The 41,414-nt window shown below is 64.8% G+C and carries 39 protein-coding genes and 1 riboswitch; of the genes, 15 read left to right on the top strand and 24 right to left on the bottom strand.

Annotation, left to right across the window (positions count from 1 at the left end; genetic code table 11):
- The 3 genes from B7X30_RS02990 to B7X30_RS02980 form a co-directional block, all read right to left on the bottom strand.
- Positions 1 to 1,257: ammonium transporter (locus tag B7X30_RS02990; RefSeq protein WP_286728919.1), on the bottom strand; the 1,257-nt coding region annotated here is incomplete at its 3' end.
- A gap of 33 nt (positions 1,258 to 1,290) precedes the next feature.
- Entirely contained in the window at positions 1,291 to 1,629 is a 339-nt protein-coding gene (locus tag B7X30_RS02985) for a P-II family nitrogen regulator (RefSeq protein WP_013107214.1), read from the bottom strand.
- A 36-nt stretch (positions 1,630 to 1,665) separates the two neighbouring features.
- A complete protein-coding gene (locus tag B7X30_RS02980; RefSeq protein ID WP_286728916.1) occupies positions 1,666 to 2,781 on the bottom strand; it encodes an outer membrane beta-barrel protein in 1,116 nt (371 codons plus the stop codon).
- Between the two features lie 295 nt (positions 2,782 to 3,076).
- Between B7X30_RS02980 and B7X30_RS02975 the strand changes: the two genes are divergently transcribed.
- Entirely contained in the window at positions 3,077 to 3,364 is a 288-nt protein-coding gene (locus B7X30_RS02975; RefSeq protein ID WP_013107212.1) for an accessory factor UbiK family protein, read from the top strand.
- Between the two features lie 9 nt (positions 3,365 to 3,373).
- Positions 3,374 to 4,900, top strand: coding sequence for a YifB family Mg chelatase-like AAA ATPase (locus tag B7X30_RS02970; RefSeq protein WP_286728913.1), 1,527 nt, complete (start codon positions 3,374 to 3,376; stop codon positions 4,898 to 4,900).
- A 271-nt stretch (positions 4,901 to 5,171) separates the two neighbouring features.
- On the opposite strand, the gene B7X30_RS02965 is transcribed toward B7X30_RS02970, so the two are convergent.
- From B7X30_RS02965 to B7X30_RS02955, 3 genes are all read right to left on the bottom strand, one after another.
- Positions 5,172 to 5,933 (bottom strand): glycine zipper 2TM domain-containing protein, encoded by a 762-nt coding sequence (locus B7X30_RS02965; RefSeq protein ID WP_286728911.1) that lies wholly within the window; start codon positions 5,931 to 5,933, stop codon positions 5,172 to 5,174.
- An 87-nt stretch (positions 5,934 to 6,020) separates the two neighbouring features.
- Positions 6,021 to 7,298: an O-acetylhomoserine aminocarboxypropyltransferase/cysteine synthase family protein gene (locus B7X30_RS02960; RefSeq protein WP_286728909.1), complete on the bottom strand. Its 1,278-nt coding sequence runs from the start codon at positions 7,296 to 7,298 to the stop codon at positions 6,021 to 6,023.
- Positions 7,299 to 7,391: 93 nt separating this feature from the next.
- The gene (locus B7X30_RS02955; protein WP_286728907.1) at positions 7,392 to 8,276 is read right to left on the bottom strand and encodes a helix-turn-helix transcriptional regulator; all 885 of its coding nucleotides are present in this window, start codon (positions 8,274 to 8,276) and stop codon (positions 7,392 to 7,394) included.
- A 237-nt stretch (positions 8,277 to 8,513) separates the two neighbouring features.
- On the opposite strand from B7X30_RS02955, the gene B7X30_RS02950 reads away from it, so the two are divergent.
- The 3 genes from B7X30_RS02950 (at position 8,514) to B7X30_RS02940 (ending at position 14,411) form a co-directional block, all read left to right on the top strand.
- Positions 8,514 to 10,016, top strand: coding sequence for an efflux transporter outer membrane subunit (locus tag B7X30_RS02950; RefSeq protein ID WP_286728905.1), 1,503 nt, complete (start codon positions 8,514 to 8,516; stop codon positions 10,014 to 10,016).
- A 66-nt stretch (positions 10,017 to 10,082) separates the two neighbouring features.
- Complete coding sequence (locus B7X30_RS02945) at positions 10,083 to 11,267, top strand: efflux RND transporter periplasmic adaptor subunit (protein WP_013124263.1); 1,185 nt, start codon at positions 10,083 to 10,085, stop codon at positions 11,265 to 11,267.
- A 15-nt stretch (positions 11,268 to 11,282) separates the two neighbouring features.
- The gene (locus B7X30_RS02940) at positions 11,283 to 14,411 is read left to right on the top strand and encodes an efflux RND transporter permease subunit (protein WP_276705871.1); all 3,129 of its coding nucleotides are present in this window, start codon (positions 11,283 to 11,285) and stop codon (positions 14,409 to 14,411) included.
- A gap of 273 nt (positions 14,412 to 14,684) precedes the next feature.
- Here the strand turns inward: B7X30_RS02940 and metH are convergent, their stop codons facing one another.
- Positions 14,685 to 17,423, bottom strand: coding sequence for a methionine synthase (gene metH / locus B7X30_RS02935; RefSeq protein WP_286728904.1), 2,739 nt, complete (start codon positions 17,421 to 17,423; stop codon positions 14,685 to 14,687).
- A 44-nt stretch (positions 17,424 to 17,467) separates the two neighbouring features.
- Positions 17,468 to 17,547, bottom strand: a riboswitch (S-adenosyl-L-homocysteine riboswitch).
- A gap of 70 nt (positions 17,548 to 17,617) precedes the next feature.
- On the opposite strand from metH, the gene B7X30_RS02930 reads away from it, so the two are divergent.
- Positions 17,618 to 18,217, top strand: a complete 600-nt coding sequence (locus B7X30_RS02930) for a Crp/Fnr family transcriptional regulator (protein ID WP_013107203.1) — start codon at positions 17,618 to 17,620, stop codon at positions 18,215 to 18,217.
- A gap of 1 nt (position 18,218) precedes the next feature.
- Here B7X30_RS02930 and B7X30_RS02925 read toward each other — a convergent pair whose 3' ends face one another.
- Positions 18,219 to 18,383, bottom strand: a complete 165-nt coding sequence (locus B7X30_RS02925) for a hypothetical protein (RefSeq protein WP_013107202.1) — start codon at positions 18,381 to 18,383, stop codon at positions 18,219 to 18,221.
- Positions 18,384 to 18,410: 27 nt separating this feature from the next.
- A complete protein-coding gene (locus tag B7X30_RS02920; RefSeq protein ID WP_013107201.1) occupies positions 18,411 to 19,085 on the bottom strand; it encodes a class I SAM-dependent methyltransferase in 675 nt (224 codons plus the stop codon).
- Between the two features lie 180 nt (positions 19,086 to 19,265).
- On the opposite strand from B7X30_RS02920, the gene lipB reads away from it, so the two are divergent.
- From lipB to B7X30_RS02905, 3 genes are all read left to right on the top strand, one after another.
- Positions 19,266 to 19,937: a lipoyl(octanoyl) transferase LipB gene (lipB, locus tag B7X30_RS02915; RefSeq protein ID WP_286728900.1), complete on the top strand. Its 672-nt coding sequence runs from the start codon at positions 19,266 to 19,268 to the stop codon at positions 19,935 to 19,937.
- 28 nt (positions 19,938 to 19,965) lie between these two features.
- On the top strand, positions 19,966 to 20,931 hold the full coding sequence (lipA, locus tag B7X30_RS02910; protein WP_286728899.1) for a lipoyl synthase: 966 nt from the start codon (positions 19,966 to 19,968) through the stop codon (positions 20,929 to 20,931).
- 87 nt (positions 20,932 to 21,018) lie between these two features.
- On the top strand, positions 21,019 to 21,474 hold the full coding sequence (locus B7X30_RS02905) for a DUF3429 domain-containing protein (protein WP_286728898.1): 456 nt from the start codon (positions 21,019 to 21,021) through the stop codon (positions 21,472 to 21,474).
- Positions 21,475 to 21,493: 19 nt separating this feature from the next.
- Here B7X30_RS02905 and B7X30_RS02900 read toward each other — a convergent pair whose 3' ends face one another.
- The 5 genes from B7X30_RS02900 to aceB all read right to left on the bottom strand — a co-directional run bounded on the left by B7X30_RS02900 (position 21,494) and on the right by aceB (position 26,481).
- A complete protein-coding gene (locus B7X30_RS02900; RefSeq protein ID WP_286728896.1) occupies positions 21,494 to 21,958 on the bottom strand; it encodes a transcriptional repressor in 465 nt (154 codons plus the stop codon).
- Between the two features lie 38 nt (positions 21,959 to 21,996).
- Positions 21,997 to 22,689: a cupin domain-containing protein gene (locus B7X30_RS02895; protein WP_276729542.1), complete on the bottom strand. Its 693-nt coding sequence runs from the start codon at positions 22,687 to 22,689 to the stop codon at positions 21,997 to 21,999.
- Positions 22,686 to 23,420: an SDR family oxidoreductase gene (locus tag B7X30_RS02890; protein WP_013124254.1), complete on the bottom strand. Its 735-nt coding sequence runs from the start codon at positions 23,418 to 23,420 to the stop codon at positions 22,686 to 22,688. Before B7X30_RS02890 ends, B7X30_RS02895 begins: the two co-directional genes overlap by 4 nt.
- A 129-nt stretch (positions 23,421 to 23,549) precedes the next feature.
- Positions 23,550 to 24,662 carry a GGDEF domain-containing protein gene (locus tag B7X30_RS02885; RefSeq protein WP_286728892.1) on the bottom strand — a complete coding sequence of 371 codons (1,113 nt, stop codon included), beginning with the start codon at positions 24,660 to 24,662 and terminating at the stop codon, positions 23,550 to 23,552.
- 232 nt (positions 24,663 to 24,894) lie between these two features.
- On the bottom strand, positions 24,895 to 26,481 hold the full coding sequence (aceB, locus tag B7X30_RS02880) for a malate synthase A (RefSeq protein WP_286728891.1): 1,587 nt from the start codon (positions 26,479 to 26,481) through the stop codon (positions 24,895 to 24,897).
- A gap of 188 nt (positions 26,482 to 26,669) precedes the next feature.
- On the opposite strand from aceB, the gene B7X30_RS02875 reads away from it, so the two are divergent.
- Complete coding sequence (locus B7X30_RS02875) at positions 26,670 to 27,575, top strand: LysR family transcriptional regulator (RefSeq protein ID WP_013107192.1); 906 nt, start codon at positions 26,670 to 26,672, stop codon at positions 27,573 to 27,575.
- A gap of 9 nt (positions 27,576 to 27,584) precedes the next feature.
- Here B7X30_RS02875 and B7X30_RS02870 read toward each other — a convergent pair whose 3' ends face one another.
- The 3 genes from B7X30_RS02870 to B7X30_RS02860 all read right to left on the bottom strand — a co-directional run bounded on the left by B7X30_RS02870 (position 27,585) and on the right by B7X30_RS02860 (position 29,193).
- Entirely contained in the window at positions 27,585 to 28,100 is a 516-nt protein-coding gene (locus B7X30_RS02870; RefSeq protein WP_013107191.1) for a peroxiredoxin family protein, read from the bottom strand.
- Between the two features lie 122 nt (positions 28,101 to 28,222).
- Positions 28,223 to 28,819 carry a phospholipase D family nuclease gene (locus B7X30_RS02865; protein WP_286728890.1) on the bottom strand — a complete coding sequence of 199 codons (597 nt, stop codon included), beginning with the start codon at positions 28,817 to 28,819 and terminating at the stop codon, positions 28,223 to 28,225.
- A 74-nt stretch (positions 28,820 to 28,893) separates the two neighbouring features.
- Positions 28,894 to 29,193 carry an SWIB/MDM2 domain-containing protein gene (locus tag B7X30_RS02860; protein WP_013107189.1) on the bottom strand — a complete coding sequence of 100 codons (300 nt, stop codon included), beginning with the start codon at positions 29,191 to 29,193 and terminating at the stop codon, positions 28,894 to 28,896.
- Positions 29,194 to 29,857: 664 nt separating this feature from the next.
- Between B7X30_RS02860 and B7X30_RS02855 the strand changes: the two genes are divergently transcribed.
- Positions 29,858 to 30,331, top strand: a complete 474-nt coding sequence (locus B7X30_RS02855; protein WP_286728887.1) for a c-type cytochrome — start codon at positions 29,858 to 29,860, stop codon at positions 30,329 to 30,331.
- Positions 30,332 to 30,460: 129 nt separating this feature from the next.
- On the opposite strand, the gene B7X30_RS02850 is transcribed toward B7X30_RS02855, so the two are convergent.
- Complete coding sequence (locus tag B7X30_RS02850; protein WP_286728885.1) at positions 30,461 to 31,672, bottom strand: aminotransferase-like domain-containing protein; 1,212 nt, start codon at positions 31,670 to 31,672, stop codon at positions 30,461 to 30,463.
- A 3-nt stretch (positions 31,673 to 31,675) separates the two neighbouring features.
- Positions 31,676 to 32,650, bottom strand: a complete 975-nt coding sequence (locus B7X30_RS02845) for a DMT family transporter (RefSeq protein ID WP_286728884.1) — start codon at positions 32,648 to 32,650, stop codon at positions 31,676 to 31,678.
- 67 nt (positions 32,651 to 32,717) lie between these two features.
- Here B7X30_RS02845 and B7X30_RS02840 point away from each other — a divergent pair, with 67 nt between their 5' ends.
- The 4 genes from B7X30_RS02840 (at position 32,718) to B7X30_RS02825 (ending at position 36,546) form a co-directional block, all read left to right on the top strand.
- Positions 32,718 to 34,187 (top strand): aminotransferase-like domain-containing protein, encoded by a 1,470-nt coding sequence (locus B7X30_RS02840; RefSeq protein WP_286728882.1) that lies wholly within the window; start codon positions 32,718 to 32,720, stop codon positions 34,185 to 34,187.
- A 102-nt stretch (positions 34,188 to 34,289) separates the two neighbouring features.
- Positions 34,290 to 34,985: an ABC transporter permease gene (locus tag B7X30_RS02835; protein ID WP_013107184.1), complete on the top strand. Its 696-nt coding sequence runs from the start codon at positions 34,290 to 34,292 to the stop codon at positions 34,983 to 34,985.
- A complete protein-coding gene (locus tag B7X30_RS02830) occupies positions 34,982 to 35,740 on the top strand; it encodes an ATP-binding cassette domain-containing protein (protein WP_286728880.1) in 759 nt (252 codons plus the stop codon). The genes B7X30_RS02835 and B7X30_RS02830 overlap by 4 nt, the downstream gene beginning before the upstream one ends.
- Entirely contained in the window at positions 35,704 to 36,546 is an 843-nt protein-coding gene (locus tag B7X30_RS02825) for an ABC transporter substrate-binding protein (protein ID WP_286728878.1), read from the top strand. Before B7X30_RS02830 ends, B7X30_RS02825 begins: the two co-directional genes overlap by 37 nt.
- A 3-nt stretch (positions 36,547 to 36,549) precedes the next feature.
- Here B7X30_RS02825 and B7X30_RS02820 read toward each other — a convergent pair whose 3' ends face one another.
- From B7X30_RS02820 to B7X30_RS02800, 5 genes are all read right to left on the bottom strand, one after another.
- Positions 36,550 to 37,578, bottom strand: a complete 1,029-nt coding sequence (locus tag B7X30_RS02820) for a 3-deoxy-7-phosphoheptulonate synthase (protein WP_286728876.1) — start codon at positions 37,576 to 37,578, stop codon at positions 36,550 to 36,552.
- Between the two features lie 3 nt (positions 37,579 to 37,581).
- A complete protein-coding gene (locus B7X30_RS02815; protein ID WP_013107180.1) occupies positions 37,582 to 38,505 on the bottom strand; it encodes a restriction endonuclease in 924 nt (307 codons plus the stop codon).
- On the bottom strand, positions 38,502 to 40,253 hold the full coding sequence (aspS, locus tag B7X30_RS02810; RefSeq protein ID WP_286728874.1) for an aspartate--tRNA ligase: 1,752 nt from the start codon (positions 40,251 to 40,253) through the stop codon (positions 38,502 to 38,504). Before aspS ends, B7X30_RS02815 begins: the two co-directional genes overlap by 4 nt.
- Positions 40,254 to 40,332: 79 nt before the next feature.
- Positions 40,333 to 40,971 carry a DUF502 domain-containing protein gene (locus tag B7X30_RS02805; protein WP_013107178.1) on the bottom strand — a complete coding sequence of 213 codons (639 nt, stop codon included), beginning with the start codon at positions 40,969 to 40,971 and terminating at the stop codon, positions 40,333 to 40,335.
- An 87-nt stretch (positions 40,972 to 41,058) separates the two neighbouring features.
- Positions 41,059 to 41,331 (bottom strand): FmdB family zinc ribbon protein, encoded by a 273-nt coding sequence (locus B7X30_RS02800; protein ID WP_013107177.1) that lies wholly within the window; start codon positions 41,329 to 41,331, stop codon positions 41,059 to 41,061.
- Positions 41,332 to 41,414 lie beyond the last annotated feature (83 nt).

Raw genomic sequence — 41,414 nt, 5'->3', positions numbered from 1 at the left:
CAGGCCGATGACCCTGTCGATGACCTTGAGGATGACGAAGGTGACGATGGCGTCGTAGACGATGGTGAAGCCCACGCCCTTGGCCTGGATCAGGATCTGGGCCATATTGCCTTCCAAGGCGCCGGCGGTGCCGCCGATGGCCTTGACCGCGAACACGCCGGTGAGCATGGCGCCGATGATGCCGCCGATGGCATGCACGCCGAAGGCGTCGAGCGAGTCGTCATAGCCGATCATTTCCTTCATATAGACCGCAGTCCAGAAGCACACCACGCCAGCGATCAGGCCGATGGCCAGCGCGCCGCCAGGGCCGACGAAGCCGGACGCCGGGGTGATGGCCACCAGGCCGGCAACCGCGCCGGAGGTGATGCCCAGGATGGTGGGTTTGCCGCGAGCGATCCACTCGGCGAACATCCAGCCCAGTGCGGCAGCAGCGGTGGCGATCTGCGTGGCGGCCATGGCCATACCGGCGCGGTCACTTGCTGCCACGGCGGAACCGGCGTTGAAGCCGAACCAACCCACCCACAGCAGCGAGGCACCGATCATGGTCAGCACCAGGTTGTGCGGCGGCATGGCTTCCTTGCCGTAGCCCACGCGCTTGCCCATCACCAGCGCAGCCACCAGACCGGCGATACCAGCGTTGATGTGCACCACGGTACCGCCGGCGTAGTCGAGCACGCCGTCACCACCGAGGAAGCCGCCGGGGCCCCACACCATGTGGGCGATCGGGGCATACACGGCCAGCAGCCAGATGCCCATGAACCACAGCAGGGCCGAGAACTTCATGCGGTCTGCAAACGATCCAACGATCAGCGCCGGGGTGATGATGGCGAAGGTCATCTGGAAGGTCATATAGGTCGACTCAGGAATGGTCGGCGCCAACGGGTTGGCCGAATCCAGGCCCATGCCGCCCAGGAAGAACCGGCTCAATCCGCCGATGAACCCGTTGCCCGGCGTGAACGCCAGGCTGTAGCCGATGATCATCCACAGCACGGTCACCAGACAGGTGATGGCGAAGCTCTGCATCAGCGTGGCGAGCACGTTTTTCTTGCGCACCATGCCGCCGTAGAACAGCGCCAGACCGGGAATGGTCATCATCAGCACCAGCGCGGTGGAGGTCAGCATCCAGGCGTTGTCGCCGGAGTTGATGAAGGCGGCCGGATTGGACGCGGCAGCGGCCGGGGCGGTCTGCGCCCAGGCGCTGCCCATGCCGAGCAGCATCGCGCCGAGCGCTGCGGGAATTGCGAGACTTTTTTTCATGTCGGATTCCTCGTGGAGGGAGTCAAAGGCGGGTCAAAGGGCGTCGCCGCCGGTTTCACCGGTACGGATGCGAACGACCTGCTCGAGCGCAGAGACGAAAATCTTGCCGTCGCCGATCTTGCCCGTGCGGGCTGCGGTTTCGATCGCTTCGATGGTGCGTTCGACCAGGGCTTCCGGCACGGCCGCCTCGATCTTCACCTTGGGCAGAAAATCGACCACGTATTCCGCGCCGCGGTACAGCTCGGTGTGGCCCTTCTGCCGACCAAAACCCTTGACTTCGGTGACGGTGATGCCCGTCACCCCGATGCCTGACAAGGACTCGCGCACCTCGTCGAGCTTGAACGGCTTGATGATGGCCGTGATCATTTTCATGTGTGGCTCCTTCAGTGGGCCCGAAGGCCCGTGGGATCAGAACGAGTAAACGGCCATCAACTCAAGCGAGCTTTGCTTGGTGGTGGGGGTGCCGTCTTTTTTGAAGAAGATTGCAGTGTCGGACTTGTCTTGGCGCACTTCGGCGGACAGCTTGACGTTTTTCATCGGCGCGTAGTTCACCGCCAGAGTCAGCTCCTTGAGCTTGTTGGCGGTGCCGTTGGTTCCGGAGACCATGCCGTCCTTGTCATCGACGTATTCGCCGCGCGCTGCCACGCCCCATTCGCTCGTCAACGCATAGGTGGCATACAGCGCCAGGCCGTTGGACTTGCCGGTGCCGGTGCCGCCGCTGGCCAGGGGCACGTTGTCCTTGGAAAGCAGATCGACGTTGGCGCCCAGGGTCAGCGCGCTGTTGACGTTGAAGGTGCCAACGAGGTCGAGCAGTTGCAGCACGCCATTGGTCGAGCCACCGAACAGCGGCGACTGGCCGCGGTAGTAGTCCGCCATGTAGGAGAACATGGAGTTCGGGCTACCGCTTGCGCCCAGTTCAATGGTCTTGGATGTGTTGCTCGGCTGCGGGCTGACCCAGCCGTTGTTCACGCCGCCAATCAGGGTCAGCGCAGGCGACACGGCGTAGCTGGCGCGCACGCCGGTGAGCGAGCCGGGTTCCATGTCCCAGAACAGGATGCTGCGCGACACCGTGGCGTTGCCCATTGGGTTGGTGACTTCAAAGCCGGCCAGCGAGCCGAACTTGCCGCCCATCAGGGTGAGTCCGCCGGTGGCATATTGCACGAAGGCGTTGTTCAGGTAAAACGAGTTGCTGCCGTTCAGTGCCTTGGCGTCGTTGCCGCCGATCACCGTGACTTGGCCGCCGAAACCCGAACTGGGCAGGTAAGCCACAGTCGCAGCGGCGCCGTTGGCATTGAAGCCATTGGGCTTGGTGTCATAGGCGCGCAGCAGGGTCGACGAGGTGTCGAAGTCGTCGTAAGTGCCGTAGACATAGCCGGTGATGCTCAGGCCTGGGGTTGCGGCGAGCACCGCACCCAAGCTGGGAGCGGCAGGCGCTGCGGGGGCGGGGGTGGTTTGTGCCGATGCTGCGCCCGCGGTGCTGGCCAGAACTGCGGCGACGGCCGCGGCGATTGCGATTTTGTTCATCCAAGTTTCTCCTGTGCGTGCTGCCGGGCAAGACGCCCACCATCAAATGCCAGGGAGCATCTGCAGCTTTCGTGCCAGGTCTGTGAGGCGATGTCACATCGTTGTGACTTGTTTGGCGTCCACGGAGAACGGAATTCATGCACCGGTTCAGTGCGGCCGGGAGAATTGGCGCCGCATTGGTGCATTCGGTGGCCGGTCAATCCTTGGCGAGACGCAAGAACGCAATAGCCTGCCGCATGCCGGGCGGGGGAAATCGGTCACAATGCGCACCAGGAGTCATTTCAGGAGTTTTGCCATGAACGACAGCTTTCGCCAACGCAATACCGCGTTTTTCGACCAGATCGGCCGCTTGATCGAACAGTCGCCGCTGCACGATGCGCAGCGCAATTTGCGCGCACTGGCGCATTCCGCCGCGGGGCGGCTCGACTTGGTGACGCGCGACGAGTTCGACGCCACCCAGCGCATGCTGCTGGCCGCGCGCCAGCAGATCGATACCCTCGAAGCTCAGGTGCGCGAACTGCAAGCCCGGCTGGACAACGGGTCGCAGAGCGCGCCCGCGTCGCCCGAAGACGCCTGGCGCTGACCCGCGCCCATGTCGCTGGCGCAAGTCGCCAGCCGGGCGCTGCTGGGCATGGAGGCGCCGCCGGTCACGGTGGAGGTCCATCTTTCGCCCGGCTTGCCCGGCTTTACCATCGTCGGGCTGCCCGAGGCCGAGGTGCGCGAGGCACGCGACCGCGTGCGCAGCGCGCTCATCAATAGCGGGCTGGGTTTTCCGTCGAACAAGCGCATCGTCGTCAACCTGGCGCCGGCCGATCTGCCCAAGGAGTCCGGCCGCTTCGATCTGCCCATTGCCATCGGGCTGCTGGCAGCGCAGGGGCTCATCCCGGCGCAGCGTCTGCAAGGGCATACGTTCGCAGGAGAGTTGTCGCTCACCGGGGCGTTGCGCCCTACGCGGGGAGCGCTGGCCATGGCGTGTGCGCTTGGGGCGCAAGGGGACGACGAGGCAGCTGAGCCTCGTCTGGTTTTGCCTCAAAGCAGTGCTGAAGAGGCGGCTTTGGCGCAAGCCGCGGCTGTTTTTGGTGCGCGTGATCTGCAGGAAGTGGTGGCCTATTTGCTCGAACAGGACGGCGCCGCGCAGCCGGTCACATCTGCCAAGGTTGCGGCCGCGCCTGCCGACGCGCCCGACATGGCCGAAGTGCGCGGCCACAGCGCGGCGAAACGCGCGCTGGAAATCGCCGCCGCCGGGGGACATCATGTGCTGATGGTGGGTCCGCCGGGCAGCGGCAAGTCCATGCTGGCGCAGCGCTTTGCCGGGTTGTTGCCCGCCTTGACCCGCGCGCAGGCGCTGGAGAGTGCGACGGTGCTCAGTCTGGTGGGACGCTTCGATCCGACGCAATGGGGGCGACGCTTTGTGCGCAGCCCGCACCACACCGCGTCGGCGGTGGCGCTGGTGGGCGGCGGCGCGGGAGCCATCCGGCCCGGCGAGATTTCATTGGCCACGCAGAATGTTCTTTTCCTCGACGAACTCCCCGAATTTGACCGCGCCGTGCTGGAGAGCCTGCGCGAACCGCTGGAGACCGGGCGCATTCATATTTCCCGCGCGGCGCGGCAGGCCGAGTTTCCGGCGCGGTTTCAGCTCATCGCGGCGATGAATCCCTGTCCCTGCGGCTATCTGGGGCATGCCACCAGGGCCTGCCGCTGTACGCCCGACCAGGTGTCGCGGTATCAGGGGCGTATCTCCGGCCCCTTGCTCGACCGCATCGACATTCAGGTCGAAGTCGGCGCCATTGCGCCTGATGCGCTGCTGCAGTTGCCGCAAGGCGAAACCAGCGCGCAGATCGCCGCTCGTGTGGCCATAGCCGCTGATCGGCAGCAGGCGCGGCAAGGGGCACTCAATGCCCAGTTGCAGGGCGCTGAACTCGATGAGCACTGCGCCCTCGACACCGCCGGCAGCGCGTTTCTGAGCCAGGCGATCACCCGGCTGGGGTGGTCTTCGCGTGCGGCGCATCGGGTGCTGCGGCTGGCGCGCACCATCGCCGATCTGGCCGGTTCGCAGCGCATCGGTTTGCCCCATCTGGCCGAGGCCATGCAGTTGCGCCGCGCCTTGGCATCGGAGTGATCTGAGCACAAAAAAAAGCCAGGTGCTTTGCGCACCTGGCTGGAAATGCCCGGATCGGGGGGAGAGTCTGTAGAGCAGACTACCGGGCAACTTGGAGGGCCACAGGATCAAGCATGAACTCAAGCCACGTAGCACCAGTTCTGTTCAGGAAAAAAGCAAAAAGTTCAGCCCATTTTGTAACGCTCTATCTTTCCCGTCAATCATCCGCGAACAGTGTGGCGACCCCCCGTAAACAGGCGGTGTTTGGCCGTTAAGAAATAGCGTGCAGACTTTATTGAATCGGGTTGAGTCCGCCGTCAGCGCCAATCTGCACGCGCTGTCCCACGGGAGGGGCGACCTTGAGCTGCATCGTCTGTACCTGACCGTTGTCCAGGCGGACTTGCACGTTGTAGACAGTCTGCGCATCCACCCGTTTGGCGATTTCGTTGCCCGCAAGGCCGCCGCCGATGGCGCCAGCCACGGTGGCTAGCTTGCGTCCGTCACCGCCGCCGACCTGATTGCCCAGGATGCCGCCGATGAGTCCCCCGGCGATCACGCCCACCGGGTTGGTCTGCTGCGACTGCACCTGCACCGGCGTGACCGCAGTCACCGTGCCGCAGTTATTGCAGACGGGCTGCTGCGGTGCGGCCGGAACGGGCGCGGTTTGCGGTGCAACTTGTTGAGGAGCGAACTGTTGCGGCGCGAAGGTCTGCGGCGCGGCCGTCTGTTGTGCCACGCGGGAGGGTTGCGGGGCGACTACGGGCTGTTTGACCACAGGCTGGGGCGCGGGCGCCTGGGCCGATTCGGCGGCGGACCTTGGGGCGAGGCCTGTTGCTACGACCGGCGCGCTGGCCGGTTGCGACGCGGCGGCCAGTGGTTTGGTGGGCGCGGCCACCGCTGAGGCTGCGGCGACTTCGGGTTTGCTGCCCGAGCTATCGCTGAGCTTGTAAAGCACCGCGGCCAGCAAGGCCACGATGACGGCGCCCATGACGAAAACCGCGATCCAGACGCCTTTTCCCGTCGTGGCTGGGCCTTGCGGAGGAATGGATGACATATTGCTCTCCCGTGATTCCGATGAAATGTGTGCGTGGTTAACGCGGCAGACCGCCTATTTGACGACAGCCGCCCGCAGCGCTGCACATCAGTGGCCGCTGGCCTCCAGCGCCTGATCCAGGTCGGCGATCAGGTCTTGTTGATTCTCGATGCCGATGGACAGCCGCACCATGTCCTCGCTCACCCCGGCAGCAGCCAGCTCCTGCGCGTTGAGCTGGCGATGCGTGGTCGTGGCCGGATGGCAGGCCAGCGACTTGCAGTCGCCGATGTTGACCAGCCGGGTGAACAGCTTGAGCGCATCCTGAAAACGCGCCCCGGCTTCGCGGCCGCCTTTGAGCCCGAAGCTCAGGATGCCCGAGGCACGGCCCTGCATCATGCGCTGGGCGACGTCGTGATCGGGATGGTCGACCAGCCCGGCGTAGCGCACCCAGGCCACCCGCGGATGCTTTTGCAGGTACGCAGCGATGTGCAGCGCGTTGGCGCAAATGCGGTCCATGCGCAGCGGCAGGGTTTCGACGCCTTGCAGAATGAGAAAGGCGTTGAGCGGGGACAGCGCCGCGCCCATATTGCGCAGCGGCACCACGCGGGCGCGGGCGATGAACGCGGCGGCGCCGAACTGCGCTGTGTAGCTCACGCCGTGATAGCTCACATCGGGCTCGACCAGCAGCTTGAAGCGGTCGGCGTGCGCGGCCCAGTCGAACTTGCCGGAGTCGACGATGGCTCCGCCCATGCTGTTGCCGTGGCCGCCGAGGTATTTGGTCAGCGCGTGCACCACGATGTCGGCGCCGTGCTCGAACGGACGGCAGAGGTAGGGCGAGGGCACGGTGTTGTCCACGATCAGCGGCACGCCATGGGCGTGCGCTACCGCGGCGAGCGCGCCGATGTCGGTGACGTTGCCCAGCGGATTGCCGATGGTTTCGCAAAACACCGCGCGGGTGCGGGCGTCGATCAGCCGGGCGAAGGCATCGGGGTCGCGCGGGTCGGCGAAGCGCACCTCCAGCCCTTGCCGCGGGAAGGTGTGGGCGAACAGGTTGTAGGTGCCGCCATACAAACGGCTGCTGGAGACGATGTTGTCGCCTGCCTCGGCCAGGGTTTGAATCGCCGCGGTGATGGCAGCCATGCCCGAAGCCACCGTCAGCGCCGCCACGCCGCCTTCGAGCGCTGCGACGCGCTTTTCCAGCACGTCGTTGGTCGGATTCATCATACGGGTGTAGATATTGCCCGCGACCTTCAGATCGAATAAGTCGGCGCCGTGCTGGGTGTCGTCGAAGGCGTACGACACCGTCTGATAAATGGGTACGGCGACCGAACGGGTCACGGGATCGGGGCTGTAGCCGGCGTGGACGGCCAGGGTTTCGAATTTCATGGGGAGGTCTCCGGTCGATATGGGTCAAAGCCCAATGTGGGTCAAAGCCTAATGGGCATTTGACGCAAATCCAAGGATCGAATCGTTTGAAGCTTATGCCTCTTGATCTGCAGCGACGCGAGGACTCAAGGCCGCCTGCTTGCGCTGCTGCGTCTGGAAGTAGGCCGATGGCGTGGTGCCCAGCGCCTGGCGGAAGGTCTTGATGAAGGCGCTCACACTGTCATACCCCAGAGACAGCGCCACATCCTTCACCGCCCGGCCCGTGGCCAGCCATTCCAGCGCCTGGGTCAGCCGCGCCCATTGCCGCCATTGGGCGAAGCTCATGCCGGTTTCAAGCACGAATTTCCGGCTCAGCGAGCGGGCGCTGATGTCGGCCCAGCGCGCCCACTGCTCCAGGGTGCGCGGGCTGGCAATATTGCCCAGCAGGGCGCGGGCGATGCTCAGCAGCCGGGCGTCCTGCGGCCAGGGTAGTTGCAGCGGGCGGGCGGGCGACTGGCGTAATTCATCGAGCAGCACCAGCAGCAGACGCATGCGGGTGAGATCGAGCGGGGTGTCGTGCGGCCAGTTCAGTGCCTTTTGCAGCACCAGCGCCACCAGCGGGTTGACCGGGTAGCTCGTCGGTTCGGCCGGCAGATCACCGCAGAACTGCGGCGTGAGAAAGGCGCCGAAACCCGCGGTCGGCCCGTAAGACTGCACCGCGTGCTCCACGCCGGGCGGCATCCAGCCGATGGTCTGCGAGGGGGAAAGCTGGCGACCCTGCGCGGTTTCCACAATGACCAGACCCTCGGTGAGCAGAAACAGCGTGCCGCGGGCATGGCAATGGGTCTGCGGGTCCATGGCGAGCTGATTGCGCACATTCACCGCGATCAGCTCGGCGCCGCCCAGGTGATTGATGCGGTCGAGCAACTCGGCCTTGCTGCATTCGCCATCAGTGGACGTCGGCGCGGTGTGGGGCATAGCGGCGTTTGTGTGGCGCATTTGTGTGGCGTGTTTGCGATATTCATTGGCATACTAAAGCAACCCGGCCATATCGTCCTCCCCTAGCATCCGCCTCGTTCGTCCCATGCAATCGGGGGAGCGCGCCCGGCAGGAATCGCAAGCGCATCCTAGAATCAGTCGGCTTTTGATCCGCAGCGCCCTGCTCTAGGGCGCATCGCGCGGTGAAAATCGTCAGGTTTTTCTCCCCCATTGCCTTCCGCCTCTCCGGACCGCCTTATGCAGAATTTGCCCGCGACCCCTCGCGTTTTATGGATTGCCCTTGGCGCCGCCCTGCTTGGCGGCTGCACGACGGTCGGCCCCGATTTCCATACGCCCAAGGCGCCCTCGGTTCAGCAATACACCCGCCAGGCCTTGCCCGCGCAGACCGCATCGGCCCCCGGCACGCTGGGCGGGGCGCAGCGCTTCCAGACGGTCGAGCGCATCGCGCCCGACTGGTGGCGGGTCTATGGCTCTTCCCGCCTCGATAGCTTGGTGGACGCGGCGCAGCGCAGCAGCCCGACGCTGGCCGCCGCCGAAGCCACCCTGCGCCAGGCGCAGCAGACTTACCAGGCGCAGGCCGGTTCCACGCTCTATCCCACGGTCAATGGCAAGCTCGGCGCCAACCGCAATCAGACCAATGCGGCGTCTGTCGGACAGAGCAGCAGCGCCACAAACATTTTCAACCTGTACAACGCCAGCATTGCGGTCAACTACAACTTCGACCTGTTCGGCGGCAACCGCCGCGCGCTCGAAGCCCTGGCCGCGCAGGCCGTCTATCAGCAGTACCAGCTCCAGGGGGCCAAGCTGACCCTGGCGGCCAATGTGGTCACGGCGGCGTTCACCCAGGCGCAGCTTGGGGCGCAGATCGACGCCACCGAGACCATCCTCAAGGCGCAGCAAAACCAGCTCGATATCGCCCGCAAACGCTTCGCCCTCGGCGCTGCGGCCCGCACCGATGTGCTGACGCTAGAAACTCAGGTGGAGCAGACGCGCGCCAGCATCCCGCCGCTGCGCAACAAGCTCGAGCAGACCGATCATCTGCTGGCCGTGTTGCTCGGCCAGGCGCCGGGCGCGGCCGATATTCCTCGGTTCACCCTGGCCGACTTCACCTTGCCGCAAACGCTGCCCGTCGTCGTGCCGTCCGCGCTGGTGCAGCAGCGCCCGGACATCCAGGCCAGCCAGGCGCTGTTGCACGCGGCCACGGCGCAGTACGGCGTGGCAGTCTCCAACCTTTATCCGCAGATCAATCTCAGCGCCAGTCTGGGCACTCAGGCGCTCACCATGGGCGCCTTGTTCGGCCCGGGCTCGGCGGTTTGGTCGCTGGCCGGCAGTCTGGCTCAACCCCTGTTCAATGCCGGTTTGAAGGCCGGTGCAAACGCGGCTGAAGCCAGCCTGCAAGCGGCCGGAGCCAACTATCAACAGACCGTGCTGCAAGCCCTGCGCAATGTGGCCGATGCCTTGCGCGCGCTCGACAACGACGCGCAGACGCTGCAGGCGCAGGCCGCAGCCGATACGGCAGCGCAAGAGTCGCTCAAGCTCGTCGATCAGCAATACCTGCTGGGCGCCGCCAGCTATCTGCAGTTGCTCACCGCGCAGCAGCAGGCGCAGCAAACCCGCATCGGCCTGATCTCGGCCCAGGCGCAGCGTCTGGCCGACAGCGCAGCCCTCTATCAGGCCATGGGCGGCGGTGTGCTGGATGAGCAGAGCGCCCCAGTCGCCGCTGCGTCGGCCAGCAAGTAAGCCTTCAATATTCCCTCGGCATTCCCGATCAGCCCCCCTACAAAAGCCAGTACACGGAGTTCACAGATGACCAAAGGCACCACCAAGCGCATGATCATCATGCTCATCATCGCCGCCGTCCTGATTGGGGGGATGGTGTGGTTCCAGCACTTCAAGAGCACCATGATTGCCAAGGCGATCAAGGGCATGTCCAACCCGCCGCAGACGGTTTCGACCATCGTGGCGCAGGAGTCATCCTGGCAGCCCACGGTCGAGGCGCTCGGTAATTTGCGCGCCAGCCAGCAGGCCTCGCTCAGTCCGCAGATTGCAGGAGTGGTCACCGCCATTCATTTCCGCTCTGGCGAGAAGGTGCGCGCGGGCCAAGTGCTGGCGCAGATCAACGACGCCCCGCAGCGCGCCCAGCTCGCGCAGCTGCAGGCGCAGGTCGGACAGTTGCAGGCCCAGCTCAATCTGGCGCAAATCACTCTGGCGCGAGACGAAGCGCAGCTCAAGGTGCAGGCCATCAGCCAGGCCGTGGTTGACACCGACCGTGCCAATGTGACCAGCGTGCAGGCCCAACTCAAGGCGCTGGCCGAGCAGATCAATGCGCAAAAGGCGGTGCTGGCGCAGGCCACTGTCACCGCGCCGTTCGCGGGCGTGCTGGGCATTCGGCAGGTCAACCTCGGCCAATATCTGGCGCCGGGCACGGCGGTGGTCACGCTTCAGGCGCTCGATCCGATGGACATCGACTTCACCGTGCCGCAGAACCAGATCGATCTGGTGCATGTGGGCATGAAGGCGGAGCTCACCACCAACGCGGCGCCCGGCAAAACCTTCGAAGCCAAGGTCATTGCGGTCGAGCCGCAGATCAACACGGCCACGCGCAACCTCACGGTGCGCGCCCGCATTCCCAACCCCAAGGGCGAGTTGCTGCCCGGCGTGTTCGCCACGATACGACTGACCGACGGCGAGCCGCGCAATTACATCACCCTGCCTAACGCGGCCGTGGCCTACAACCCGTATGGCGCGACGGTCTTTCTGGTCAAGGACGAAGGCAAGGGCGCCGACGGCAAACCCAAGCTGGTGGCCGAGCAGCGCTTCATCACCACCGGGCTGACGCGCGGAGACCAGGTGGCCGTGCTCAGCGGGCTGAAGGCCGGTGACACCGTGGTGACCGCCGGGCAACTCAAGCTGCGCAATGGCGTGCCGGTGCTGATCAACAACAGCGTGCAGCCGTCGGACAACCCCAACCCGCAAGTGCCCAATTCCTGAACCGGCTAGAGCGCGATGAACAAGAAATTCACAGACATCTTCATTGATCGTCCGGTACTGGCCATGGTGGTCAGCCTGGTGATTCTGGTGCTCGGCCTGCGCTCGGCGGGCTTGCTGCCGGTGCTGCAATATCCGTACACGCAGAACGCCGTGGTCACCGTCACCACCACCTACCCCGGCGCCGACGCCAATCTGGTGGCCAGTTTCATCACCACGCCGCTGGAAAACGCCATCGCGCAGGCCAACGGCATCGACTACATGACGTCGAGCAGCGTGCAGAGCAGCAGCACCATCACCGCCAACCTGCGGCTGAACTACGACCCCGACAAGGCGCTCACCGAGATCAACACCAAGGTGAACTCGGTGCTCAACCAGCTGCCCGCCGCGGCGCAGAAGCCGGTGCTCACCGTCTCCATCGGGCAGACCATCGACGCCATGTATATCGGCTTTTACAGCGATGTGCTCAAGCCCAATCAGATCACCGACTACATCACCCGTTCGGTGCAGCCCAGGCTGCAGTCGGTCGACGGCGTGCAGACGGCGGAGATTCTGGGCGCCAAGAATTTCGCCCTGCGCGCCTGGCTCGACCCCAACAAACTCGCGGCCTACGGCCTGACTGCCGCCGATGTGTATTCGGCCCTGGCCGCCAACAACTATCTCTCGGCCACGGGCAATACCAAAGGCCAGATGGTGCAGATCAATGTGTCGGCCAACACCGATCTGAAGTCGCTCAGTGGCTTTCGCAATATGGTGGTGAAGACGGTTGACGGCCAGGTGGTGCGGCTCGATCAGGTGGCCAACGTCACCCTCGGCTCGGACGACTACGACAGCTCGGTGGCCTTCGATGGCAAGTCCTCGGTGTTTGTCGGCATTCAGGTGGCGCCCGGCGCCAATCTGCTCGACGTCGTGGCCCGCGTGCGCAAGGTCTTCCCCGATATTCAGCAGCAGTTGCCCGCCGGATTGAAGGGGCAGATCGTCTATGACTCGACCAAGTTCGTCACCTCCTCCATCGACGAGGTGATCAAGACGCTGGTCGAAGCCGTGCTCATCGTCACCGCCGTGGTGTTCATCTTCCTCGGTTCGCTGCGCTCGGTCATCATTCCGCTGGTCGCCATCCCGCTGTCGATCGTGGGCACCTTCACCATCATGCTGGCGCTGGGCTACTCGATCAACCTGCTCACCCTGCTATCCATCGTGCTGGCCATCGGACTGGTGGTGGACGACGCCATCATCGTGGTCGAGAACATCAGCCGCCACCTCGAAGAAGGCATGTCGCGGCATGACGCCGCCGTGCGGGCCGCGCGTGAACTGGCCAACCCCATCATCGCCATGACCATCGTGCTCGTGGCGGTGTATGTGCCCATCGGCTTCATGGGCGGCCTCACCGGTGCGCTGTTCACCGAGTTCGCCTTCACCCTGGTGGGCACCGTGGTGATCTCGGCCATCATCGCGCTGACGCTGTCGCCCATGATGTGCTCCAAGCTGCTCAAGGCGCCCGACCCGCAGAGCCATAGCTGGCAAGACCGGCTGGTGCTGTTCCTCGATCACAGCTTCGACCGGCTGCACAACCGCTACGAGCGCACCCTGCACGGCTCGCTCAACTTTCTGCCGGTGACGGCGGTGATGGCGGTCATCATTCTGGGCTCCATCTACTTCCTCTACTCCACCTCCATGTCGGAGCTGGCGCCGCAAGAAGATCAGGGCGTGCTCATCGCCATATCGTTCAACAGCCCGACGGCCACGCTCGATCAGCGCGCGCTCTATGCCAAGCAGGTCTATGACGTGTTCAAGACCTTCCCCGAAACCGACCATGTGTTCCAGCTCAACACCCCCAGTCAAGTGATCGGCGGCATGGTGCTCAAACCCTGGAACGAGCGCACCCGTACGGCCACGCAGATGCAGCCCGAGCTACAGCAAAAGCTCAATCACATCGCCGGCAGCCAGATCGCCGTGTTCCAGCCGCCGCCGCTGCCGGGCTCGCGAGGCCTGCCCATCCAGTTCGTCATCACCACCACCGAACCGGCGGACAAGCTCTACGAGGTGTCGCAGAAATTCCTGCAAGACGCGCTGAAAACCGGCAAGTTCATCTTCCTGCAGTCTGACCTGCGCATCGATCTGCCGCAGACCCGCCTGCACATCGACCGCAACATGGCCGCGCAACTCGGCCTGACCATGCAGGACATCGGCTCGGCGATGTCGGCCATGCTCGGCGGCGGTTACGTCAACTTTTTCGAACTCGACGGCCGCTCCTACAAGGTCATTCCGCAGGTCGCGCAAAAGTACCGCCTCAATGCCAGCCAGCTGCAGCACTACTACATCCGCACGGCCAGCGGGGCGATGGTGCCGCTGTCCACCGTGGTGCACCTGACCTCGAGCGTGCAGCCCGAAACCATCAACCACTTCCAGCAGCTCAACTCGGCCACCATTCAGGGCGTTTCCCTGCCCACCATCGCCCAGGGGCAGGCGCTGGACGATCTGGTGACCCTTGCCAAGCGCACCCTGCCGGTCGGCTATAGCTACGACTTCGCCGGGCCGTCGCGGCAGTTCGAGCAAGAGACCGGCGGGCTGGTGCTGACCTTCGGCTTTGCCATGATTATCATTTTCCTGGCGCTGTCGGCACAGTTCGAGAGCTTCCGCGATCCGGTCATCATTCTGGTGTCGGTGCCCATGGCGATCTCGGGCGCGCTGCTGTTCATCAACCTGGGCATCGGCCACGCCACCCTCAACATCTACACCGAGGTCGGGCTGGTGACGCTGATCGGCTTGATCTCCAAACACGGCATTCTCATCGTCGAGTTCGCCAACAACCTGCAGCGTGAAGGGCGAAGTAAACGCGAAGCCATCGAACACGCCGCAGGCATGCGTCTGCGTCCGATTCTGATGACCACTGCCGCCATGGTGCTGGGTGTCATGCCGCTGATTTTCGCCAGCGGAGCGGGCGCGGTCAGCCGTTTCAACATGGGCCTGGTCATCGCCACCGGCCTGTCCATCGGCACCCTGTTCACGCTGTTCGTCGTGCCTGCGATGTACATGCTGCTCGGCGCCGACCATAGCCACGAGGCCCGCGCCCAGGCGCTGCGTGAAGCGGAGGCGAATGACCCGCTGGCGCATCCGCCCGGCGGCGGCGCCTCTACGGCGCACTGAGCATTATTGAAAAAACCGGCTTTTCGCCGGTTTTTTCTTGCATTCCCAATGGTCTCGCTCTGCCAGAAATGTCTTTTTGGGCGACCGTGATGCAGAGGAGCTCATCGCCACCACCGCTCGTGTCACGGTCTCCTGCTGCAGCCTGTCATCTGGCGCATCGATCTGTGTGGCTGACGCACAAGACCGTGCGGCTAAAGCGGGCCGAGAACGGCGGCACAGTGCCAAAAGAGTTGCACTGGACTGAGCCGCAACAAATCGACGCAGCGACTTGATTCAGACCTTGGCAGGCTCCAACGCCTGAATCGCCACCGACTCCAACGGCCGACCGGCTCTGCGTTCCCAATCGGCCTTCTGGTCTTCACCCACCGCGCCGACATTGAAGTATTGCGCCTGCGGGTGGGCGAAATAAAAGCCGCTCACGCTGGCTGCGGGCATCATGGCCCAGCTCTCGGTCAGCGACATGCCGATGTCCTGCGCCTGCAGCGCGGCGAACATCTCCCCTTTCACCGAGTGTTCAGGGCAGGCGGGATAACCCGGCGCCGGGCGGATGCCCCGGTACTTCTCGGCGATCAACTCGGCGTTGCTCAGCGATTCATCGGGCGCATACGCCCAGAACTCGGTGCGCACGCGCTGGTGCATGCGCTCGGCCAATGCCTCGGCCAAGCGGTCCGCCAGCGACTTGAGCATGATGGCGGAATAGTCGTCGAGGTCGGCGAGGAAGGCTTTCTCCTTCGCTTCCACCCCCAGTCCGGCGGTCACGGCGAACATGCCGATGTAGTCCGCCGCCACGCCCTTGGGCGCGATGAAGTCAGCCAGCGCGCGGTTGGGGCGGGGTACGCCGTCCACCACCGGGCGCTCGGTCTGCTGGCGCAGGCCATGCCACACCATCAGCTCGCTGCTGCGGCTCTCGTCGGTATAGAGTGCGATGTCGTCATCATTCACACTATTGGCCGGCCATAACCCGATGACGGCATTGGCGGTGAGCCAGCGGCCTTCGATCAGACGCTTGAGCATGCGCTGCGCGTCGCTGTAGACGCGGCGAGCGGATTCGCCCACGATGTCGTCGGTGAGGATGTCGGGAAACTTGCCCGCCAGATCCCAGGTCTGGAAGAAGGGCGCCCAGTCGATGCAGGCCGCGATCTCGGACAGGTCGTAGTTGCGAAACACCCGCCGCCCGATGAACTTGGGCACCGGCGGCGTGTAGCCCGACCAGTCGATTTTGCTTTTGTTGGCGCGGGCGGCGGCCAGCGGCACCAAGGGCGTCACGCGCTTGTTGGCGTGCAGAATGCGCACCTTTTCGTAGTCGGCCTCGATCTCGGCGATATAGGCCGCTGCCTGATCGGACAGCAGGTTCTGCGCCACGCCCACACTGCGCGAGGCATCGGGCACGTACACCACCGGCCCGTCGTAATGCGGGGAAATTTTTACCGCCGTATGCACCCGGCTGGTGGTGGCGCCGCCGATGAGCAGGGGCATCTTGCGGCTGCGGAAGTAGTCGTCGCGTTGCATCTCGGCGGCCACATGCTGCATTTCTTCGAGGCTCGGGGTGATGAGGCCGGACAGCCCGATGATGTCGGCGCCTTCCTCGCGCGCCTTGGCCAGAATGTCCTTGGCGGGCACCATCACGCCCATGTTCACCACTTCGAAGTTGTTGCACTGGAGCACCACGGTGACGATGTTCTTGCCGATGTCGTGCACGTCGCCCTTCACCGTGGCGATGACGATCTTGCCCTTGGCGCGCACATCGCAACCGGCGGCCTGCATTTCCAGCTTCTCGGCTTCGATATAGGGCAGCAGATGGGCCACGGCTTGCTTCATCACCCGCGCACTCTTGACGACCTGGGGCAGGAACATCTTGCCCGCGCCGAACAAGTCGCCGACCACGTTCATGCCGTCCATCAGCGGGCCTTCGATGACGTGCAGCGGCCGCCCGCCTTCGGCACGGATGGTCTGCCAGACTTCTTCGGTGTCGTCGACGATGAAGTCGGTAATGCCGTGCACCAGCGCGTGGCTCAGACGCTGGCGCACCGGCAGCTCGCGCCAGGCCAGCCGGACGCTATCGTCTTTGGCCGCGCCCTTCACCGCTTCAGCCACTTCGAGCAGGCGCTCGGTGGCGTCGGGGCGGCGGTTGAGCACCACGTCTTCCACGCGCTCGCGCAACTCGGGGTCGAGGTCGTCGTAAACGCCCATTTGCCCGGCGTTGACGATGCCCATGTCCATCCCGGCGGCAATGGCGTGATATAGGAACACGGTGTGGATGGCTTCGCGCACCGGCTCGTTGCCGCGGAAGCTGAAACTCACGTTGGACACGCCGCCCGACACCTTGGCACCGGGCAGGTTCTGCTTGATCCAGCGCGTGGCGTTGATGAAATCGACCGCGTAGTTGTTGTGCTCCTCGATGCCGGTGGCGATGGCGAAAATGTTGGGATCGAAGATGATGTCTTCCGCCGGAAACCCCACCTGATCGACCAACAGGCGATAGGCGCGCTCGCAGATCTGCGTCTTGCGCTCGAAAGTGTCGGCCTGCCCTTGCTCGTCGAACGCCATGACCACGGTGGCCGCGCCATAGCGGCGCAGCAGCCGCGCCTGGCGGATGAACTCGGCCTCGCCTTCCTTCATGGAGATGGAGTTCACCACCGCCTTGCCCTGCACGCAGCGCAGCCCGGCCTCGATCACGCTCCACTTGGAACTGTCGATCATCACCGGCACACGGGCGATGTCGGGCTCGGAGGCCATGAGGTTGAGAAAGCGCACCATCGCCGCCTTGCTGTCGAGCATGGCTTCGTCCATATTGACATCGATGATCTGCGCGCCGTTTTCCACCTGCTGCCGTGCCACGGCCAGCGCCTTGTCGTACTCCCCGGCGAGGATCATGCGGGCGAAGGCTTTGGAACCCGTCACATTGGTGCGCTCGCCGATGTTGACGAACAGCGAGCCGGGGCCGACGATGAGCGGCTCGAGGCCGGAGAGTTGCAGCGGGGGCAGAGCGGGGGCGGTTGCGTCTTGGGACATGGGATCTCGATCAGTTGTCAGCCTTCGTCACCGCGCAGGGGAAGAAGGGATGAGCGCCGTTGAGACCCCAAGCCTGACCCCTGCCGCACACTTCGCGGCAGGCGCTGCAACGCTCCTTGGAGTGAACTATTGTAAATATCAATAGGAATGAGGTGCACCGGGCCTACCATGCATTCGTAACCCCATCCATCGCCATGCCCGATCGCCGACCTTCCCAGCAGTCCGTCCACGCCACCTGGGCGCCGCGCATTGCGCAGTTGCTGCTGCGTCAGCCCGGCCACCGGCTGACCGCGGAAGATGCCGTACTCATCGCCAACCAGATGCAGGTGCGCTGGATGCAGGCGGGCACGCGCTTCATTCAGCAGGATGACGACACGCACGACGGCACCATTCTGATGCTGCTGTATGGCGAGGTGAGTGTGGAGAAAGCGCCGCAGCACCAAGGCGACAGTCTGGTGGTTTCCATCGCCAAGGCCGGGCAGATGTTCGGGGAAATGGGCGTCTTGCTCGATGCGCCGCGCAGCGCGAGTTGCGTGGCCTATTCCGATGTGGCCCTGGCCGAACTCAGCCGCGATGCGCTGGAGCGGCTGCTGGTCGAGCATCCCGCAACGGCGGCGCGACTCGCTCTGGGCATCGCCAGCCGTTTGGCCGAGCATCTGCGCGACACATCGAACAAACTCACTTCGATGTCGCGCCTGGTCAGCGCCATGCACCCGGCCATCCGCGCGCAGATGCTGGGGCCGAAGTCGGGTTTTTCGCCCAGCCAGCTCGACGACCCTGCGGCGCCGGACTGAATCAAAGCCGCCCCACGGCTTCCGCAGCCAGCCAGCTCACCACGCTGGCGAGCAAAAACACCAGGAATCCGATGTTGTTTTCCATCCCCAGGCGTTCGGTGAAAAACCGGCGCAGGCCATAAACGGCAAAGGGATAAATGATGACGGAGACGAAAAATCCGGCCACGGCAAGCGTCCTGAAATCGCGGGGAATTTATTGTGTCGCGTCCGGCGGGCTGAAGGTGTGTGCGGCTGTAAAAGCGCGTTGATAAACGAAAACCGAGGCTGGCGGCGCGTTGCGCCAGGCCAGCCCGGCGCGCCGCACCTGCAGACCGAGTTCTTCGCGCAAGGCGCGTGAAACCGGGCTGGCATGACCGTAGGTGAACTGCACGAAGCAACCGCCGGGCCGGAGTACGGAAAACGCCTCGTTCAGAATGGAGCGTTGTGTGGCGCGCGGCATGGAAAGCAGGCCCAGCCCGCTGATCACCGCATCCGCCGGGCCGCCCAGCAGGTAGCCCGAAGCCTGTGCCGCGGTTCGCAGCGCGCAGGCATCGGCCTGGATCAGCTGCAGATCAGGAAATCGCTGCCGCAGCAGACCGTGCAGCGAGGCGTCGCGCTCGACGACCAGCAGATTGGCGCAGTGCAAACCGTGCTCGATGAGCGCGCGGGTGAAGGCGCCCGTGCCCGCGCCGAGCTCGATCACCCGCTGCTGGGCCGGATCACTTTCGGGCAGCAGCGAAAGCGGCTTGAGCATTTTCTGGCTGAGCTGCCGCCCTGAGGGCAGCACGGCGGCCACACCCATGGGGTCGCGTGCCCAGGCGCGCAGGAAGGTGCGAATTTGCTGCCCGGCGCGCACAGGGCTCACAGGGCTGGGGGGAGTGATACTCATGCGGATGCAGGACAATTCCTGAGAGTGGATCCAAATCGTGCCGTCCAGAACTCCGACGCACGCGGCGCCGAGCAAATAGCCAAGACGAACGAAGGATTTGATGCCGGTTCAGTGCCGGTCTTGGGCTTATCTCCCTGTTGTTTTTATAGTGTGACTGCCGCAACTGAGCGCAACCTTAGCATGAACTCCAACCACGCAGAACCCACCGCCGTGCACGTTTTGAATTGGCAATGGCTGGGCCGACAGGACTATCTGCCGACCTGGCAAGCCATGCGGGCGCTGACCGATGCGCGCGACGCGGCGACGTCCGACCAGCTCTGGGGCGTGGAGCATCCGCCGGTGTTCACGCAGGGCCAGGCCGGTCGGCCCGAGCATCTGCTCGATGCGCACGGCGTTCCCGTGGTGCAGACCGATCGCGGCGGGCAGATCACCTATCACGGCCCCGGTCAGGCGGTGATCTATCTGCTGCTCGACATTCGCCGCCGCCGCTGGATGGTGCGCGAAACCGTGCAGCGCATCGAGGAGGCGGTGATCCGCACCCTGGCGCATTGGAGCATCGAAGGGGTGCGCCACCCCGGTGCGCCGGGCATCTACCTCGCGTCTAGCGAGAAGATCTCGGCCCTCGGGCTCAAGGTGCGCAACGGTTGCACCTATCACGGCGTGGCCATCAATGTTGCGATGGACCTGCAGCCGTTCACCTGGATCAACCCCTGCGGCTACGCCGGGCTGCGCACCCTCGACATGGCCAGTCTGGGCGCGAATGCTGCCGTGGAGCAAGTCGCTGCAACCTTTGCCGAGGAATTCGCCGCGCTCTGGCAGACGCAGGGCGGCGGGCCTACCATGAAGCCTTGAGCGTTTTTCGCCTACCGCGCCCTTTTACATGACCTCGCCGACCCCACCGCTTGCCGACCCCACGATCAAACAGAAAGGGCAGGCCAAGACCGCCCGCATTCCCATCAAAATCGTGCCCGCTGGCGATGCACCGCTGCGCAAGCCCGACTGGATTCGTGTCAAGGCGGCGGCGCCTTCGTCGCAGTTCTACGCCATCAAAGGGTTGTTGCGCGAGCACAAGCTGGTGACCGTGTGCGAAGAGGCCAGTTGTCCCAACATCGGCGAATGTTTCGGCAAGGGCACGGCCACCTTCATGATCATGGGTGACAAATGCACCCGCCGTTGCCCCTTCTGCGACGTCGGCCACGGCCGCCCCGACCCGCTCGACCCTGAAGAGCCCGGCAATCTGGCGCGGGCCATCGCGGCCATGCGGCTGCGCTATGTGGTCATCACCAGCGTGGACCGCGACGATCTGCGCGACGGCGGCGCGCAACACTTCGTCGACTGCATCCAGACGACCCGTGCGCTATCGCCCGCCACGCAGATCGAAGTGCTCGTGCCCGATTTCCGCGGCCGTCTCGACAAGGCACTCGATCTGTTCGCCGCCGGGCTTCCTGATGTGATGAATCACAACCTCGAGACTGTGCCGCGCCTCTACAAACAGGCCCGTCCCGGCGCCGATTACGCCCACTCGCTCAAGCTGCTGGCCGATTTCAAGGCGCGCTATCCCGGCATTCCCACCAAAAGCGGGCTGATGGTGGGTCTGGGCGAAACCGACGATGAAATTCTCGACGTGATGCGCGACATGCGCGCGCACGGCATCGACATGCTCACCATCGGCCAGTACCTCGCGCCCACCGGGCACCATCTGCCGGTGGCGCGCTATGTGCACCCCGACACCTTCGCGATGTTCGAGCGCGAAGCGCTGGCGATGGGGTTCACCCACGCCGCCGTCGGCGCGTTGGTGCGCAGCAGCTATCACGCCGATCAGCAGGCGCATGCGGCCGGTATCTGAACCGATTTCTTGCGCCAGCGCACCGCGCTGCGAGTTCGCGGCAGCGACAATCCGGGTTCAAAATTCATTCGTTCTGGAGATCGCCTGATGAAGTTTCCCGCCTATGCGCTGGGCCTGGCCGGGCTCATTCCCTTTATCGCTCTGGGCCTTGCCGCGTGGATTGCACCCGAGACCTCGCTGACCGCCGTGGTGGTGATTCAGGCGCAATACGCTGCGGCCATTCTGGCGTTTCTCGGCGCGCTCTACTGGGGCGCAGCGCTGGTGCTGCCCGAAGGTCAGGTGCAACGCTCCTGGCTGCTGCTGGGCTGGGGCGTGGTGCTGCCGCTGTGGGCCTGGCGCATGACCTGGGCGTCGAACTGGGTGTACGGCATGACCGGGCTGTTCATCGGCCTGGCCATTGCTTATGCGGCCGATGTGATGTTGCGCAAGCAGCTTCCGTGGCCGTCGTGGTTTTTGCAACTGCGCCTGTGGCTCACGCTGGGCGCGCTGCTTGGTCTAGGTTTGACGCTGGCCCGGCTTTACACCCTCAAGCCTGCGGGCTGAACAAGCCCTAATCGTTTCGCTAATCGTCCTGGGTTGCGGCGGCGCAGGCCGCGCACAGCCCTTGCACTTCCAGCCGCGCGTGCCGGGCGACAAAACCGGTGGCCGCTACGGCCTTGGCAATGGCGGCATCCACCGCGTCGCTTTGCAGTTCTTCCACCCGGCCGCAGCGGGCGCATAGCAGCAGGTGCGCGGCGTGCGGCGTGTCGGGGTGGTTGCAGCCGACAAAGGCGTTCAGGCTATCGACGCGGTGAATCAGCCCCTGCTCCAGCAGGAAATCGAGGGCGCGATACACCGTGGGCGGCTTGGCCGCGTGATCCTCGGTGGACAACTGCGCGAGCAGGTCATAGGCCTTGACCGCCTCGGTGCGCGATTGCACCAGCTCCAGCACCCGACGCCGCAGCGGGGTGAGGCGCACGCCCCGGGCGGTGCACAGGGCTTCGGCATGCGACAAGGCTTCCTGATGGTGATGGCGATGAGCGGTCATGCCTGCAAGTATGCAACAAGCCGCGCGACCGGGCGGTATCAGCCCTGTTCCGGCAGATGGCCCACTTTCACGAAAATGGTGCAGCCTGACCGGCTGAACGGGGCATGCTGGCTCAGGTGCGGGCTGCGCATCCAGGTGCCTGCCGGATACCGGCCGTGCTCGTCTTCGAACACGCCTTCGATCACATAGATTTCTTCCCCGCCCCAGTGCCGATGCGCGGTGAACACGGTGCCGGGCGCCCACTGCACCAGCGCGGCATGCTCGCCCGCAAAGTCGGACAGGGGTTTGACGCTCAGCCCTTGCACCAGACCGGGCAGCCAGGGCGCGCGATGCGTGTCGATCACCACACGCTCACCATCGTCGGGCTGCATGTGACGCAATTTCACCAGCAGGGTGCAGCCCTGTTCGGTGAACGGCGCGTGGCGCGAGCCGGGAGGGTTTTTCAGATAAGTGCCCACCGGGTAAACGCCGTGCTCATCGGCGAATGTGCCTTGCAGCACCAGAATTTCTTCGCCCAGCGGGTGCAGGTGTGCGGCAAAACGCGCGCCCGGCGCGTAGCGCACCAGCGAGGTGGCGCGCGCGGCTTCACCGCCGTCACGCTCGATCAATTTGCGCTGCACGCCGACTGCGGGCGAATCCACCCAGGGCAGGGCGGTCGTGTCCACCACTTCAGCGCGGGAAAAGTCGGCGCGCAGCAATGCGGGGGCAGCGGGGTCGAGCACGGCACTCATGGCGAAACCTGTTTGGTCGGCAGGATCAGCAGTTCCTGCGGGTTGACATGCGGCGGCTGGGCGAAGGCGTAGAGCAGCGCTTGGGCGATGTCGTCGGCATGCAGGGCTTCGATGGCATCGCGCCGGGCCTTCATTTGATCTTCCGGAACGTTGTGGCCCCAGTCGGTGTACACCGCCCCGGGCTCGATCAGAGAAACCCGGATGCCCTCTGGCCCCAGCTCCTTGCGCAGCGCGTCGTGTAGGCCCACGACGGCGAACTTGGTGGCGTTGTAGACGGCCCAACCTTCAATGCCGCGCCGCCCGCCCACGCTGGAAACCGTGTTGATCATCGCGCCGGGGCGGCCACGCAACAGCGGTATGGCTGCGCGCGTGCAATACAGCACCCCCCAGAGATTGGCGTCGATGGTGGCCTTCCACTCCTCGGTGCGGCCGTGCTCGAAGGCGCCGTGATAACCCACGCCCGCGTTGTTGAACAACAGGTCCAGGCCGCCGAACCGGGTTTTGACCGTTTCGAACAACTGCTGCACCTGACCTTCGTCGCCCACATCGGTGGCGACGACCAGGGCGCGGCTGCCCAGTTCATCAGCGAGGGTCTTGAGCTTGTCGGCAGAGCGCGCCGCGAGCACGACGGACATTCCTTCGGCCACCAAAGCGCGCGCGGCGGCTGCGCCAATACCACTAGAGGCGCCGGTGATGACGGCGACTTGATCTTTCAGGGAACGGATATGCATGGGGATCTCTTTTTTTGTCGAAGCCAGATGCTAGATCTGCGCACTGGCGCATTGCAGCGCGGCTCCAAATCCACGCGCGCGCTGTGCGGGCATGTCCGCTGGGTCGTGCACAAATGGCGTGATCGGGTTTTAAGCCGTCGCGAGGCTGGTGACTTCGTCCACGAAGGGGTCGGCCAGATGCACGCGGTTGCGCCCGGCCGATTTGGCTGCGTACAGCGCACGGTCGGCGCGAATCAGCAGATCGTCGAAAGCGCTGTCTTCTGCCGCGGCTTGCGCCGAGGGCAGTTCGGTTTGCGGCAGAAACACCAGAAACTCTTCGCCGCCCATGCGCGCCACATGATCGGTTGGCCGCGTGCCTTCGCGCAGCAGCGTGGCCAGGCCGGTCAGCACCCGGTCGCCCACGGCGTGGCCGTATTCGTCGTTGATGCGCTTGAAATGATCGATGTCGATCATCAGCACGCAAAACGGCAGGTCTTTGTGGCGGTAAGACGCCCATTCGCGCTCCAGCAACTGTTGCGCGGCCCGCCGGTTGAGCAGCCCGGTGAGCGGGTCTTTCAGCGCCAGATCGTGCAGTCTGCGTACCAACCGGGCCATCAGCATACCGCCGTAGATCAGGCTGAGAAACGAGGCGACGGGCAGCAGCGTGAGAGTGAGCAATTCGTTGAGCAGGCCATCCTCGCGGTAGTCCAGCGCCTGGCCGTTGCCAGTGAACACGGCAAAGGCGCGCCACAGCAGCGTGGCCGCAATGAACAGGGTGGGGCCATGCAGCAGCAAGGTGACGGGGCGTCCGAATTCCTGCGCCATGCTGGCGTGCACGCCCCAGACGCCGCGGGCCGCGATCCAGGCGATGAGCAGGCAGACGATGGCAATGCGCCACTCTTCCATCGCCACGGACGTGCCCGTCAGCCCGATGCCCAGAATCGCCAGACCGATGATCAGCGCGTGCTCCCGCAATCGGCCCGGCCGGTCGAAAAACAGTTCGCTGGCCCGTCGCGCCGCCGTGGCCGAGATGACGAGCAGCACATCCGCCAGCTGATAGCCCAGCACTTGCGGCACATTGCCGCGCAAAGCCAGCAGCAGGATGGACAGCGCGCCCAGCCCGCAGAACGCTCCCCAGTAGTAGGCGCTCTGGCGCGCCAGCCCCGCCAGCCGGGCCACCGCCAGCCAGGCCGTGGAGAACACGACCTGCTGCACAGCCACTGCCAGCAGCAGCCACTGGACGATGGTGAGGGTGTGGGGCATGAAGGGGCCGTGAGTGAACGCGCTGCGGAGGGTCAACCCTTCTTCAGCATCGAACGTGAGATCGCATTTTGCGCTGCCTTGGTGTCGGAAATCCCCCGGTTTTCCTAGCGATGTATTTTTCCAACGCTACTTTCCGCAGGATCGTCTGCGCCGTACGGGCCAAAATGTAAAACAGCCGCCAGGGTGGGCGGCTGTGCAGGGGCTATTGGTTATTACTGGCCCGATAGTGCGTTCAGCTCAGTTCCTCATACAGCGGCAGGGTGAGGAAGTCGGTGAACGTGGCGCTAGTGGCCATCTGCTCGAAGATCTGCGCGGCCTTGTCGAACTGACCCGTCGCGCCGGTGGCTTTGACCTTGGCGAGTTCTTCCGGGATGATCGCGCGCACCAGATCGGCAGTGACTTTGCGGCCGTCGCTCAGCACGCCCTTGGGGCTCTGAATCCATTGCCACACCTGGCTGCGCGAGATTTCGGCGGTGGCGGCGTCTTCCATCAGGTTGTGGATGGGCACGGCGCCGCTGCCCGCCAGCCACGCGCCGAGGTAGTGAATGCCGACATTGATGTTGTTGCGCAGCCCGGCTTCGGTGATGGGGGCTTCCGGGCGGAAGTCCAGCAAGTCGGCGGCGCCCACATTGACATCGTCGCGAGTCTTGCCGATCTGGTTGGGCGCGTCGCCGAGCACGGCGACGAACTCTTCCATCGCCACCGACACCAGCCCCGGATGCGCCACCCAGCCACCGTCGTAGCCGTCGGTGGCGTCGCGGCGCTTGTCCATGCGGATGCCCTCCATGGCCTTGGCGTTTTTCTCCGCGTCGTTCTTGATGGGGATGAGCGCGCTCATGCCGCCAATGGCCGGCGCGCCGCGCTTGTGGCAGGTCTTGAGCAGCAGCAGGGCGTAGGCGCGCATGAACGGCACCGTCATGGTGATCTGCGAACGGTCGGCCAGGCAGAAGTCGTGATCCACTTTGAACTTCTTGATGGCGCTGAAAATGTAATCCCACCGGCCCGCGTTCAGCCCGGCGCTATGCTCGCGCAACTCAAACAGAATCTCGTCCATCTCGAACGCGGCGAGGATGGTTTCCACCAGCACGGTGGCCTTGATGGAGCCCTGCGGCAGGCCCAGGGTGTTCTGCGCCAGCACGAAAACCTCGTTCCACAACCGCGCTTCCAGATGGCTTTCCATCTTGGGCAGATAAAAGTAGGGGCCAGCGCCGCGCGCGATCAGCTCGCGGGCGTTGTGGAAAAAGAACAGCCCGAAATCGAACAGGCTGCCGCTCACCCGCTGGCCGTCCACCAGCAGATGTTTTTCGTCCAGATGCCAGCCGCGCGGGCGAACCTGCAGGGTGGCGATGGTGTCGCCCAGCGCGTAAGTCTTGCCGTTCTGCTCCAGATGGATGGTGCGGCGAATGGCGTCGAACAGATTGATCTGCCCTTCGATCTGGTTGGCCCAGTTTGGCGTGTTGGCGTCCTCGAAGTCGGCCATATAGCTGTCGGCGCCCGAGTTGAAGGCGTTGATGATCATCTTGCGATCCACCGGGCCGGTGATCTCCACGCGGCGACGCTGCAGCGCCTGGGGCAGCGGGGCGATTTTCCAGTCGCCGTCGCGCACCGCCCGAGTCTCGGCGAGGAAATCGGGCTTTTCACCGGCGTCGAGGCGGGCAGTGCGGGCCGCACGGGCCGTCAGCAGGGCCTGACGACGCGGCTCGAAAGCACGGTGCAACTGGGCGACGAAGGCTAGCGCGTCAGGAGTGAGGATGCGGTCGAAGCCCGGCTGCAGCGGGGCGTTCAAGGTGACGCCCTGAGGGGCGGAAGGGGTTGTCATTTGGCGATCTCCGTGAGTTTGGGTGAAGGTTTGCAGCTGCCGCGTCGCAACGGATTGCGCAGCGCGTCGGCAGCCGCCCATCTTTTTGGGATGCTCAGAGTTTATGCTGCACCGCGGCATAAATCTATCCGGCTGGCGCCGAACATGCGCTAGATTGATGACTTTTACCGACCCAATTTCCGGCGAGCATGGACAAACTCAAACAGTTGGAGACTTTTGTCGCGGTGGCGACCAAAGGAAGTCTGACCGCTGCGGCGCATGCCGAAGGCGTGGCGCCAGCCATCATTGGCCGTCGCATCGATGCGCTGGAAGCGCGCTTGGGCGTCAAGCTGCTGTTGCGCACCACCCGGCGCATCAGCCTGACCGACGAGGGCAGCGCCTTTCTCGAAGATTGCCAGCGCCTGCTGGCCGAGCTGCAGAACGCCGAGGCCAGCGTGAGCGCGGGCGGAGTGAAGGCCAGCGGCCATCTGCGCATTACCGCGCCGGCGGGTTTTGGCCGCCGCCACATCGCGCCGCTGATTCCCGGGTTTCTCGACCAGCATCCCGAGGTGAGTCTGTCGCTCGACCTGACCGATCGTCTGGTCGATCTGGTCAACGAGGGCTACGACTGCGCCGTGCGCGTGGGCGATCTGGCCGATTCTTCGCTGGTCAGTCTGCGGCTGGCCGACAACCGGCGCGTGTGCGTGGCCGCGCCCAGTTATCTGCAACGTCACGGCACTCCGGCCACACCGTCCGATCTCGCCCGTCACCAATGCCTGGCGTATTCCTCCGTGAGCAGCCAGCCGCGCGGCTGGATGTTCCAGGCCGAGGGCGAGATCCTGCATGTGCGCGTGGCGGGTCGCATGGACTGCACCGATGGCGCCGTGCTGCACCAGTGGTGTCTCGAAGGCCGGGGCATCGCCTGGCGTTCGCTGTGGGAAGTGGGCGCCAGTCTGGAGCAAGGCAAGCTCGTGGCGCTTCTAGAAGACTTTGCCGCGCCGCCCAACGGCATCTTCGCGGTCTTCACCCAGCGCAAGCATCAGCCCTTGCGGCTGCGCCTGTGGCTGGACTATTTAAAACACCATTTCACCCAGCCGCAGCGGGCGCCGGTGTGAAACCGGGGCTCAAGCCTGCCGCGCCAGCAGATTGTCGATGAGTTGGTGCAGCTCGGCGAAGTTGGGCGTGCCGACGTACTGCTTGACGATGTGGCCCGACTTGTCGATCAGAAAGCTCGTCGGCGTCAAGCGCACATCCTTGAAGGCCTTGGCCGCCTGCCCGCTGGCATCGAAGGCCACGGTGAACGGTAGCTGGCGCTGCTGCACAAAGTTGCGCACAAACTCAGGGTTGTCGTAGCTCATGGCCACGGCCACGAGGTCGAAGCCTTTGGGGTTGAGCTGGTCGTAGGTCTTCACCAGCTCGGGCATTTCCCCCACGCAAGTGGTGCAGCTCGTTGCCCAGAAATTCACCAGCACCACCTTGCCGCGATAAGCCGAAAGATCGACCGTTTTGCCGTCGAGCAGGCTGAAGCTCGCGTTGGGCGCCTCGGGTTTTTGATCCAGCGCCGACCATCCGAGATAGCCGCCCACAGCCAGAACGGCCAGCACGATGACGGCGATAAGCGATTTGGACAGGGGTTTCATGAAGGCGCCTACAAAAGAAATTCAAAACAAATACAGAAAACCGATTTTAGGCCGCTCAAGCCCTGCGGCATGCAACCCCGCGCGCCTCACGGCAATTCCGGGTATTCGCAAACAATCCGGGTTCAATACGGCAACACAACCGGCTGGCTCAGCGCCCAGTTGCGTTGCCAGTCGGCCAGATACTGCGCAGCCAGCTCGGGCGCATTCCACATCACCAAGACGTTCTCGGCATTGCGATGCGCCGCGGAGTAGGTGTAGTTGAAGCTGCCGGTCTGCACCGTGCGCCGGTCGATCACCATGTATTTGTCGTGAAAGATGGGATAGACGTCGACCGAGCGCACGGCAATGCCCGCGTTGCGCAGAATGCCCAGCGCGTGCCGCGCGTAGCGGGCGTCTTCATCGAAATTGCTTTTCCAGTCCACCAGCACCTGCACTTGCACGCCGCGTTTTTTCGCCTGGACCAGCGCGCGGGCCACGTCGGACGAGGTGAACAGATAAGCGGCCATCTGAATGCTGCTATGCGCCTGATCGATGGCCTGCAGCACCAGCGCCAGCGCGCCGCCCGAAGGCGAGAAGGCGCTGGAGACAGCGGCCTGTGTCGGCAGGGCGAGGGCTTGAGGCGAGCGGGCCTGCGCTGGCAGCGCGCAGGCGGCAGCGAGCAGGGCGCAGACCAGCAAGCGGGCACAGAGAGAACGGGTGGCAAGAGCTTTGAACGACATGATGAATGCGCATGAAAAAGCCCGGCTGCGCCGGGCCTGGACCGCGGGCGTTTTCGGCCCGTGGTGTGGTCAACTCATTTCAGATGCGCGCTGACCAGTTTGGTCATTTCGAACATGCTGACCTGATCCTTGCCGAAAATCGGCTTGAGCTTGGCATCTGCGTTGATCATGCGCTTGTTCGCTGCGTCTTGCAGATTGTGCTTCTTGATGTATTCCCACAGTTTTTTCACCACTTCGGTGCGCGGCAGCGGCGTGGTGCCCACGACGGCGGCCAGATGCGCCGAAGGGGTGAGCGGTTTCATGAACGCCGCGCTGGGCTGACGGGTTGTTTTAGCGGCGGCCGCCTTTTTTGCCGCGGGTTTTGCAGTGGTCATATTGAGTGCACTCCGAGAAGTTGAGCTTGTTATCCACTGGCGTGTCAGCGGCCCGTTGGGGATCGCTGCGCGCCGTGCAGATTCACCGTTGTCATGGATTGCGGGCTGGACAGTCCGGCCCGCTAAAAAGTTGAGCCGATCCATGCCTTCCGGATCTGCATGACTGCGCCCCGATCGGCGCCAACGTGCCGGAGGATCGTGCTCAACCAGCCGCATATTAAGCCGAGCGCGCAGGCGTCCGACGCAGCATGTGCGTTTTTAGCGTTTTGCGCGTTGTTTTGTTGTCTTGTTGGCGCCTGAAGCGACCCCCCCGAAACCCGTCGCTTCGCTCGGCTCTCCCCTCGAGGGGCAAGAAACTCATGAGAAAACGCAGGGCCGCCCCAAGTTTTCTTGTCCACCTCGCGGCTTGCAAGCCGCTCGGATTCGACTCCGTCCAAGCTGCCGCAGGGCAGCTTGGAGCCGCGGGCCTCATCCCCCTCGGGGGGGCTGACGCGAACGCGGCAGGTCTGGGGGCGCTCTCGGGGCGGCCCGGCGAGTTTGTTCAGAGCGCACCGGGGAACCGCGACTGTGCTCTGCAGCGAGGGTCACTTTTGCTTACACTCGCTTCGCCAATTGGCCCTGCGTTTTTCCGCCCATCCGTTTTACTCAGCCAGGAGTCTGTTTCATGAACCCAGCCTCGTTGCATCCCAAAAAGCTGTTCGCCGCCGTGCTTGCCTGTGGTCTGTTGGCCAGTGTGCCGGCGCAGGCGCAGTTCGCCAAACCGCAAGACGCGGTGAAGTACCGTCAGTCCGCCTTCACCGTGATGGCGGCGAGTTTTGGCCGCATCGGCGCCATGGTGCAGGGCAAGGCGCCGTTCGATGCCAAGGCCGCGCTGCAAAACGCCGAAGTCGTGGCCTTCATGTCGCATCTGCCGTGGCAGGCTTTCGGCCCCGGCACCGACTTGCCTGATTCGCACGCCAAGCCTGAAATCTGGAAAGAGATGGACAAGTTCAAGGCCGATGCCAACAAGCTGCAGGAAATGACGCCCAAGCTGGTGGCCGCCGCCAAGACCGGCAAGCTCGACGAGATCAAGGTGGTGTTCGGCGAAACCGCCAAGACCTGCAAGGCTTGCCACGACGCGTTCCGCGAAGAACTCTGAGCGTTTTCTGGGGTTGTCCAGTCCCGCACAAACCCGCCGCTGGCGGGTTTGTTTTTTCAGCGCGTGAGCGTGCCCGTGAAGAGTGGCTGAACCGCGCTACCGACCCAGACCTGCCCGGAGGCGAAGACATCAAGCCGCAAGAACGGATGGGGCATGGCAGGGTTCTGGCGGGTGTGTCGTGGAGAAGACTTCACCCAGGCGGGCAATGGCGGTGTCGATCTGCGCGGGCGTGGCGGTGGCGTAAGACAGTCGCAGCGTATTGCGCGGCACGGTGCCCGCGGCGTAGAACGCCGTGCCGGGCACATAGGCCACTTTGCGTTGCAGCGCCAGCGGCAGCAGCGCGGTGGCGTCGGCGCCTGGCGGCAGAGACAGCCAGATGAACATGCCGCCTTGCGGCGTTTCCCAATGCACGCTGCCGGGCATGTGGCGGGACAGGGCGGCGAGCATGGCGTCGCGCTGCGCGCGGTACAGGGCGCGGATGTGCGGCAGTTGCACATCCAGCAGCCCGCCTTCGAGCACCTTGAGTACCAGGCGCTGCGTCAGACTGGAGGTCTGCAGATCGGCGGCCTGGCGCGCCAGGGCCATCTTGGCAATCACCTCGTGCGGCCCATGCACATAACCCAGACGCAGCCCGGGAGACAGCACTTTGGAGAAGGTTCCCAGCAAAATGCTCTGGCCGGGAAGTTGTGCTGCCACTGGCGCGGGCGGCGGGCCGTCGAACCACAGATCGCCGTAGGGGTTGTCTTCTACCAAGGCGATCGGGCGGCCCCGCAAGGCCTGCGCCCATTGTGTGCGCCGCGCAGCCGTCATGGTCTGTCCGGTGGGGTTGCGGAAGTTGGGCTGCAGATAGACCATGCGCGCGTCACGATGCGCCGGGTCGTCCAGCGTCGGCAGCGCGCCCTCGGCGTCTTCGTCGAGATCGGCAAAGCGTGGGCCGTAGGGCGCGAAGGCTTGCAGCGCGCCGAGGTAGGTCGGGCGTTCCACCAGCACGGTGCTGCCGGGGTCGATGAGCACACGTCCCACCAGATCGAGGCCCTGCTGCGAACCGCTGGTGATGAGCACTTCGTCGGCCTGGGCCGCCATGCCCTGTGCGCGCAAGTGCGCGGCCACCCATTCGCGCAAAGGGGCAATGCCTTCGCTCGGGCCATACTGCAGCGCCCCCTGGGCCTGCGTGTCGAGGACGTCCACACAGGCCGCGCGCAGGGCCTGCACCGGAAAGCTCTCCGGGGCGGGCAGACCGCCAGCCAGCGAGATCATGCCGGGCTGTTCGGTGAGATTGAGCAGCTCGCGGATAGGCGAGGGGGTGTAGTGCGCGCTGCGCTGCGACAGGGTGAAGGTCATGCGTCAACTCCGGGAGTCAGGGATAGGACGAGGAACAGGACGCGACGCATCATGCACTGGCATGCGCCGCGCGACAAAAACGACGGCCAGCACCGCACCGGCGAACAACAGGGTGGTGGCATCGAGCACTTCATGCAGCAAGGCTGCCGCAGCCAGCATCGACAAGAAAGGCTGCAGCAGTTGCAACTGCGAGATGCGCACGGTGCCACCCAGCGCAAGAGCCCGGTACCAGGCCAGGAATCCCAGCCACATCGACACCACGGCGACATAGGCGAAGCCGCCCCAGGCCGAGAGCTGCACCGGGGCTGCGGGCCGCAGCCACCACGCCGCAGGCACGGTGATGGGAAGGCTGAGCCCCAGCGCCCAGCCGATGACCTGCCCGGCAGGGCGAGACCGCGTGAGGTGGCCGCCCAGGGCATAGCCCACCGCAGCCGACAGCATGGCACCCACCAGCAGGCCATCGGCCCAGTGCAGATTCAAGGCGAAGCGTCCGGTGCCGTGCAGCAGGGTGTAGGCCATCACCAGGGCCGCGCCCAGAAAGGCGCAGAGCCAGAACCCGGCAGACGGCCGCTGGCCCGCCAGCAGCGCGCCAAGCGCTGCGGTAAACAAAGGTAGCAGCGCCAGAATGAGCGAGGCATGCACCGCATCGACTTCGCGCAGGGCGATGGAAGTCAGCAGCGGAAAACCGAACACCACGCCGCCAGCCATCGCGGCCAGCAGAGCCCAGTCGCGGCGGCCGGGCAAGGGCGCACGCTGCCACACCAGCCAGACGGCTGCGAGAACACCCGCCACGGCCGCGCGACCGAGCGCCACGAACTCGGGCGAGAGTTGCGGCGCCTGCGTCGAGCCGACGGCCAGACGCGTCATCGGCAGCGAGAGCGCAAACAGACCCACGCCCAGTAGGCCCAGAGCCAGCGCTTCGCCCTGCGCGGAGATCGGTGGCTGCTTTCGAACGGCGGGTGTGGGTGGTGTGGACATGGAACGCAGCTTAGGGTTCAATGCGATACACCACCAATACACTTAATGAGTACAAAACAGCCTCTGTATGGATGAGATCGCCAATACAGTGAACTTGGGTCCCGAGGCGGGGACGCTGCAGCGCCATGCGGCGACGACCTTGGCGGAGCAGCTCAGCGCCCAGTTTTCCGCACGCATCCGCAACCGCTTGCTGCCCCCGGGCAGTCGCTTGCCGTCGGTGCGCGAATGCGCCCGGCGGTACGGGCTGAGCACGCAAACCGTGGTCGCGGCGTATGACCGGCTGCAGGCCCTCGGGCTGGTGGAGGCGCGCGCGCAGCGTGGGTATTTCGTGCGGGCGCCCGGTGACACGCTCGTGCTGGCGCGGCCTCGCGCCACGCAGGCCGATGCCGCTGCGCCCATGTTGGCGCCGACGCACGCCACCGCGCTGGTGCGCGGCATGTTTCATCAAATGGGGGCGGGCGCTGCGGTGGCGCTGCGCGGCGCGCCCGGTTCCGGCGTGTTGCCCGCGCCGTGGCTGGAGAGTGCGGCGCTGGGCGCGGCCTTGCGGCGCATCGCCCGCGCGAACGAACTGGGGCAGGCGTCGCTGCACTATGGGGATCCGCTGGGCGATCTGGCCTTGCGCGAAGCCTTGTCGCGGCAATTGGCCGGCTTGTCTCTGCAAGTGCCGCCGCAGCAGATTCTGACCACCAATGGCGCATCGCAGGCGCTTGATCTCGTGTTGCGCGCCCTCACCCGCCCCGGCGACGCGGTACTGGTCGAGAGCCCCGGCTGGGCGATGCAGTTCGCGCAGATGGCGCACCACGGGCTCAAGCTGCTGCCCGTTCCGCGCGGGGCCGACGGCCCCGATCTCGACCTCCTCGATCAGTTGGCCCGCGCCCATGCGCCGCGTCTGTTTATCTGCGTGAGCGTGTTGCACAACCCCACGGGACAGAGCCTCAGCGCGGCCAGCGCGCACCGCGTGCTGCAGCTCGCGCAGCGTCACGGCTTTCAGGTGGTCGAAGACGATGTCTATGCCGCCTTGGCCGAGCCCAGCAGTCCGCGCATGAGCGTGCTCGATCAACTGGAGCACACCATTTATCTCAGCGGGTTCTCCAAAATCCTTGCGCCCGGCTGGCGTGTGGGCTTTGTCGCGGCGGCGCCCGCCGTCATCGACCGTCTGATCGATCAAAAGTTGCTCGCCGTGCTCACCACCCCCACCCTCACCGAGCGGGTGCTCGCCCATGTGCTGGGACAGGGACAGTTGCGGCGCACCACGCAACAGGTACGCGACCGGCTGGACGCGGCGCGTGCACGCGCGGTGCGGCTGGCCGAGAAAGCGGGCTGTCGCTTCGTCACCCCGCCACGCGGCCTGCTGGGTTGGGTGGACACCGGCGTGGACACGGCCACGCTGTCACAGCGCCTGCTCGACGCCGGTTATCTGCTCGCGCCCGGCCACCTGTTCGACCCGCAGCAGCAGCCTTCCACCCGCATGCGCATCAACTTCACCCAGACGCAGGACGAGGCGTTCTGGCGTGCCTTTGCCGCCGCGCGGCGCTAAAGCCGTATGCGGTCGCCAACACGGCGGACAGCGCGATGAAAGAAACGGCGCGTTGCGATAGTATCCAAATGTACATCGCTCTTTCGCTCATTCCTTCCACCCATGTTCTCCCAGGTCTGGCACTTGCTGGCCGCGGGCGATGCGGCCACTTGGCACATCGTCGGCGTGTCGCTGCGCGTCAGCGGCGCCAGCGTGCTGCTCGGTCTGCTGCTGGGCTTGCCGCTGGGTGCGTGGCTGGCGGTGCATGCGTTTACCGGGCGCGGCGTGGTGGTGGCGCTGCTCAACAGCCTGCTCGGGCTGCCTTCGGTCATCGTCGGTCTGCTGGTGTATCTGCTGTTGTCGCGCAGCGGGCCGCTGGGTGAACTGGGGCTGTTGTTTTCCGTGCCGGCCATGGTGCTGGCGCAGACCATACTCACCACGCCGCTGATCGCCGCCGTCACGCGGCAGATCGTTGCCGAATCCTGGCGGCTGCACGGCGACACGCTGCGTTCCTTGCGCCTGGGGGCGCTGCAGCGCGTGCGTTGGCTGCTGTGGGACTGTCGACATGCCTTAGTGGTGGCCGCCCTGGCCGGGTTTGGTCGCGCCGTGTCCGAGGTGGGCGCGGTGATGATTGCAGGCGGCAATATCGAGGGCTACACCCGCACCATGACCACGGCCATCGCGCTGGAAACCAGCAAGGGCGACCTGCCGTTGGCGCTGGCGCTGGGCGCGGTGCTGATGACGCTGGTGCTGGGGGTCAATGCGGCTGCGGCCCTGTTGCGGCAGTATGCGGCGGCGCGCTATGGGGAGGGCGCATGAACGGCTCTTGCGGCGCTGGCGTGGCTAGCTCGGCGCTGTTTCCCATCAGCCTGCAGGGCGTGGGTTTGCGCCGCGGGGCGAACTGGGTGCTGCGGGGTCTGGATCTGCAGATCGCGCGCGGCGGCATCACCGCGGTCGTCGGGCCCAATGGATCGGGCAAGACCAGCCTGTTGCGCCTCATCCACGGCCTGGAGCGGCCCACCTGCGGTCGCTTGCTCTTTGCCGGTCAGGAGCCGCCGTTGGAGGGCATGGCCTATCCGGGGCAGGCCATGGTGTTTGCGCACACGCCCATGCTGCGCGGCACGGTGACGGACAACCTGCGCCTGGCCTTGACCGGGCGCGGATCAGACCCCGGTTTGATCGAGGCCGCGCTGATCCGCGCCGGGCTGCAGAGCCGGGGGCGGCAAAGCGCCGCCAGCCTGTCTTCCGGCCAGCGTCAGCGGCTGGCGCTGGCACGCGCCTGGATGATGCAACCCGCGCTGCTGCTGCTCGACGAGCCGTGCAGCCACCTCGATCCGCAAGCCAGCGCAGCCATCCTGCAAGACGTGCAGGAACTCGCCGCGCAAGGCATCACCGTGGTGCTCAGCACCCACCGCCCAGATGAAATCGCGCTGGCGCAGCGCGTGCTGCGGCTGGATCACGGCCAGTTGCAGACTTTTTGCGCACCTCAATCACTCAACCCACAGCGCCTCGGCGCCATTCCCCCAGGAGACTCCGCATGTTCACGCGATTTCGTTTGCCATTCATCCGTCTGATCGCCGCTGCGGCGCTCGGACTCGCGTCGCTCGCCGCCGGGGCGCAGACGCCGCCCAGCATCGTCGTCGCCTCGACGACCTCCACCGAGCAATCGGGCCTGTTCGGCCACATCCTGCCGCTATTCACCCGCGACACAGGCATCGCGGTGAAGGTGGTGGCGGTGGGGACGGGACAGGCGCTGGACATCGGCCGGCGCGGCGATGCCGACGTGGTGTTCGTGCACGATCGCGCCGCGGAAGACCGCTTCGTCGCCGAAGGCTGGGGCGTGGACCGGCGTGACGTGATGTACAACGATTTCGTGCTCGTCGGGCCCAAGTCCGATCCGGCCGGGGTCATGCAAGTCAAGACCTTGTCGGAGGCCTTGCGCCGGATCGCTTCGAGCCAAGCCCTGTTCATTTCGCGCGGGGACAAGAGCGGCACGCATGCCGCGGAGCTGCGCGCGTGGAAGCAGGCCGGAATCGACCCGGTGGCCGAGGGCCGGGGCAAGTGGTACCGCGAAATCGGCGCGGGAATGGGGCAGGCGCTCAACACCGCAGCGGCGCTGAACGCCTACACCCTGAGCGACCGCGGCACCTGGCTGGCGTTCAAGAACCGCGGTGACCTGACCATCGTGTTGCAAGGCGAAAAGGCACTGTTCAATCCTTACGGCGTGATGCTGGTCAATCCGGCCAAGCATCCGCAAGTCAAGGCGGCGCAGGGCCGCGCCTTCATCGACTGGATCACCGGCCCGGCAGGCCAGCAGGCGATCGCCAGCTACAAAATCGGCGGTGAGCCGCTGTTCTTTCCCGACGCAAAAAGCCAGTGAATCTCAGAGTTCGCGCCGCTTGCGCACCGCATCGGCCAGAGCGCGCAACAACGGCACGGTGTCGTCCCAGCCCAGGCAGGCGTCGGTGATGGATATGCCCGGCGTCAGCGGCTGACCCGGCTTGAGATCCTGCCGTCCTTCGCGCAGATGGCTTTCCACCATCACGCCTAGGATGCGCCGCTCGCCTGCGGCGATGCGCTGCGCGATGCTGGCGGCCACCTCCATCTGCTTGCGCGGCTGCTTGGCCGAATTGGCGTGCGAGCAGTCGATCATCACCTGTTCGCGCTGCCCGGCTTTGGCCAGCGCGGCGCAGGCGGCGTTGACTGATGCGGCGTCGAAGTTCGGCGCCTTGCCGCCGCGCAGGATGACGTGGCAATCCGCATTGCCGCGGGTTTCGAAAATCGCCGCCACGCCCATCTTGGTCATGCCCATGAAGGCATGGCCGCTGGCGGCCGACACCATGGCATCGGCCGCCACCTGCACCCCGCCGTCGGTGCCGTTCTTGAAGCCCACGGGACAACTCAGCCCCGAGGCGAGCTGGCGGTGGCTCTGGCTTTCGGTGGTGCGCGCGCCGATGGCGCCCCAGGCGATCAGGTCGCTGAAATACTGCGGCGACAGCAGATCGAGAAACTCGGTGCCCGCCGGTAAACCCAGCGAATTGATCTCCAGCAGCAACTGGCGCGCGCGCTGTAGACCCTCGTTGATGCGGAAGCTGCCATCCAGCCGCGGGTCGTTGATATAACCCTTCCAGCCCACGGTGGTGCGCGGCTTCTCGAAATACACTATGGAGCATGGCCCGACCACAACCACCAGCCGGTCATCGCGCCCGTGCAGCACATTCGCGACTGCGGCGCGGCCTTGCTCGACCACGGCCTCGATCTGGGGCGTGACCGGCAGTTCTTCCAGCAGCACCGCAGGCGAGATCAAAGCCCGCACCGCCTTGATGCGGGTATCGTCGATGCGAGTGGTGTCGAGCGTGCCATCCAGCGCGCCGGCCTCGTGGTCATGGGTAGGATCGTCTATTCGGGGCATGGGTCAATCTTCCGCGAAAAAGTCGGAGTCGATACGTTTGAGTTGATAGGTCGCCGCCACCGAGACGCCGAGATCATGTTCGATCATCAGCTCGGCCAGCCGTGGGCCATCGATCAGCACGACTTTGTGCTGCGGGCTGCGGCGGGCGAACTGCTGCGCGTTGTCGGTGAACAGCCCTGTGGTGATGAACACGCCCTTGTTGGCGCCACGGCTGACCAGGGCGCCCAGAAAGTCGCGCAGTGGCGGCTCACCCACTGAGCCCTGCCAGCGTTTGGCCTGAACGTAGATGGAATCAAGGCCCAGCCGGTCTTCGGCGATCACGCCATCGATGCCACCATCGCCCGAGCGTCCGACCGCCTGACCCGCTTCGGCATGGCTGCCGCCGTAACCCATCTTCAATAACAGCTTAATCACGACGCCCTCGAAGAAGCCGGGATCGCAACTTTTCAATCGTTCCAGCAACTCGGCGCTCAACGCTGCATTGGTTTCGTTTGAGATGAGCTTAAAGCGTTCTTCGGGCGGAAGCGTGGGCTCTGTTTCGACAAAATCCACTGCCGATTCAGCGCTAGCGGGCACTTGCTCTTTGCGCCATGCTCGATAGCCTGTTTGCGCCGCGCGGAAATAAGCCTCGGCACCACCGCGCAAGGCAGCGGCCCCAGGTTCTGTGATCTGCCAGACGCCTTTTTCTTTCAAGAGGAATCCCGCCTTGACCGAATCCACCGAAAAGAAATGGAGATACATGCGCCAACGCGGCAGGCCGTTGCTCTCGATAATCTCTTGCGCCCAGTCGTCAAACTCAAGCTGTTGAGCAACTCGGGCGGCCACGTCCCGGCTACGCAGCTTTCCATCAGCTTGCTGCAGCGCCTGCATGGCGGCGAACATGACCCGCGAGCCAAGCGCTTCAGAGCGGGAAAAGAGCTTGCTCATGCAGCCTTAACCGGGCTGGGCGCGTTGGTCAGCAGGCACTGGGCGCGCTGGGTTTTGGGGAAGGCGATGACGTCGCGGATGCTCTGGGCGCCGGTCATCATGGTGACGATGCGGTCCAGGCCGAAGGCGATGCCGCCGTGCGGCGGGGCGCCGTATTGCAGCGCGTCGAGCAGGAAGCCGAACTTGGCGCGGGCCTCGTCGGGGCCGATCTTGAGCGCGGAGAACACCTTGCTCTGCACTTCGGCGCGGTGGATGCGCACCGAGCCGCCGCCGATTTCCCAGCCGTTGAGCACCATGTCGTAGGCCTTGGCGATGCACTTCTCGGGGGCCGTGTCCATCAGTTCTTCATGGCCGTCTTTCGGCGCGGTGAAGGGGTGGTGCACGGCGGCCCAGCGCTGGTTGTCCTCGTCGAACTCGAACATGGGGAAATCGACCACCCAGAGCGGCTTCCAGACGTTCTCGAACAGGCCGTGGCTCTTGCCGAATTCGCTGTGGCCGATCTTGACCCGCAGGGCGCCGATGGCGTCGGCCACGATCTTGGATTTGTCGGCGCCGAAGAACAGCAGGTCGCCGTTTTGTGCGCCGCTGCGCTGCAGGACGGCGGCAATCGCCGCGTCGTGCAGGTTCTTGACGATGGGCGACTGCAGACCATCGCGGCCCTTGCTCACATCGTTGACCTTGATCCAGGCCAGGCCTTTGGCGCCGTAGATCTTGACGAACTCGGTGTAGGCGTCGATCTCGCTGCGGCTCATCTCCCCGCCGCCGGGCACGCGCAGCGCGACCACGCGGCCGCCGGGGGTGGTGGCCGGACCGGAGAACACCTTGAAGTCCACGTCGGCCATCACATCGGTGAGTTCGGTGAACTCCATCTTGACGCGCAGATCGGGCTTGTCGGAGCCGAAGCGGGCCATGGCCTCCGAATAGGTCATGACCGGGTAGGGGTTGGCGAGCTCGATGTCGAGCACGTCTTTGAACACGCCGCGGATCATGGTTTCGAACAGATCGCGGATTTCCTGCTCGTTCAGGAAGGAGGTCTCGCAGTCGATCTGGGTGAACTCGGGCTGACGGTCGGCGCGCAGGTCTTCGTCGCGGAAGCACTTGGTGATCTGGTAATAGCGGTCGAAGCCCGCGACCATGAGCATCTGCTTGAACAGTTGCGGCGACTGCGGCAGGGCGAAGAACTCGCCGTCGTGCACGCGGCTGGGCACCAGATAGTCACGCGCGCCTTCGGGCGTGCTCTTGGTGAGCATGGGGGTTTCGATGTCGATGAAGCCCTGGCCGTCGAGGAAGCGGCGCACCGCCATCGCAACGCGATAGCGCAGCTTGAGGTTGTGCTGCATCTGCGGACGGCGCAGGTCGAGCACGCGATGGGTCAGCCGCGTGGTCTCCGACAGGTTGTCGTCGTCGAGTTGGAACGGCGGGGTGACCGAGGCGTTGAGCACGGTGATGTCGTGGCACAGTACCTCGATCTTGCCAGAGGTCATGCCCTCGTTCTCGGTGCCAGCAGGTCGCGGCCGCACCAGCCCCTGCACCTGCACGCAGAACTCGTTGCGCAGGCCTTCGGCGGTGGCAAACATGGCGGCGCGGTCGGGGTCGCACACCACCTGCACCAGGCCCTCGCGGTCGCGCAGGTCGATGAAAATCACCCCGCCGTGGTCGCGACGGCGATGCACCCAGCCGCACAGTGAAACAGTTTGCCCCAGTTGGGCTTCGGTCACCTGACCGCAATATTGGCTACGCAGACTCATGTTGGAGAGGTACTTTCGGAAAACGGTCCCGCGACTTCAGCGCAGGGGGCAGGAAGGGAAAGGATGGGAGCTCGGGCGCTCAATGCACTTGCGGATTGTTCGGCCCGCCCGGCACGACCACACCCATGGAAATGATGTATTTGAGCGCAGTGTCCACGCTCATCTGCAGCTCGATCACCTCGCTGCGCGGAAACATCAGAAAAAAGCCGGAGGTCGGATTGGGTGTGGTGGGAACGTACACACTGACATGATCGCCCTGCAGATGCCCCGCAACCTCGCCGCCCGGCGTACCGGTCATGAAGGCGATGGTCCACGAGCCCTGATGCGGATACTGCACCAGCAGCGCCTTGCGGAAGGCGTTGCCGCTGCTGGAAAACAGCGTGTCCGACACCTGTTTGACGCTGCTGTAAATGGTCTTGACTAGTGGAATGCGCGCCATCAGCCCGTCCCAGCGGGCCAGCCACCACTGCCCCACCATATTGGCCACGGCCAGACCGGTGAGGAAAATGGCTGCCAGCACCAAGACCACGCCCACGCCAGGAATGTTCACCAGTTTGTCCAGCGCCGGGGCCAGGCCGGGCGCCACCGTGCTCAGCGCGCTGACCATGGCCCGGAAAATGCCGTCGAACACGGCCAGCAACTGCCACAGCACCCAGATGGTGATGGTCAGCGGCAGCCAGACCAGCATGCCGGCGATGAAAATACTTTTCAGGCTCATGGAATGAAACAGCCTTCCGGGGCGCGGAAGGCTTGGGGTTGAGGAAAGGGGCAGGGCGGGTGGATCGCAGCCCTGGAGAGAATGAATTTAATGGCAGGCACACGAGGCGCCGCAGGCCGGGGGCGCGGCACTGTCGGAGGAAGACGCTGCAGCCGCTGTCGATGTTGCCGCCGCGCCACCGCCCTTGAAGTCTGTGGCATACCAGCCCGAGCCCTTGAGCTGGAAACCCGCCGCGGTGACCTGTTTGTGCAGCGCAGGCTTGCCGCAATGCGGACAGACGGTCAGCGGGGCATCGGACATTTTTTGCAGCGCGTCCAGGGTGTGGCCGCAGGCATCACATTTGTAAGCGTAGATCGGCATGGTGGAAACCTCGTCAAAATAGGGGCGCCAGGAAAATCGGCGTTTCAAGTCCAGAATTCCCGTCTTAAATGGGGGCAAACAGG

It is taken from the genome of Thiomonas sp. 13-64-67 (assembly GCF_002282795.1).
GTDB classification, from domain to species: Bacteria; Pseudomonadota; Gammaproteobacteria; order Burkholderiales; family Burkholderiaceae_C; genus Thiomonas; species Thiomonas arsenitoxydans.
The sequence above is the reverse complement of the archived record's forward strand: the minus strand, read 5'-3'. Positions and strand labels throughout refer to the sequence as shown.

Coding starts and splice junctions, on each gene's coding strand:
- B7X30_RS02985 (WP_013107214.1), bottom strand. CDS start 1,629: ATGAAAATGATCACGGCCATCATCAAGCCGTTCAAGCTCGACGAGGTG.
- B7X30_RS02980 (WP_286728916.1), bottom strand. CDS start 2,781: ATGAACAAAATCGCAATCGCCGCGGCCGTCGCCGCAGTTCTGGCCAGC.
- B7X30_RS02975 (WP_013107212.1), top strand. CDS start 3,077: ATGAACGACAGCTTTCGCCAACGCAATACCGCGTTTTTCGACCAGATC.
- B7X30_RS02970 (WP_286728913.1), top strand. CDS start 3,374: ATGTCGCTGGCGCAAGTCGCCAGCCGGGCGCTGCTGGGCATGGAGGCG.
- B7X30_RS02965 (WP_286728911.1), bottom strand. CDS start 5,933: ATGTCATCCATTCCTCCGCAAGGCCCAGCCACGACGGGAAAAGGCGTC.
- B7X30_RS02960 (WP_286728909.1), bottom strand. CDS start 7,298: ATGAAATTCGAAACCCTGGCCGTCCACGCCGGCTACAGCCCCGATCCC.
- B7X30_RS02955 (WP_286728907.1), bottom strand. CDS start 8,276: ATGCGCCACACAAACGCCGCTATGCCCCACACCGCGCCGACGTCCACT.
- B7X30_RS02950 (WP_286728905.1), top strand. CDS start 8,514: ATGCAGAATTTGCCCGCGACCCCTCGCGTTTTATGGATTGCCCTTGGC.
- B7X30_RS02945 (WP_013124263.1), top strand. CDS start 10,083: ATGACCAAAGGCACCACCAAGCGCATGATCATCATGCTCATCATCGCC.
- B7X30_RS02940 (WP_276705871.1), top strand. CDS start 11,283: ATGAACAAGAAATTCACAGACATCTTCATTGATCGTCCGGTACTGGCC.
- metH (WP_286728904.1), bottom strand. CDS start 17,423: ATGTCCCAAGACGCAACCGCCCCCGCTCTGCCCCCGCTGCAACTCTCC.
- B7X30_RS02930 (WP_013107203.1), top strand. CDS start 17,618: ATGCCCGATCGCCGACCTTCCCAGCAGTCCGTCCACGCCACCTGGGCG.
- B7X30_RS02920 (WP_013107201.1), bottom strand. CDS start 19,085: ATGAGTATCACTCCCCCCAGCCCTGTGAGCCCTGTGCGCGCCGGGCAG.
- lipB (WP_286728900.1), top strand. CDS start 19,266: ATGAACTCCAACCACGCAGAACCCACCGCCGTGCACGTTTTGAATTGG.
- lipA (WP_286728899.1), top strand. CDS start 19,966: ATGACCTCGCCGACCCCACCGCTTGCCGACCCCACGATCAAACAGAAA.
- B7X30_RS02905 (WP_286728898.1), top strand. CDS start 21,019: ATGAAGTTTCCCGCCTATGCGCTGGGCCTGGCCGGGCTCATTCCCTTT.
- B7X30_RS02900 (WP_286728896.1), bottom strand. CDS start 21,958: ATGACCGCTCATCGCCATCACCATCAGGAAGCCTTGTCGCATGCCGAA.
- B7X30_RS02895 (WP_276729542.1), bottom strand. CDS start 22,689: ATGAGTGCCGTGCTCGACCCCGCTGCCCCCGCATTGCTGCGCGCCGAC.
- B7X30_RS02890 (WP_013124254.1), bottom strand. CDS start 23,420: ATGCATATCCGTTCCCTGAAAGATCAAGTCGCCGTCATCACCGGCGCC.
- B7X30_RS02885 (WP_286728892.1), bottom strand. CDS start 24,662: ATGCCCCACACCCTCACCATCGTCCAGTGGCTGCTGCTGGCAGTGGCT.
- aceB (WP_286728891.1), bottom strand. CDS start 26,481: ATGACAACCCCTTCCGCCCCTCAGGGCGTCACCTTGAACGCCCCGCTG.
- B7X30_RS02875 (WP_013107192.1), top strand. CDS start 26,670: ATGGACAAACTCAAACAGTTGGAGACTTTTGTCGCGGTGGCGACCAAA.
- B7X30_RS02870 (WP_013107191.1), bottom strand. CDS start 28,100: ATGAAACCCCTGTCCAAATCGCTTATCGCCGTCATCGTGCTGGCCGTT.
- B7X30_RS02865 (WP_286728890.1), bottom strand. CDS start 28,819: ATGTCGTTCAAAGCTCTTGCCACCCGTTCTCTCTGTGCCCGCTTGCTG.
- B7X30_RS02860 (WP_013107189.1), bottom strand. CDS start 29,193: ATGACCACTGCAAAACCCGCGGCAAAAAAGGCGGCCGCCGCTAAAACA.
- B7X30_RS02855 (WP_286728887.1), top strand. CDS start 29,858: ATGAACCCAGCCTCGTTGCATCCCAAAAAGCTGTTCGCCGCCGTGCTT.
- B7X30_RS02850 (WP_286728885.1), bottom strand. CDS start 31,672: ATGACCTTCACCCTGTCGCAGCGCAGCGCGCACTACACCCCCTCGCCT.
- B7X30_RS02845 (WP_286728884.1), bottom strand. CDS start 32,650: ATGTCCACACCACCCACACCCGCCGTTCGAAAGCAGCCACCGATCTCC.
- B7X30_RS02840 (WP_286728882.1), top strand. CDS start 32,718: ATGGATGAGATCGCCAATACAGTGAACTTGGGTCCCGAGGCGGGGACG.
- B7X30_RS02835 (WP_013107184.1), top strand. CDS start 34,290: ATGTTCTCCCAGGTCTGGCACTTGCTGGCCGCGGGCGATGCGGCCACT.
- B7X30_RS02830 (WP_286728880.1), top strand. CDS start 34,982: ATGAACGGCTCTTGCGGCGCTGGCGTGGCTAGCTCGGCGCTGTTTCCC.
- B7X30_RS02825 (WP_286728878.1), top strand. CDS start 35,704: ATGTTCACGCGATTTCGTTTGCCATTCATCCGTCTGATCGCCGCTGCG.
- B7X30_RS02820 (WP_286728876.1), bottom strand. CDS start 37,578: ATGCCCCGAATAGACGATCCTACCCATGACCACGAGGCCGGCGCGCTG.
- B7X30_RS02815 (WP_013107180.1), bottom strand. CDS start 38,505: ATGAGCAAGCTCTTTTCCCGCTCTGAAGCGCTTGGCTCGCGGGTCATG.
- aspS (WP_286728874.1), bottom strand. CDS start 40,253: ATGAGTCTGCGTAGCCAATATTGCGGTCAGGTGACCGAAGCCCAACTG.
- B7X30_RS02805 (WP_013107178.1), bottom strand. CDS start 40,971: ATGAGCCTGAAAAGTATTTTCATCGCCGGCATGCTGGTCTGGCTGCCG.
- B7X30_RS02800 (WP_013107177.1), bottom strand. CDS start 41,331: ATGCCGATCTACGCTTACAAATGTGATGCCTGCGGCCACACCCTGGAC.